This window comes from Pseudomonas sp. PGPR N4 (genome assembly GCF_059693665.1).
Map to the genome: position 1 here is coordinate 109,942 of NZ_JCAUKV010000008.1, position 57,671 is coordinate 167,612.

General features: G+C 60.7%; 47 protein-coding genes, 2 tRNA genes and 1 pseudogene (2 of these 50 only partly in view). 23 read left to right on the plus strand and 27 right to left on the minus strand.

Annotated elements, in window-relative coordinates; genetic code table 11:
* Both can and AC58X1_RS23795 read left to right on the plus strand, forming a co-directional pair.
* Positions 1 to 198, plus strand: partial view of a carbonate dehydratase gene (gene can / locus AC58X1_RS23790; RefSeq protein ID WP_101316418.1) — the final stretch only. Its footprint begins 441 nt before the window's first position; only the last 198 of its 639 coding nucleotides appear in the window; its start codon lies beyond the left edge, outside the window; the stop codon is at positions 196 to 198.
* 46 nt (positions 199 to 244) lie between these two features.
* Positions 245 to 829, plus strand: coding sequence for a D-Ala-D-Ala carboxypeptidase family metallohydrolase (locus AC58X1_RS23795; RefSeq protein ID WP_497429566.1), 585 nt, complete (start codon positions 245 to 247; stop codon positions 827 to 829).
* Here AC58X1_RS23795 and AC58X1_RS23800 read toward each other — a convergent pair.
* On the minus strand, positions 769 to 1,686 hold the full coding sequence (locus tag AC58X1_RS23800) for a LysR substrate-binding domain-containing protein (protein WP_259077732.1): 918 nt from the start codon (positions 1,684 to 1,686) through the stop codon (positions 769 to 771). The genes AC58X1_RS23795 and AC58X1_RS23800 overlap by 61 nt on opposite strands.
* A gap of 141 nt (positions 1,687 to 1,827) precedes the next feature.
* Here AC58X1_RS23800 and AC58X1_RS23805 point away from each other — a divergent pair, with 141 nt between their 5' ends.
* Complete coding sequence (locus AC58X1_RS23805; protein ID WP_497429567.1) at positions 1,828 to 2,445, plus strand: LysE family translocator; 618 nt, start codon at positions 1,828 to 1,830, stop codon at positions 2,443 to 2,445.
* A 2-nt stretch (positions 2,446 to 2,447) separates the two neighbouring features.
* Here the strand turns inward: AC58X1_RS23805 and AC58X1_RS23810 are convergent, their stop codons facing one another.
* Both AC58X1_RS23810 and AC58X1_RS23815 read right to left on the minus strand, forming a co-directional pair.
* On the minus strand, positions 2,448 to 3,809 hold the full coding sequence (locus AC58X1_RS23810) for an ATP-binding protein (protein WP_497429568.1): 1,362 nt from the start codon (positions 3,807 to 3,809) through the stop codon (positions 2,448 to 2,450).
* Positions 3,806 to 4,468 carry a response regulator gene (locus AC58X1_RS23815; RefSeq protein ID WP_497429569.1) on the minus strand — a complete coding sequence of 221 codons (663 nt, stop codon included), beginning with the start codon at positions 4,466 to 4,468 and terminating at the stop codon, positions 3,806 to 3,808. Before AC58X1_RS23815 ends, AC58X1_RS23810 begins: the two co-directional genes overlap by 4 nt.
* 147 nt (positions 4,469 to 4,615) lie before the next feature.
* On the opposite strand from AC58X1_RS23815, the gene AC58X1_RS23820 reads away from it, so the two are divergent.
* From AC58X1_RS23820 to AC58X1_RS23840, 5 genes are read left to right on the plus strand one after another with little or no spacing between them, the layout of a single operon-like run.
* Positions 4,616 to 4,882, plus strand: coding sequence for a PepSY domain-containing protein (locus AC58X1_RS23820; protein ID WP_101316428.1), 267 nt, complete (start codon positions 4,616 to 4,618; stop codon positions 4,880 to 4,882).
* A complete protein-coding gene (locus AC58X1_RS23825; protein WP_497429570.1) occupies positions 4,882 to 5,427 on the plus strand; it encodes a cytochrome b/b6 domain-containing protein in 546 nt (181 codons plus the stop codon). The genes AC58X1_RS23820 and AC58X1_RS23825 overlap by 1 nt, the downstream gene beginning before the upstream one ends.
* A 22-nt stretch (positions 5,428 to 5,449) precedes the next feature.
* A complete protein-coding gene (locus AC58X1_RS23830; RefSeq protein WP_259077739.1) occupies positions 5,450 to 6,718 on the plus strand; it encodes a sialidase family protein in 1,269 nt (422 codons plus the stop codon).
* The gene (locus tag AC58X1_RS23835) at positions 6,718 to 7,317 is read left to right on the plus strand and encodes a hypothetical protein (protein ID WP_188035332.1); all 600 of its coding nucleotides are present in this window, start codon (positions 6,718 to 6,720) and stop codon (positions 7,315 to 7,317) included. The genes AC58X1_RS23830 and AC58X1_RS23835 overlap by 1 nt, the downstream gene beginning before the upstream one ends.
* Positions 7,317 to 9,335: an LTA synthase family protein gene (locus AC58X1_RS23840; protein ID WP_497429608.1), complete on the plus strand. Its 2,019-nt coding sequence runs from the start codon at positions 7,317 to 7,319 to the stop codon at positions 9,333 to 9,335. Before AC58X1_RS23835 ends, AC58X1_RS23840 begins: the two co-directional genes overlap by 1 nt.
* A gap of 98 nt (positions 9,336 to 9,433) precedes the next feature.
* On the opposite strand, the gene AC58X1_RS23845 is transcribed toward AC58X1_RS23840, so the two are convergent.
* The 6 genes from AC58X1_RS23845 to AC58X1_RS23870 all read right to left on the minus strand — a co-directional run bounded on the left by AC58X1_RS23845 (position 9,434) and on the right by AC58X1_RS23870 (position 16,158).
* Entirely contained in the window at positions 9,434 to 11,896 is a 2,463-nt protein-coding gene (locus tag AC58X1_RS23845) for a TonB-dependent siderophore receptor (RefSeq protein ID WP_497429571.1), read from the minus strand.
* Positions 11,897 to 11,998: 102 nt separating this feature from the next.
* The gene (locus AC58X1_RS23850; RefSeq protein WP_447735810.1) at positions 11,999 to 12,946 is read right to left on the minus strand and encodes a FecR domain-containing protein; all 948 of its coding nucleotides are present in this window, start codon (positions 12,944 to 12,946) and stop codon (positions 11,999 to 12,001) included.
* On the minus strand, positions 12,943 to 13,455 hold the full coding sequence (locus AC58X1_RS23855; protein ID WP_497429572.1) for a sigma-70 family RNA polymerase sigma factor: 513 nt from the start codon (positions 13,453 to 13,455) through the stop codon (positions 12,943 to 12,945). The genes AC58X1_RS23850 and AC58X1_RS23855 overlap by 4 nt, the downstream gene beginning before the upstream one ends.
* Positions 13,456 to 13,629: 174 nt before the next feature.
* Positions 13,630 to 14,745 carry an MFS transporter gene (locus AC58X1_RS23860; RefSeq protein WP_497429573.1) on the minus strand — a complete coding sequence of 372 codons (1,116 nt, stop codon included), beginning with the start codon at positions 14,743 to 14,745 and terminating at the stop codon, positions 13,630 to 13,632.
* A 313-nt stretch (positions 14,746 to 15,058) separates the two neighbouring features.
* Positions 15,059 to 15,135: transfer RNA gene (locus AC58X1_RS23865), tRNA-Met, on the minus strand.
* 96 nt (positions 15,136 to 15,231) lie between these two features.
* A complete protein-coding gene (locus AC58X1_RS23870; protein ID WP_497429609.1) occupies positions 15,232 to 16,158 on the minus strand; it encodes a FecR family protein in 927 nt (308 codons plus the stop codon).
* 190 nt (positions 16,159 to 16,348) lie between these two features.
* On the opposite strand from AC58X1_RS23870, the gene AC58X1_RS23875 reads away from it, so the two are divergent.
* The 3 genes from AC58X1_RS23875 (at position 16,349) to AC58X1_RS23885 (ending at position 21,341) form a co-directional block, all read left to right on the plus strand.
* Complete coding sequence (locus AC58X1_RS23875) at positions 16,349 to 17,563, plus strand: MFS transporter (protein WP_101316450.1); 1,215 nt, start codon at positions 16,349 to 16,351, stop codon at positions 17,561 to 17,563.
* Between the two features lie 160 nt (positions 17,564 to 17,723).
* Positions 17,724 to 19,799 (plus strand): TonB-dependent receptor, encoded by a 2,076-nt coding sequence (locus tag AC58X1_RS23880; RefSeq protein WP_497429574.1) that lies wholly within the window; start codon positions 17,724 to 17,726, stop codon positions 19,797 to 19,799.
* A gap of 381 nt (positions 19,800 to 20,180) precedes the next feature.
* Complete coding sequence (locus AC58X1_RS23885) at positions 20,181 to 21,341, plus strand: MFS transporter (protein ID WP_101316455.1); 1,161 nt, start codon at positions 20,181 to 20,183, stop codon at positions 21,339 to 21,341.
* Between the two features lie 15 nt (positions 21,342 to 21,356).
* Here the strand turns inward: AC58X1_RS23885 and AC58X1_RS23890 are convergent, their stop codons facing one another.
* From AC58X1_RS23890 to AC58X1_RS23900, 3 genes are all read right to left on the minus strand, one after another.
* Positions 21,357 to 23,816: a TonB-dependent siderophore receptor gene (locus tag AC58X1_RS23890; protein ID WP_497429575.1), complete on the minus strand. Its 2,460-nt coding sequence runs from the start codon at positions 23,814 to 23,816 to the stop codon at positions 21,357 to 21,359.
* A 95-nt stretch (positions 23,817 to 23,911) separates the two neighbouring features.
* Positions 23,912 to 24,868 (minus strand): FecR domain-containing protein, encoded by a 957-nt coding sequence (locus AC58X1_RS23895; RefSeq protein ID WP_497429576.1) that lies wholly within the window; start codon positions 24,866 to 24,868, stop codon positions 23,912 to 23,914.
* Positions 24,855 to 25,370: a sigma-70 family RNA polymerase sigma factor gene (locus AC58X1_RS23900; protein ID WP_497429577.1), complete on the minus strand. Its 516-nt coding sequence runs from the start codon at positions 25,368 to 25,370 to the stop codon at positions 24,855 to 24,857. Before AC58X1_RS23900 ends, AC58X1_RS23895 begins: the two co-directional genes overlap by 14 nt.
* 126 nt (positions 25,371 to 25,496) lie before the next feature.
* Between AC58X1_RS23900 and AC58X1_RS23905 the strand changes: the two genes are divergently transcribed.
* The 3 genes and pseudogenes from AC58X1_RS23905 to AC58X1_RS23915 all read left to right on the plus strand — a co-directional run bounded on the left by AC58X1_RS23905 (position 25,497) and on the right by AC58X1_RS23915 (position 29,519).
* Entirely contained in the window at positions 25,497 to 26,129 is a 633-nt protein-coding gene (locus AC58X1_RS23905; RefSeq protein WP_497429578.1) for a DNA-3-methyladenine glycosylase family protein, read from the plus strand.
* Positions 26,130 to 26,257: 128 nt separating this feature from the next.
* Positions 26,258 to 27,061 (plus strand): annotated as a pseudogene (ada, locus tag AC58X1_RS23910) (bifunctional DNA-binding transcriptional regulator/O6-methylguanine-DNA methyltransferase Ada); the annotation flags it as partial.
* Positions 27,062 to 27,116: 55 nt separating this feature from the next.
* The gene (locus AC58X1_RS23915; protein ID WP_188035340.1) at positions 27,117 to 29,519 is read left to right on the plus strand and encodes a DUF3772 domain-containing protein; all 2,403 of its coding nucleotides are present in this window, start codon (positions 27,117 to 27,119) and stop codon (positions 29,517 to 29,519) included.
* A 42-nt stretch (positions 29,520 to 29,561) separates the two neighbouring features.
* Here the strand turns inward: AC58X1_RS23915 and AC58X1_RS23920 are convergent, their stop codons facing one another.
* From AC58X1_RS23920 to AC58X1_RS23930, 3 genes are all read right to left on the minus strand, one after another.
* On the minus strand, positions 29,562 to 30,992 hold the full coding sequence (locus AC58X1_RS23920) for an aldehyde dehydrogenase family protein (protein ID WP_188035341.1): 1,431 nt from the start codon (positions 30,990 to 30,992) through the stop codon (positions 29,562 to 29,564).
* A gap of 14 nt (positions 30,993 to 31,006) precedes the next feature.
* On the minus strand, positions 31,007 to 32,509 hold the full coding sequence (locus tag AC58X1_RS23925) for a purine-cytosine permease family protein (protein ID WP_497429579.1): 1,503 nt from the start codon (positions 32,507 to 32,509) through the stop codon (positions 31,007 to 31,009).
* Between the two features lie 99 nt (positions 32,510 to 32,608).
* Positions 32,609 to 32,998 carry a YybH family protein gene (locus AC58X1_RS23930; protein WP_188035343.1) on the minus strand — a complete coding sequence of 130 codons (390 nt, stop codon included), beginning with the start codon at positions 32,996 to 32,998 and terminating at the stop codon, positions 32,609 to 32,611.
* A gap of 235 nt (positions 32,999 to 33,233) precedes the next feature.
* On the opposite strand from AC58X1_RS23930, the gene AC58X1_RS23935 reads away from it, so the two are divergent.
* From AC58X1_RS23935 to AC58X1_RS23965, 7 genes are all read left to right on the plus strand, one after another.
* The gene (locus AC58X1_RS23935; RefSeq protein WP_188035344.1) at positions 33,234 to 33,476 is read left to right on the plus strand and encodes a hypothetical protein; all 243 of its coding nucleotides are present in this window, start codon (positions 33,234 to 33,236) and stop codon (positions 33,474 to 33,476) included.
* Between the two features lie 155 nt (positions 33,477 to 33,631).
* Positions 33,632 to 33,955: a YceK/YidQ family lipoprotein gene (locus AC58X1_RS23940; protein WP_497429610.1), complete on the plus strand. Its 324-nt coding sequence runs from the start codon at positions 33,632 to 33,634 to the stop codon at positions 33,953 to 33,955.
* A 1,364-nt stretch (positions 33,956 to 35,319) separates the two neighbouring features.
* On the plus strand, positions 35,320 to 35,898 hold the full coding sequence (locus AC58X1_RS23945; RefSeq protein WP_188035346.1) for a fimbrial protein: 579 nt from the start codon (positions 35,320 to 35,322) through the stop codon (positions 35,896 to 35,898).
* A gap of 60 nt (positions 35,899 to 35,958) precedes the next feature.
* Positions 35,959 to 36,663, plus strand: a complete 705-nt coding sequence (locus AC58X1_RS23950; RefSeq protein ID WP_497429580.1) for a fimbrial biogenesis chaperone — start codon at positions 35,959 to 35,961, stop codon at positions 36,661 to 36,663.
* Positions 36,664 to 36,687: 24 nt separating this feature from the next.
* The gene (locus AC58X1_RS23955; protein WP_188035348.1) at positions 36,688 to 39,288 is read left to right on the plus strand and encodes a fimbria/pilus outer membrane usher protein; all 2,601 of its coding nucleotides are present in this window, start codon (positions 36,688 to 36,690) and stop codon (positions 39,286 to 39,288) included.
* Positions 39,289 to 39,407: 119 nt separating this feature from the next.
* Positions 39,408 to 39,887, plus strand: a complete 480-nt coding sequence (locus AC58X1_RS23960; protein ID WP_188035349.1) for a fimbrial protein — start codon at positions 39,408 to 39,410, stop codon at positions 39,885 to 39,887.
* Between the two features lie 16 nt (positions 39,888 to 39,903).
* Positions 39,904 to 40,410 (plus strand): fimbrial protein, encoded by a 507-nt coding sequence (locus AC58X1_RS23965; RefSeq protein WP_188035350.1) that lies wholly within the window; start codon positions 39,904 to 39,906, stop codon positions 40,408 to 40,410.
* 157 nt (positions 40,411 to 40,567) lie between these two features.
* On the opposite strand, the gene AC58X1_RS23970 is transcribed toward AC58X1_RS23965, so the two are convergent.
* From AC58X1_RS23970 to AC58X1_RS23990, 5 genes are all read right to left on the minus strand, one after another.
* On the minus strand, positions 40,568 to 41,215 hold the full coding sequence (locus AC58X1_RS23970) for a response regulator (RefSeq protein WP_188035351.1): 648 nt from the start codon (positions 41,213 to 41,215) through the stop codon (positions 40,568 to 40,570).
* Between the two features lie 40 nt (positions 41,216 to 41,255).
* The gene (locus AC58X1_RS23975) at positions 41,256 to 44,150 is read right to left on the minus strand and encodes a hybrid sensor histidine kinase/response regulator (RefSeq protein ID WP_188035352.1); all 2,895 of its coding nucleotides are present in this window, start codon (positions 44,148 to 44,150) and stop codon (positions 41,256 to 41,258) included.
* Positions 44,151 to 44,267: 117 nt separating this feature from the next.
* Positions 44,268 to 45,464 (minus strand): response regulator cyclic di-GMP phosphodiesterase PvrR, encoded by a 1,197-nt coding sequence (pvrR, locus tag AC58X1_RS23980; protein WP_150572742.1) that lies wholly within the window; start codon positions 45,462 to 45,464, stop codon positions 44,268 to 44,270.
* Entirely contained in the window at positions 45,461 to 48,283 is a 2,823-nt protein-coding gene (locus AC58X1_RS23985) for an ATP-binding protein (RefSeq protein WP_188035353.1), read from the minus strand. Before AC58X1_RS23985 ends, pvrR begins: the two co-directional genes overlap by 4 nt.
* A 93-nt stretch (positions 48,284 to 48,376) precedes the next feature.
* Positions 48,377 to 48,712 carry a hypothetical protein gene (locus AC58X1_RS23990; RefSeq protein ID WP_188035354.1) on the minus strand — a complete coding sequence of 112 codons (336 nt, stop codon included), beginning with the start codon at positions 48,710 to 48,712 and terminating at the stop codon, positions 48,377 to 48,379.
* A 368-nt stretch (positions 48,713 to 49,080) separates the two neighbouring features.
* On the opposite strand from AC58X1_RS23990, the gene AC58X1_RS23995 reads away from it, so the two are divergent.
* Both AC58X1_RS23995 and AC58X1_RS24000 read left to right on the plus strand, forming a co-directional pair.
* On the plus strand, positions 49,081 to 50,406 hold the full coding sequence (locus AC58X1_RS23995; protein WP_150572745.1) for an HDOD domain-containing protein: 1,326 nt from the start codon (positions 49,081 to 49,083) through the stop codon (positions 50,404 to 50,406).
* A 106-nt stretch (positions 50,407 to 50,512) separates the two neighbouring features.
* Positions 50,513 to 52,615, plus strand: coding sequence for a putative bifunctional diguanylate cyclase/phosphodiesterase (locus tag AC58X1_RS24000; RefSeq protein WP_150572746.1), 2,103 nt, complete (start codon positions 50,513 to 50,515; stop codon positions 52,613 to 52,615).
* Positions 52,616 to 52,776: 161 nt separating this feature from the next.
* On the opposite strand, the gene AC58X1_RS24005 is transcribed toward AC58X1_RS24000, so the two are convergent.
* From AC58X1_RS24005 to ispE, 7 genes are all read right to left on the minus strand, one after another.
* Complete coding sequence (locus AC58X1_RS24005) at positions 52,777 to 53,334, minus strand: histidine phosphatase family protein (protein ID WP_150572747.1); 558 nt, start codon at positions 53,332 to 53,334, stop codon at positions 52,777 to 52,779.
* A gap of 82 nt (positions 53,335 to 53,416) precedes the next feature.
* The gene (gene ychF / locus AC58X1_RS24010) at positions 53,417 to 54,517 is read right to left on the minus strand and encodes a redox-regulated ATPase YchF (RefSeq protein WP_259077774.1); all 1,101 of its coding nucleotides are present in this window, start codon (positions 54,515 to 54,517) and stop codon (positions 53,417 to 53,419) included.
* Between the two features lie 22 nt (positions 54,518 to 54,539).
* Complete coding sequence (gene pth / locus AC58X1_RS24015; protein WP_101316482.1) at positions 54,540 to 55,124, minus strand: aminoacyl-tRNA hydrolase; 585 nt, start codon at positions 55,122 to 55,124, stop codon at positions 54,540 to 54,542.
* A 77-nt stretch (positions 55,125 to 55,201) separates the two neighbouring features.
* Positions 55,202 to 55,798 (minus strand): 50S ribosomal protein L25/general stress protein Ctc, encoded by a 597-nt coding sequence (locus AC58X1_RS24020; RefSeq protein WP_150570046.1) that lies wholly within the window; start codon positions 55,796 to 55,798, stop codon positions 55,202 to 55,204.
* A 123-nt stretch (positions 55,799 to 55,921) separates the two neighbouring features.
* Positions 55,922 to 56,863, minus strand: coding sequence for a ribose-phosphate pyrophosphokinase (locus tag AC58X1_RS24025; RefSeq protein ID WP_099773531.1), 942 nt, complete (start codon positions 56,861 to 56,863; stop codon positions 55,922 to 55,924).
* Positions 56,864 to 56,910: 47 nt separating this feature from the next.
* Positions 56,911 to 56,985 (minus strand) — tRNA-Gln (locus AC58X1_RS24030).
* A gap of 34 nt (positions 56,986 to 57,019) precedes the next feature.
* Positions 57,020 to 57,671, minus strand: partial view of a 4-(cytidine 5'-diphospho)-2-C-methyl-D-erythritol kinase gene (gene ispE, locus AC58X1_RS24035; RefSeq protein WP_188035356.1) — the 3' portion only. Its footprint extends 194 nt past the window's final position; the window shows 652 of its 846 coding nt (coding positions 195–846); its start codon lies beyond the right edge, outside the window; it ends in the stop codon at positions 57,020 to 57,022.

Here is a 57,671-nt window from a genome sequence, read left to right on the forward strand (position 1 = left end):
TGCGAGCTGAACGTGATCCAGCAGGTGGCCAACGTTGCCCACACCAGCATCATCCAGAACGCCTGGCATCGCGGTCAGGAGCTGTCTATCCATGGTTGCATCTATGGCATCAAGGATGGCCGCTGGAAGAGCCTGGACACCACCATAAGCGGCTTTGCCCAATTGCCGCCGCAATACCGCCTGCGCCCGCAGGAGTAGGCTTAACTCTAAGCCAGTAGCGGCCAACTGGCTGAAGGGGTGAGCAATGAAAACAGCAAGGATGCTGCTCTGTGCAGCTGGCTTGAGCATCGCCAGTGTTGCTCAGGCCGACCCGCGCGACCTGTGGATGTTCGCCCAGTGGGCCGGCGACCATCAGACTCGGCCGTTTCGCGAAATGCTGGTCGAGGCACGGCTGTATGGTGTGGTGCCTATCCATCAACTACTACGCTCGGCATCGGACTGGCGCCAGTGTCGTGCCTCGCCGTTCGCGGTGCCGCCACAGGCGCAATGGCCGGCGGTGCGCTCGACCCTGGCATTGCTGAAAACCTTGGGTGGGCAGGGCGCCCTGGGTCGGTTCGAGGTGGTCTCGGCATACCGCGATCCGCAACTCAACGCCTGCGCTGGCGGCGCGGTGGACAGTGCCCACATGCGCGCCTTTGCCGTTGATCTGTTACTGCCGGCATGGGCTGACCCCAATCCGTTGTGCCGCTTCTGGCAGCAGCATGGCCAGGCCTGGAGCATGGGCCTGGGCCGCTATCCGTCGGGGCGCATCCATATCGACACGGCCGGCTATCGCACCTGGGGCGGTGATGGCAGCTCGGGTTCGTCGTTTTGTGCCAAACCCAGCTGAGCCAGGCAGGCCTGAGATTGGCAGCGCACCCAGTCGGCAAAGCGCTGGCGCTTGCAGCCGGGCAGAAACGCCTGCGGGCTGAGCAGGTGATACGCCGAGCCATCCGCGATAAACCCGGCGGGCGCGTGCAATTGGCCGCTGGCAATCTCGTCGCTGACCATCAAGGCTGACGCCATGGCCAGCCCAAGGCCAGCGCTGGCTGCCTGGATCGACAGATAGAAGTGCTCATACTCGCTGCCTGCGCGCTGCCGTGCCCCTTCGCCGCGCAACCGATGCCAGTCAGACCATGCCTTGGGACGGGTGCGGCTGTGCAGCAAACGAGGGTTTTGCGCCGCTTGCTGGCTGCCCGCTCGACAGACCGGCCCCATCCATTCATCGCAGATCTTCACGCTGTGCAGCGTGCGTTCCCAGTGAAAATCGTCACGCCGCAAGGCCAGGTCAATGCCGCTGCGGGCAAAGTCCACCGCTCCGCCAGCAGCGACCAGTTGCAGCTGGATATCCGGGTGCGCGGCATGAAAGTCCGGCAGCCGTGGGATCAGCCAGCGCATGGCGATGGTCGGCTCGCAGGACAGCACCAGCACGTTGTCCTGAAGCGGTTGTTGCAAGCGCTGCACGGTGTCTTCGATCTGCTCGAAGATGGCCTGGGTGGTGCTCTGCAGGGCGCGCCCGGCGGCTGTCAAAAACAGCGCCCGGTTGCGCCGCTCGAACAGTTCGACCCCCAGACTTTGCTCTAGCAAGCGTACTTGCCGGCTAACCGCGCCATGGGTGACGTGCAGACGCTCGGCCGCGCGCACAAAGCTCTCGGTCTGGGCGGCAACGTCGAAAAAACGCAGGGTGTTGAGCGGCGGCAGTTTCATTGAAATCTCGGCGCAAGTGAACGCTGCATATCTGTGAGAAAAACTAGCGGATTTGCGCGACTATAAATCGATTTTGACCTGTGGATAAGCCCTCGATAATCGACGATCTGTGGATTTTCATCGTCTATCGAGGTTGCCTGAGTGAATGAACTGATTGCCGTCGCCGTGTTTACCGTACTTGCCGTGATCAGCCCCGGCGCTGACTTTGCCATGGTCACCCGCAGCAGTTATGCACAGGGGCGCAAGGCCGGCCTGGCCGCTGCGGTCGGCATTGCCTTGGGTGTGCAGGTGCATGTGCTGTACACGGTGCTGGGCATTGCCGTGATCATCAGCCAAAGCCCGGCGCTGTTCATGGCCATGAAGGTGCTGGGCGCGGGCTACCTGATTTATCTGGGCTACCAGTCGCTGACCAATACCAAGCGGATCCACCTCGATGACGTCGGCCAAGGGCAGGGCAGGGGTAGCCTGAGGGCGTTACGCACCGGCTTTTTCACCAACGCGCTGAACCCCAAGACCATGCTGTTTGTGATCAGCGCCTACACCCAGGTGGTGCAGCCGGGCAGCTCGCTGGCGCAGGACTTTGCCTACGGCGCATTCATGTCCTTCGCCCATTGGCTGTGGTTCAGCCTGGTGGCGGTGTTTTTTTCCAGCGCAGCGCTGCGCCTGGCAATGATCGAGCGCCAGCGAGTGGTTGATCGGCTGATCGGCGTGGCGCTGATCGGCCTGGGGGTGACCGTGCTGGTGGCGGGCGTGCGCTGAGCTCAGCTGGCGCGCGCCTGGCTCAGCGTCAGTTCGGCGCAGAGCCCGCCTTGGCGCAGGTTGTACAGACGCAAGTCGCAGCCGATCTTGTCGACAATCATTTCCACGATCGCCAGGCCCAGCCCGGCGCCATTGGCGTTGCCCCGGCTGTAGAAGCGTTCGAACAGGCGCTCCATGTCTGCCTCGTCAATACCCGGGCCCTGATCCTCGACGCTGAGGCGGTTGTCGCCGATCACTACCTTCACTTCGCTGCCCGGCGGGGAGAAGTTGAGTGCGTTGGTCACCAGGTTCTGCAGGGCGATGGCCAGTGCCACCGGCTCGGTCTCGACCCAGCACTCTTCGTCACCTTCGAGGACCAGGTCGACACCCTTGTTCAGCGCCAGCGGGGTCAACTCGGCCAACTCTTCACGCACCAGCTCGGTCAATTGCACGCGGCTGCGCTGGGGGTCGCTCAGTTGCGGCTCGATACGGGCCATGGTCAGCAACTGGCTGCCGATGCGGGTAGCGCGGTCGACGCCGCTGACCAGAAAATCCAACGCTTCGTGGCGTTGCTCGGCGGTGGCGGCGTTGCGTGCGTTTTGTGCGTGAATGCGCAGAATCGCCAGCGGCGTGCGCAGTTCGTGGGCGGCGTCGGCGATAAAACGGCGCTCGCGGGCGAGCAGCTCTTCGACTTGCAGCAACAGCCGGTTGAGCGCGGTCTGCATCGGTTCCAGATCGCTCGGCAGCGGCTTGAGGCGCAGTGGATGGAGGCTGCCGGTCTGCCGCACGCGGAGCTTACGGGCCATGCTGCGCAAGGGCTTGAGGCCCCAGCCGATCACCAGCCAGATCACCAGCGTCAGCAACGGCACGCCGATCAGGGTTGGCCACAGAGTGTGGCGCATGATGCGCTGGATCAGGTCCTGACGAATGTCGTCGCGCTCGCCCACCCAGATCAGCAAGCCTTGCTGCGGGTCGGCGAGGAGAAACGCGCACCACTCGTTGCCGTTATCGAGCAAGTCATGGGCACCGAGGGTCGCGGGCGGCGCCGCCAGCACCGGCGCCTCGGCCGAGCGCACCAGCAACTCGCCATCGCTGCGCCAGACCTGGAAGGTGAGGCGGGTTTCGTAAGGGTGGGCGACGCCGTCGACACCGACCCGGCTCATGGCCTGGTCGAAGGCCTGATACAAGCGCTCCCAGTCGGCCTCGGCAGCATCGCCCTGGCGCAGTACACCCTGCAGCAGACGGGCGCTCTGGGCGAGCTGGGCGTCGTAGACTTCTTCGATTTCGTGATGGCTGTCGCGCAGCACCAGCCAGCTGATCAACGCGTCGCCGAGCAGGATCATCACCAGTACCGGGACCAGAATGCGCGCGCGGACCGAGATCATGCCTGCACCGCCAGCACATAACCGACACCGCGTACGGTGCGGATCAGCTCGCTGCAGAGCTTTTTGCGCAGGTTATGAATCAGCACTTCGAGGGTATTGCTCTCGACCCGATCCTGCCAGCCATACAGCGCGCGGGACAGGCGCTCGCGGGTGACGACCTTGCCGGGGCGCACCATCAGTTGATGCAGCAACTGGTACTCCATGGCCGTGACGATGACCTCGGCGTGCAGGTAGTGCACTTGTTGTGTGGCTGGGTCGAGGCTGATCCCGGCGTGCTCCAGCAGCGGTTGCGCACGGCCCTGACTGCGGCGCAGCAGGGCGCGCACGCGGGCCTTGAGTTCGTCGACGTCGAACGGTTTGATCAGATAGTCGTCGGCGCCGGCATCCAGCCCGGCGATACGCGCGGCGGTGCCATCGCGGGCGGTCAGGATCAGCACCGGCAGGTCCTGCTGCTCGGCGCGCAATTGCTGCAACAGGTCGAGGCCGTCCAGGCGTGGCAGGCCGAGGTCGAGCAACAACAGATCGAAGCTCTCGGTGCGTAACGCGTGCAAGGCGGCCACCCCATCCTGCAGCCAGTCGAGGGTATAGCCTTCGGCGCCCAAGGCCACGCGAATACCCTGGCCAAGGGCTCGATCATCTTCGACGAGGAGTAGGCGCATGGTGAAGTCTCTGAAGTAATCGGCGGCATCATGCCGGGTTCTACACAGGCGGATTTCAGCAAAGATGTAACTGCTCGTTACCGGCTAAGGTTGGCCTAAGGTTGCTTTTGCATTGTGGGCCCACCCACATCTGCCGAGAGCTTTTCCATGCGCAAAATTCTCCTGCTGTCCCTGATCATCGCCAGCCCCCTGGCCGTCGCCGGCCCGCAGTGCACCACCGCCGAACGCTCGCAGTGGCAGGACCAAACTGCCTTCCAGGACAAACTCAAAGCCGAGGGTTACCAGATCAGCAAGTTCAAGGTCACCGACGGCAACTGCTACGAGATCTACGGCTTCGACAAGGACAAGCGCAAGGTCGAAATCTACCATGACCCGGTCACAGGCAAGGCAATCAAGACCGAGATCAAAGACTGATGCAGGGCGAATCCCTGCGCCTGTGGGATCCTTTGGTGAGGCTGTTTCATCTGTCTATCGCCGGGGTCTTCGTCGCCAACTACTTCTTCAATGAAGCCGGCGACGACTGGCATGTCTGGCTCGGCGACTACGCCATGGCATGGCTGCTGGTACGCAGCGTGTGGGGATTCGTCGGGCCGCGCAGTGCGCGCTGGGCAGACTTCTGGCCGACCCCGCAACGGCTCGCCGCGCACCTGCGCTCACTGCTCAAGGGCAAGCCGCAACACCGTCTTGGCCATTCGCCTATTGGCGCGCTGGTGATGTTGTTAATGCTGCTGGCGCTGCTGGTGATTGGCAGCAGCGGGTTCCTGATGCAAGAAGTCGATGCCCTGTGGGGCGCCGATTGGCCGCTGAAAGTCCACGAGACTGCCGCTGATGTGTTGTTGGCGCTGGTCTGTGTGCATGTGCTGGCCGCAGTGTTTGAAAGTATCCAGGTGCGGGACAACCTGCCGCTCTCCATGCTCACCGGCCGCAGGAAGCGCCTGCCGGACGAGCGTGCGCAGTAATACTCCCATCGACAGGTTCTCTATGCGCTCTGCCTTAATGATCTGCGGCGTGCTGGCGGTGTTTTTTGCTGCCTGGCAAAGCCATCCGCCCCATGTGCTGGCGCCGTTTGCCCAGCTCAGCTCGAACGACACAGGCACGCCGGCCCCGGCGCAATTCAGTAGCCGCTTCGTCTCCAGCCAGCTGACTGACTTTGTCCATTCATCCTCGGTCACGGCCATGCCCGATGGTGGCTTGATGGCCGTGTGGTTTGCCGGCTCGCGCGAAGGTGCGGCCGATGTTCAGGTGCGCGCGGCGCGCTTTGATCCGCGCACTGACGAGTGGGGCGCCGAACAGGTGCTGGCTACCCGTGAAAGCACCCGCGACGGCACCCAGCGCTATATCCGCAAGCTCGGCAATCCGGTGATCGCGCTCGGCCCGGACAACCGCTTGTGGATGTTTTATGTCTCGGTTTCCGTGGGTGGCTGGGCCACCAGTGCGATCAACCTGATGGTCTCCGATGACCTCGGAAGCAGCTGGTCGGCGCCACGGCAACTGGTGACTTCGCCGTTTTTCAATATCAGCACCCTGGTGCGCGCCGCGCCGGTGTTTCACGCCGATGGCTCGATCGGCCTGCCGGTGTACCACGAGTTCATGGGCAAGTTTGCCGAGTACCTGTACTTGAGCGCCGAGGGTGAGGTGGTCGACAAATTCCGCATAAGCCGCGGCAAGCACTCGCTGCAACCGACCATCGTCCCGCTCGATGGCCAGCGCGCCGTGGCGATGTTGCGCTATGCCGGCGAAACCCATCACCGCGTGCTGGCCAGCCGCACCGAAGACGCCGGCCAGACCTGGAGCGAACCGTACCCGCTGGAACCGGCCAACCCCAATTCGTCGCTGGCCGCAGTCGGCACTGACGACGACGGTCTGCTGGTAGCCCTGAACGACCTGCAGGATGGCCGCTTCAAGCTCAGCCTGTACGGCACTGACGCCGACCTCAACGAGTGGCGCAGTGTGGTGGAGCTGGACCAGTCGCCGGATCCGCTTGGCCAGCCGTTCTCGCCCGAGGCCTATAAAGCGATCATTGGTGAGGGCTTTCGCGCCTCCAGCGGTGCGCGCCGGCTGCCGCTCGAACAGCGCTTCCTGAGTAACCTCGACTACCGCGTATGCAAACCGCGTGGCTGCGATTTCGAGTACGAGTACCCGTACTTCAGCCGCAGTGCAGATGGCATGTACCACCTGGTCTACTCGTGGAACAACACCTTCATCAAACATGTCAGCTTCAACCAAGCCTGGCTGGCGGGGCGCCTGTGATGGTTTCGGTATGGCAGGCCCACTTGAGTTTCGTCCTGATCGGCTTTGTCGCGTTCAGCGCGCTGCGTTTTACCGCGCCGTGGCGGCCCTGGCTGCTGCCGCTGTTGGTGGTGGCCAGCTTCATTCCGCTCAGCCAACTGTCGCTGGCAAGCTATGTGCGCAGCTTTACCGATGATCTGGCGTTCAGCACGCTGGTCCTGCTGGCCTGGGTGAGCCTGACCCGCCTGGGTCTGCTGCAACCACTCGAGCGCACGCAGCGGATGCAGTTGCTGCTGGCGTTCACGCTGCTGAGCCTGCTGCTGTACCCGGCCACGCTGGGGCTGACCTATTTTGATCCGTACCGCTGGGGTTTCAATCCGCGGCCAATGATTGTGCTGGTGGCAGGGCTGGCGTTGCTGATGCTGTGGCTGCGCAACACGCTGGCCGTCGCGATGCTGGCACTGGGCACCCTGGCGTTCGCCCTGCGCTTGAAACCTTCGGAAAACTACTGGGATTACCTGCTCGACCCGTTGCTGACGGGGTACTGCCTGATCGCCGCAACCGCGCTGCTGATCGGCAGTGCATGGCGGCCCTTGATGAAATGGCATAGAGGTCAATGATGGGAGTGTTGCAGTCTCGCCGCCTGCGCTACGGCGTGGGCGCAATCGGTTTGGTGTTCGCGTTGCTGGTGGCCTTGCGGCTGGTGTTTCTGCTGGGTTTTTCCGGGCTTGAACTGACCACCCCGGCGCTGCTGGAGACCCTGGGCATCGGCCTGCGCTTCGACCTGCGCCTGGCGCTGCTGATCCTGCTGCCGCTGGCCGTGCTGGCGTGGCTGCCACGCTGGAACCTGACTACCCTGCCGGCCATGCGCTGGCTGGCGCGGGTTTATCTGGCCGTGGTGCTGGCCGCGGTGGGCCTGGTCTATATCATCGACTTCGGCCACTACGCCTACCTCGGCGTGCGGATCAACGCGACGGTGCTGCGCTATCTGCAGGACGCGCAAATCTCACAGCAGATGGTCTGGGAAACCTATCCGGTGCTGTGGATAACTGCCTGTTGGCTGGCAGCAGTCGGCTTGTGGGTATGGGCCTTGGTTTGCCTGGAACGGCTGACCCTGGACGCTGAGCGCAAGCCGATCAACCGCTGGGCGCTGGCCTCGGTTTCGTTGATTGGGGTAGTTGCAGTGCTGCTGGCCCTGCTCGGGCGGGTTGCCAACCTCAACCTGGAAAACCCGGTGCCTTTGCGCTGGAGCGATGCATTCTTCTCCGGCAACAGTCAGGTTGCAGCGGTGGGTCTGAACCCGGTGCTGTTCCTCTATGACACGCTAAAGGCCGGCCAGGCTCAGTACGATGAAGCCAAAGTGCGTGAGTACTATCCGCAGATCGCCCAGTACCTGAGCGTGGATCAACCAGACGCTGGCCGTCTCGACTTCATCCGCAAGCAGCCGGTGCAGCCCTATAAGCTGGCCGGCGAGCGCCCGCCGAATGTCATCTTCGTCATGCTCGAATCACTCGGCACCAGCGCCGTCGGCGCCTACGGCAACCCGCTCAATCCAACGCCGAACCTGGACAAGCTGGCCAGCCAGAGCTGGTTCTTCAAACACTTCTATGTGCCCGTTACCGGCACTGCAAAAACGGTGTGGGCGAGCATCACTGGCGTGCCTGACGTCACCCGGCAAGAGACGGCCACGCGCAATCCGCTGATCACTCGGCAACACACCTTGATCAACGCCTTCGAGGGTTATCAGAAGTTCTACATGATCGGCGGCAATGCCGGCTGGGCCAACATCAACGCGCTGATCCGCCAGAGCATCGACGGCGTGCAGTTGTATGAAGAGAGCGACTGGCAATCGCCGCGGGTCGACGTCTGGGGGATTTCCGATCTGGATCTGTTCAAGGAAAGCGACGCGCTGTTGCGTGCCGTGCCCAAGGACCAGCCGTTCTTCGCCTATCTGCAGACCTCCGGCAACCACCGGCCCTTCACCATCCCCAGGCACAACGACGGTTTCCAGGTGGTCGACGTAACCCTTGAGCAAGTCAATGCTGCCGGCTCGCGCAGTGTCGAGCAGTACAACGCCGTGCGCCTGCTCGACTACAACATTGGCCGCCTGATGGAGATCGCCAAGGCCGGTGGTTACTACGACAACAGCATCTTTGTGTTCTTCGGTGACCACAACACGCGCATCAGCCAGATCCCGCACATGGCGCCGGCGTTTGAACAGCTGGGCCTGGAAAGCAACAATGTGCCGTTGCTGATTCATGCCCCAGGTCTTGAGCCGCGGGTGATCGAACAAGCGGTGGGCCTGGTTGACCTGTTGCCGACCGTAGCCGGCATGGCCGGCGTGCCCTTCGTCAACGGCGCGCTGGGCCGCGACATCCAGCAGCCAGCGCCGGAAGGCGAGCGGGTGGTGCCGCTGGTATTGCGCGAGGGCACCTTCCCGATCATCGGCGGCGTGACCAGGGACTTCCTGCTGCAGATGCAGCACGACGGCAGCGCACCGACCCTGCACGATCTGGCCTCGGCAACGCCGCGTGATGATGTCGCCGCGCAGTATCCCGAGGAATTCCAGCGTTTACGCACGCTCACCCATGGGCTGCATGAAAGCGCGCGGTTGATGCTCCATCGCAATGTCCGCTAGCTGCGCCCAGCGCTGTACCGGCCGCTCCAGGCAGATCGGCGCTGCGCCGGGCAAGCGCTGTCAGAACTTGGCCCGCACATCGCCAGCGCGCTTCTGACTCAAAGGGACCACTTCACGGTCAATGCGGCATTGCGCGGTTCGCCATAAACGTTGAAACCGTTCCAGGTATTGCTGTTGATGCTCTGGTAGTACTTCTTGTCGAAGACGTTATTGACGTTCAAGCGCAGGTCGACGTTGTCCGAGACTTTGTAGCCGGCCATCAGGTCGAGCACCTGGTAGGCCTTCTGCTCGATGCGGTAGCCGCTGCCCTGGTTGTAGATGGTGTTCTGCGCGCTGATGGCGCCGCCGACACGCCAGCGTTCGAGCGTGCCAGGCAGTTGGTAGGTAGTGCTGGCCTTGAACAAATGGCGGGGCAGGTCGCTGGCGAACAGCCGGCCTTCGTTGTCCCGGTTGGCATCCTTGCGGTACTTGGCGGCGTTGTAGGTGTAGCCAGCCGCCATTTGCCAGCGCTCGTTCAGTGCGCCGCTGACTTCGAGTTCCAGGCCTTGGCTGCGCACTTCGCCGGAGGCCTGGTAGCAGGCGACACCGGCGGGTGTCTGGCACACGCCTGGGGCATTGATTACCGAGGCGCGGTTTTGCTGGTCGATCCGGAAGACCGCGGCGCTGGCGTTCAAGGCGCCGTCGAAGTATTCGGCCTTGATGCCGGCTTCATAGTTCTTGCCAACGATGGGTTGGATGGCCTTGTTCTGGCTATCGACCACACCTTGCGGGGTGAAGATATCGGTGTAGCTGACGTACACCGAGTAAGTGTCGTCGAGGTCGTAGATGAGCCCGGCGTACTTGGTCAGGTTACGGCTGACGTCGTATTGGCTGGAGGTCGGCTGGACTCCGGCAATATTGCTCGAGTTGTCGATCTGGTAGTCGTACCAGTCCAGGCGTGCACCCAGAATCAGGTGCAGCGGTTCGGCCAGGCTGAAGCGGCCAGTGAGGTACGCGCCGGTTTGTTCGGTTTCGCTTTGTTGCTGCCAGGCGCCCATGTTGAACGCTGGAATCGCGGTTACGTGGGGGTTCCAGTTGTAAATGTTGATATCGGCAGCCGACAAGACTGTGGTGCCGTTGCCGTGGAAGGTTTCCTTGCGGCGGCTGGCGCCGATCACCAGTTCATGTTCGCGCTCGAACAAGCTGAACGGGCCGCTGGCAAATGCGTCATAGCTGCTCTGCTCATTGCTGTATTTGAACTTGCCGGTCATCTGGTTGAAGCTGCCGTCGACTGCACCGGCACTGACGTAGGACGCCAGCAGATCAAGCTTGGACCACATCCTGGTCGCTGCCAGGCGCAGCTTCCAGCCATTGTCGAAGCGCTGTTCGAGCTCACTGAAGAGGCTGTTGTTGTCCTGATCCCAGCGGCCCCAGTCATTGCCCAGATAGGTCGAGCGCGACAGCTTGAGGTCGCCGCCATCGCTGGCGGTGGGCACGCCGCCCCAGGCGGTGTTGTTGTTCAGGTTCTGATTCGAGGCGCCTACGGTCAGGGTAGTGCTGTCGCTCAGGTCTGCCTCGGCGATGCCGTAGAACAGTGCGTGCTCTTTGTTGACCACGTCCTGGAAGCTGTCCTTGACCTGATAGCTGGTGACCGCCCGGCCGCGCAGGCTGGCGCTGTCGTTGAGGGCGCTGGAGGCATCCAGCTCGCCGCGATAGTTGTCCCAGCTGCCGGCACTGGCAGTCACGCTGACCTGAGCGTCCTTGGTCGGGCGCTTGCGCACCAGGTTGATTGCCGCAGAGGGACTGCCGGAACCACTCATCAAGCCGGTGGCGCCGCGTACCACTTCGACCCGATCGAGCATGGCGGTGTCGGCGGCGGCGATGGTGTCCCGGGCGGTGTAGCTGGACACGGTGGTCGGCAGGCCGTCGTACATGATGTTGTCGACCTGAAAACCACGGGCGTAGTAGGTCGGGCGCTCGGGGCCGTCCTTTTTCACGGTGACCCCGGGGACGTCCTTGATCACGTCGTGCAGGTCCTGCATGCCACGGTCGTCCATGCGCTGGCGGGTAACTACCGAGACCGACTGTGGCGTCTGGCGCATGCTCAAGGCCAGCTTGGTGGCGGTCTGCATAGGGCCGGTCGTATAGGAGCCGGTATGTTCGCTGGTGGCGCCAAGAGTCGCGCCGGTGATGGTGGTGGCACCGAGTTCCAGCGCTGCATCGCTTGGCGTGCTGACCAGGGTGTAGCGTTGCGGCCCTTCCTGGCGTGCCTGTAATCCACTGTTGGCGAGCAGCCGGGCAATACCCTCGGCAAACGTGTGACGACCGTTCAGACCGGGGCTGAACAAGCCTTCGGTTTGAGTCGACGCGAACGATAACGTCACCCCGTTGCTGGCGGCAAAGTGGCTGAGCGCGGTATCCAGAGGCCCGGCTGCAATTGCATATTCACGTTGTTCAGCAGCTTGTTGTGACCAGGCCGGAGTGGCTACCGCGCCAGCACAAAGCGCACCGCCGAGGCTGATGCGCAGCAGTGTGGAGTTGAGGCGAAAGCGCAAAGCTGCGAGAGGGGTGGGGGGGCTCATGCGTGACTTCCTATGCCGTTGCAGTAATGGCGGCTGAATGACCGCTCTACTGATGAGCCGAACGAAACTCGCAATCGGCAAGCTGCAACGGGTGAAATCTGTTTACGCTTCTATCCGTACCCAGTACCGCGAAAGCTGGCGCACCTTCACCGGCAACGAAACCTGCAGGTTGGCCAGTACTCCATCGATATCATCCAGGCGAAACGCGCCGGATATTCTCAAGTCCGCGACCTGCTCGGCGCAGCCCAGATAGCCCGCACGGTAGCGCGACAGCTCGCCAATGAAGTCCGCCAGGCGCCAGTCAATCGCCACCAGCACGCCTTGGGTCCAGGCGCTGTTGCCGGCAGAGCCAAGGCGTAGATTGCCCATGTGGGCCGCGCCAAAGGTTAGCGCCTGGCCGTGCTCGACCCGTTGCACCTGACGGGGCGCGTCGCGGCTGCTGACCTCGACTGCATGCTGCTCCACCTCAACCGTGCTGAAACCTGACAGCACGCGGACATCAAAGCGGGTTCCTAGCGCAAGAACCCTTCCGTGAGGTGTCTGCACTGCAAGCGGTCGCGCGGGCGCCTGCTCGGACGCAGTCGTCACAAAGATTTCGCCCTGACGTAGAACGATCAATCGCTGCTGTGCGCTGTAGGCGATATCAACCTGAGTGTCGGTGTTCAAATCCAGGCGGCTGCCATCAGGCAACTTCACGTGCCGGCGCTGGCCAGTACCAGTGGCGAAGTCGGCGCTGTAGGGCGAGCTGCGATAACCGGCGAAAGTTGCGGCGCCAGTGGCCAGCAGGAGCAGCAGCTTGAGACCTTGGCGGCGCTGCACGCCCATCTGCGACAACACCGGCAAGGCCAGCTCACCAGGCACGCCGCGCAATTGTTGCTGGAGCTTTTCTATCCGCGCCCAGGCATTGACGTGTGCAGGGTCAGCGTCGAGCCAGCGTTGCCAGGCCTGATGCTGGTCTGGCGTGACCTCGTTGTCATTGAGCGCGAGATACCACGCTACTGCCGCCTGCAGATGATTTTTGCCGGGCACAGAGGCGGGTGCGCTGGTCATGCGTCCATCAACACAATGCACTGCATCAATGCCTTGCTCAGGTGGTTCTTGACCGTTGTCACCGAGAGGCCAAGACGCTTGCCCACCTCGACATAGCTCAGGCTTTCGAGTTGCACCATGAGGAAGATCTGCCGGGTGCGCTGGCCCAGGCCATCGAGCAGGGTGTCGATGGCCAGCAGCGATTCGATGATCAGGTGATAGGTTTCCGGCGAAACCTCAAGCGGCTCCGGTCGCGCCGCCAATACCTCCAGGTACGCCCGCTCAAGGGTTTGTCGACGGGCTTTGTCGATCAGCAGGCCTCGAGCGATAGTTACCAGGTAATGACGGGGTTCGCGCAGAGCAGGCATTTGTCGCAAAGTCAGCATACGCATGAAGGTATCCTGAGCCAGGTCGGCTGCATCGGCGCTGTTGCAAGTGCGCGTGCGCAGCCAGCCTTTGAGCCAGCCATGGTGCTCGCCATAAAGGTGGCCGATATTCAGTGAGTTTGAAGCCTTGAGCCCTGCGTCCATGACTGATCGCTACGGATGATAATATATCTCATTATTATCCAGGCGAGGGTGCATGACAATCTGCTATTGGCACTGGAGCGGTGGTGAGTCCACATCAGCATTTGCAGCCCTGTGCTCAGCCAGGCATATACCGAGCGCCAGCAGCAGGGCAGTAGTTGCGAACCCAGCCGCCAGTCAAAGATTCCCTGTAAGGCCTACCTTGTCCAAAACCAGGCCACCGGCCCATGCCCCCAATGCGATGGCGACATTGAACACGCCGACGTACAGCGCCGTTGCGACCTCCACCGCATGCGGTGCGGCCTTCATCATCCACGTCATCAGGCCTACCGACACACCGCCATAGGCCAGCCCCCAGACCAGCAACAGCATGCCGCCGCCGAGGTTGGAATTGCCGATGAGCAGGAACAGCACCGGCGTCAGCAGCAGCCCGGTCGAGATCGCCAGCAACGTGCGTGCTGTGCGCCGCGCGGCGATGACGCCGGCAATGAAGTTGCCGACGATGCCGGCGAAGCCATAGGCGAACAGCAGTGCGCTGACCCATTGGCTATCGAAGCCTGACACCGACATCAGCAATGGCCGCACGTAGGTGAACAGCATGAAGTGCCCGGCGACCAGTGCCAGCGTCAGCAGCAACCCCACTTGCAGTTTGCGGCTACCCAGCTGCTGGGCAAACTGGCGCATGGTCACCGAACTGGTTACCGGTAGCCCGGGGATCACCGCAAGGTGCAGCGCCAGCACCAATGCGCTGAACAGGGCCATGCCGGCAAAGGCCCAGCGCCACCCGGCATAGTCGCCGATCAACGCACCCAGCGGCACGCCCAGCACCGAAGCAGCGGCCACCCCGCCGAAGATGATCGAGGTCGCCAGGCCAACCGAGTGCGCCGCCACCAGCCGCCCCGCCAGCCCCCCGGCGATCGCCCAGATCCCCCCCATGCAAAAGCCGACCAGTACACGCGCGGCCAGCATCCAGGCCATGCTCGGGGCCAACGCCGAGGCGATGTTGACGATCACCAACAGCCCCAGCAAGCCGCAGAGGATCCTGCGCCGATCAATGCCGCCGGATGCGATGACCACCAGCGGGGCAAAAAACGCTGCCAGTAGTGCAGGCAGTGAGATCATCAGCCCTGCCGTGCCGGTGGAAGTATTCAGCGATTCGGCAATCGGTGGCAGCAGCCCGACCGGGAGCATTTCAGTGGTGACCACGGAAAATGTCGCAAGGCCGACTGCGCTGACGGCCAGCCAGGGGTGCTGCGCGGAGGTTGCTGTGAGTTCGGATGAAGACGTGCTCATGGTTCAGGTCCTTTGAATTTTCAAGCAAGCCTTGTCGTCTGGCAGTGTTACCTGGAGCAGAACATACGCGGCGTATGAAAGGGACCCTATATTGATACGTGCTGAATGTAAATAATCATACGCACTGAATGTAAGTGCGTTGACTTCTCGCGGCATCGGCACTGAGAGGGCAGGCGGGGAAATTTGCCCAGAGGAATACGCAGAGGAGTTGCAGGGCGATTCAAGGACAGAACGCCAGAAACAAGAAAGCCCGCACTAGGCGGGCTTCTTGTTAGATCTACAGACCTCGTGAGAAATCTGTAGATCTGAAGGGTGGTGGCTACACAGGGACTTGAACCCCGGACCCCAGCATTATGAATGCTATGCTCTAACCAACTGAGCTATGTAGCCAACTGGCGCGCATTATTCGCTTCAGACGCCCCTCTGTCAACACCCGGATCAAAAAAAATTTACACGGTTTCAACCGCTTAGCCTGCACGTGCGGTTTCAGCGGGCGATCAGCCACTGGCCGAACAGGCTATACAGCTGCAATTGCTGCTCGGCGGCGAGCTGATCGAGGCTGGCCTGGGCGCGGTCGAGGTTGAAATCACCGCTGACCCGGCGATAAGCGGTTTGCTCATCCATCAGCCAGACGCGCTGGCCTTGATAGCCGGCCAGGCGCTCGAGCACGCTGGCCAGGGGCTGATCCTTGACCTGCAAGTGCCCGCTGCGCCAGGCCTCGACGCGCTGCACGTCGATTTTTTGCACAGGGTCGATGCGCTGTTCAGTGAAGGTTACCCGTTCGCCGGCCGAGAGCAGGCGTTGATCGCCGCCTTGAATGATCATGGCTTTGCCGTTGAGCACGACCAGTTCGTCATGTTGGCTGCTGCGGGCGATCATCAGGCGAGTGCCATAGACCTGAATCCGCGCCTGGCCGACTTGCACTTCCAGGGCGCGGCCATCGAGCACCACTTCGAGCGAAACCTGACCTTGCACCAGTTGCAACTGGCGGGTGCGCCCACGCAGGTCGGCGTTCATCGCGCTGGCGCTGTCCAGGTGCATCGTTGAACCGTCGGCCAGACGCACACTGCGGCGCTCGCCGCTGGCGGTGTGCAGTTCACTGGCCAGGCGCTGCATCAATGGCCAATACAGATAGGCAAGGGCGGCGAGGATCAACAGAAACAGCGCGGCGAGGGTTTTGCCGAGATAGCTGCGGCGGGTTTTCAACTGACGCGGGCGCGGCCTTGCCGGGGGAGGCGTGAGTTGCTGCCAGTAGGCTTGCAGTTCAGCGTAGGCGCGGGCGTTGGCAGGGTCCTGCTGCTGCCACGTGGCGAACGCCTGCCGCTGCTGCTCATCGCAGCCTGGCTGACGGAGCATGGAAAACCACTCCAGTGCCTCGCGATCGGCGTCGGGCGTGGGCTGCTGGGCGGGCATTGGGTTCATTGATCGGTCTGCTCGCAGGTGAGGCGGAAGCGGCGAAAGGGAGTGGGGCAATGTGCCATGGATGCTAATTATATTGAGAACCATTTACAAGCACGTGTCGGACCGATGGTAAAAAAGCTAGCTATGTATCGATTTGTTTCCCGATAATCGGATCCCAAACCCGCGGACGGATGTCGAGCCCATGGCCATCAGCAGTTCTCAAACCACCTCCAGCGCAACTACGGCTTCAGGTGCCAACCCTCTGGTGATGCGCATCATCGGCTTCTGTGCGCTGGCGCACCTGATCAACGACCTGATCCAGGCCGTGCTGCCGGCGATCTACCCAATGCTCAAGGCCAATTACAACTTGAGCTTCGCCCAGATCGGCCTGATCACTCTGACGTTCCAGATCACAGCGTCGCTGTTGCAGCCGTGGGTGGGCTTTTTCACCGACAAGCGGCCGACGCCGAATCTGCTACCGCTGGGCACCCTGTGCACCTTGGTCGGGATCGTGATGCTGGCATTTGTTGGCAGCTTCCCGATGATTCTGGTGGCGTCAGCGCTGGTCGGCATCGGTTCGTCAGCATTCCACCCCGAGACATCGCGGATTGCCCGGCTGGCTTCGGGTGGGCGCTTTGGCCTGGCCCAGTCGACCTTCCAGGTCGGCGGTAATGCCGGCTCGGCGCTGGGCCCGCTGCTGGCAGCAGCGATCGTCATTCCGTTCGGCCAGACCCATGTCGCCTGGTTCGGCCTGGCTGGCTTGTTCTTCTTCGGCGTAACCCTGCTGCTGCGCCGCTGGTACAAGGAGCACCTCAACCAGGCCAAGGCGCGCAAGGCGGTAGAAGCAACCCATGGCCTGTCGCGCCAGCGCGTGATTGGCGCATTGGTGGTGTTGGGCTTGCTGGTGTTCTCCAAGTACTTTTACATGGCCAGCTTCACCAGCTATTTCACCTTCTACCTGATCGAAAAGTTTGACGTCTCGGTGGCCAGCTCGCAGTTGCACCTGTTCCTGTTCCTAGGCGCGGTGGCGGCGGGGACGTTCTTTGGTGGGCCGATTGGCGACCGCTTCGGGCGCAAGGCGGTGATCTGGTTCTCGATTCTCGGAGTAGCGCCGTTCACCCTGGCGCTGCCGTACGCCGATCAGTTCTGGACCACCATCCTCAGTGTGGTGATCGGCTTTATCCTCGCTTCGGCATTCTCGGCCATCGTCGTTTACGCCCAGGAGCTGGTGCCGGGCAATGTTGGCATGATCGCCGGGATCTTCTTCGGCCTGATGTTCGGCTTTGGCGGCATCGGTGCGGCGCTGCTGGGCTACGTGGCCGACCTGCGCGGGATCGAATACGTGTATGCGCTTTGTTCGTATCTGCCGCTGTTTGGCCTGCTGGCAATATTGCTGCCGTCTACCGGCAAACGCTGACAAGTGCAGTGGGGTCGCAATACGGCCTCACCGCAAGTTAATAAGAGTCATTATCAATATTATTCCTATAACGCTCACTTTCCCTTAGAATCCGCCCCGCTGGCCGCAACGAGCAGTGGGCCTGCGCAAAACAACAATATCTGGCGTAGTGGAGCGGGTCGTGAATTTCAAGAAGAATACGCTTGCCCTGGCTGTGGGCGCTGCCGCGTGCCTGGCCAATAGCGGCTGGGCCGCTGAAACATCGAGCGCTGCATCACCAAACGTGGTCGAGATGGCGCCAATCACGGTGACCGGCGAGAAGATCGACCGCACCCTCGAGCAGACCCAGTCCAGCGTTGTGGTCGTCACCGAGCAGCAACTGCGCGACAAGGCCGATCACAGCCTGGTTGATGTGTTTGCGCGAACGCCTGGGGTATACAGCCAGGCCGGCAACGAGAACTGGGGCATCCGTGGTGTGCCGGTGTCCGGTTTCGATGACCAGGGGCCGTCGACCATGAACGGTGCCGTGTCGGTCTATATCGATGGCGCTGTGCAGCCCAACCGGGCGCTGACCTTGAGCCCGAACCCGCTGTGGGATACCGAGCAGGTCGAGGTGTTCCTTGGCCCGCAGTCCACCACTCAAGGGCGCAACTCGCTGGCCGGTGCAGTGGTGATCAAGACCAAGGATCCGACCTTCGACCCAAGCTTCTCTGCCCAGACCAACGTTGGCAACTACGGTGAAAAAGGCCTGGCCGTTGCTGGTGGTGGCGCCATTGTCGAGGGCAAGGTCGCCGGGCGTATCGCTGTGGACCGCCAGGACGGCGACGGCTATATCGACAATATCGCACTGGGCAAGGATGCCAACCCGCATCGCACCAGCAATGCCCGCGGCAAGTTGCTGATCCTGCCCAATGACGACCTCGATGTACTGCTGACTTATGCCCACAGCGAGCACCGTCAGGGCGACAACTCGGTCATGCGCGAGAACGATAAAGTCCGCTACTACAAGGTGTCGTCCAATACCCAGGCCTTTGACAACCTCAAGCAGGACACCGTCAGCGCCAAGGTCGACTATCGCCTGAGTGATGCCTGGTCGCTGACCAGCATGACCGTCAACACCCGCTCCGATTACAGCAACCGCCTGGACTTCGACCAGACCGCCGAGAGCAACGACGTCATCCTCCGTGCACACGATGGCAATTTGTTCAGCCAGGAACTGCGGCTGAACTACAGCTCGGATGACGTGAAGAGTTTCATCGGCGCCTATTACGGCCACAGCACCAACAAATTCCATGACCGCCTGTTGTTCGATGACACCTTGTTCGCCACCGTCAAAGGCGACACGACAATCGATAACAAGGCTGTATTCGGTGAGGTCAACTGGACCCTCGCGCCGCGCTGGACGTTGATCACCGGCCTGCGTTACGAGCACGAAACCAATGACACCGACGTCAAGCAGGATGACCTGTCCAGTCCGGGGCAAGTCAGCGAATCGTTCAACGCCCTGTTGCCCAAGCTGGGTCTGAACTATGAACTGGCGGCCAATCAGTTCCTCGGCTTCATGGTGCAGAAAGGCTATCGCGGCGGCGGCGTCAACGTGCGCTCCGGCAGTGGTCACGAGTCGTATGACCCGGAGTACACCACCAACTATGAGCTGTCCTATCGCGGGACATTTATGGAAGGCAGCCTGCGCACTCGCGCCAACCTCTATTACACGGACTGGAAAGACCAGCAGGTCAGCGTACGCCAGGACAACAGCAACGTTATCAATGTGTATAACGCCGGTCGCAGCACCATCAAAGGCCTGGAAGTGTTTGTCGAAAAAGACCTCAGCGAGCAACTGACGCTGACCTTGGGTGGCTCGGTCACCGATGGCAAGTACAAGGACTTCGTTGCCGGCAACGGCCAGGACCGCAGTGGCGAGGCGTTTCTCTATGCGCCAAAGTACAAGATGTCGCTGGGAGCGTTGTATCGGGTCGATGAGCGCCTTACCTTCAACACCGACCTGACTTACCAAAGCACGGCGCCGTCGCAATACGACTTCAATACCGCGGGCCAGGTTATCGGTGAGCGCAGAAGCGACAACTACGTGCTGGCCAACTTCAGCAGCGAGTACAAGCTCACCAAGAACATCGCGGTGTCCGGCTTTGTCAAAAACGCCTTCGACAAGGAGTACGTGACCAACAACCGTGGCGGCGACATCATCGATGCCGGTGCGCCACGTACCTTTGGCCTGGCGCTGCGTTACGACATGTAAGCCTGGAGGCGGTGAAGCGCACATTTCGCTTCACCGCCCTTGCATGCCCCGGATTGACGCGCTCGCCAGCCTTGGCCTAGAGTGCCGCTTCCTCTTTACCTGCGTAGTCGATGCAATGCGCCGTAGTCAGCGTCTCCTCCAAGCCCTTCAGCCTGCAGCCCAGGCCTGTCGGCGTGCCTGGCCGAGCGACACGGTGCTCAAGCGGCGGCGCAGCGTGCTGTTTGCCTTCACCTTCTCGCCACACCTTGCCCTGAACTGATTCGCGCCGCTGCGACCAGCGCCCATTGCGTCTGGCCATGGGCGCCTGTGTGCAGTCATTTTTCAGGGTTATCAGCCGACGCGGCCGCAGGTGCCGCCGTGCCGGCATGCAAGGAGTGGGTAATGAACATGCGTTTGCTGGCGGGCCTTCTGTTCGCCGTATCGGTCGTGGGTTTCAGCCTCGGGGCGAGCCTGCCGCTGGTGTCGTTGCGGCTGCAGGACAGCGGTGCCAATACCCTGCAGATCGGCATCATGGCGGCGATACCGGCGGCGGGGATGATGCTCTCGGCGTTTCTGGTCGATGCCTGCTGCCGCTACCTGACCCGACGCACCATCTATTTGCTGTGCTTCAGCTTGTGCGCGCTGTCCATCGGCCTGTTGGAGTGGGCGTTCTCATCGATCTGGCTGCTGGCCCTGTTGCGACTGGGGCTTGGCCTGGGCATGGGGATCGCCATCATTCTGGGTGAATCGTGGGTCAACGAGCTATGCCCGGAGCACAACCGCGGCAAGATCATGGCGCTGTACGCCACCAGTTTTACCGGCTTTCAGGTCCTTGGCCCGGCGATGCTGGCGCTGGTCGGCGCGCATAGCCCGTGGATCACCGGGGTGGTCACGGCCTGCTATGGCCTGGCCCTGCTGTGCATCGTATTGACCGTACCCAACGACCACGTCGAACACGCTGAAGAAGACGACAAGAGCTTTACCCTGGCTGGTTTCTTCCGGGTCGCACCGGCGCTGTGTGTGGCGGTGCTGTTCTTCTCGTTCTTCGACGCGGTGGTGCTGTCGTTGCTGCCGGTGTATGCCACCAGTCATGGCTTTGCCGTGGCCGTGGCGGCGCTGATGGTGACCGTGGTGTTTGCCGGGGACATGCTGTTTCAGCTGCCGCTGGGCTGGTTAGCGGATCGGGTCGAGCGCACCGGCCTGCATTTGCTGTGCGGGGTGGTAGCAATGCTGATCGGTATTGGCCTGCCGTGGTTGCTGCAGATGAGCTGGCTGTTATGGCCGATGCTGGTGCTGCTGGGCGCAGTGGCTGGCGGCATCTACACCTTGGCGCTGGTGCTGATCGGCCAGCGCTTCAGGGGCCGCGACCTGGTCACGGCAAATGCCAGCGTCGGCCTGCTGTGGGGCGTCGGCAGCCTGATCGGGCCGCTGCTCAGCGGCGCCGCGATGGGCGCCGCACCGCATGGCCTGCCGATGGCGCTGGCACTGATGGCAGGGCTGTTCGTGTGCTTTGCCCGGCAGTCGTACCGCCGCGCCGGCAAGCTCAAGGCAGCCGCCGAGTAAGCGCTCGGCGAAGGCTCAGAAGCTGCCGCGCAGGGTCACCGAGACGTTGCGCGGATCACCCCAGTAATAGCCGGTTGGCGTCGGCGCGACCTGGCGGTAGTACTTCTTGTCGAAGATGTTGTTGGCGTTGAGCTGCAGCGAGTACTGCTGGTTGAAGCGGTAGTTGACCATGCCGTTGTACACCGCATAGCCCGCCTGCGACGCTTCGGCAGTGCCATTGCGGTTGTAGATATCGCTCTGCGCCTGCACCCCGCCGCCAATGGTCCACGCCTCCAGCTCGCCCGGCAGGCGGTAGCTGGTGAACAGGCGCAACATGCGCTTGGGGTCGGTGGTACGGATCGGGTTGCCGGTGCTGTTGCTGGTGTCCTTCAGGTACTCGGTGGTGTTGTAGGTGTAGCCACCGCCAACGTTCCAGCCCGGCAGCACTTCACCGGAAATCTCCAGCTCGAAGCCCTGGCTGCGGTTCTTGCCGGCAGCGACCTTGCAGTAGCCGCTGGTGTAGTTGGGCAGGCACGGGTTAGGGCCGCTGATGTCATCCAGGGCGTTGCCGACCTGATAGATGCGGAAGAACGCCAGCGAGGTATTCAACCGCCCTTCGTAGAACTCACCCTTGATCCCGGTCTCGTAGGCTTCACCAGTAGTCGGCTCGAGCACCGCGCCGCTGATCCCGGTGGCGGTCTGCGGGTTGAATATCTCGGTGTAGCTGGCGTAGGTACTGAAGTTGTCGTTGATGTCATAGATCAGCGCGGCATACGGCACGATCTTGTTGTCGACGGCGAACTTGCCGTTGGATTTGACGTTGTTTTCCTGCTCGTAGTCGTACCAGTTGTTGCGCGCACCGATGATCGCCGTCAGCGGCTCGGCCAGCGAAATGCGCCAGGTGGCATAGGCCGCCTGCTGGGTGGTACGGGTGCGCACCGGGTGCGCGAAGATGGTGATATCCGGCTCCGGCAGGCTGGTCTTCGGGTCCCAGTCGCGCAGATCGAACTGCCCGGAGGCGATGTTGTTGGTGGCCGAAGCGTAGGAGTCGTTGCGGATGCGTTCGACGCCGAGCATCAATTCGTGGGTGCGACCGAGCAGCTCGAACGGGCCGTTGAGGGTGGCGCTGAGGTTGTTCTGGATGCTCTCGCCGCCATCCCCTTCGGTGACCTGGTAATTCATCAGGTAGGGATTGCTGGTGCCAGTGGGCCTGCTGAAGAAGGTCTGCTTGAAGCCGTGGTCGTCAAGCTCAAAGTGCGTACGCTGGGCCATCAGCTTGAGCTTCCAGTCGTTGTCGAAGCGGTGCTCCAGCTCGGCGAAAGTCTGCAGATTGCTGCGGTCCCAGCGGTTCCAGTCCGACCCCAGGTAGGTGCTGCGGCCAAACGGCAGCGGCTTGCCGTCGAAGTCGGCGGGCAGGTTGCCCCAGGCGCCGGTGGCGTCGAGCTTGGTCCATTCCAGGCCGGTGGTCAGCGTGGTGCTGTCGCTGAGGTCGAAGGCGAGTACGCCGTACAGCACCTCTTTGCGCTCCATGCGCGAGTTCTGGAAGTGATCCTTGTCGTCGTGCACGGCAATCATCCGCCCACGTACGTTGCCGGTTTCGGTCAGCGGGCCGGACACATCGGCCACATAGCGCTGGGCATCCCAGCTGCCCAGGGTCACGCTGCCTTCACCCTGAAACTCGGCAGTAGGGCGCTTGCGCACCAGGTTGACCGTACCGGACGGGTTGCCGGCACCGCGCAGCATGCCGGTGGCGCCGCGCAGGATCTCGGCGCGGTCGATGATCGCCGAGTCGCTCTGGATGAACGAACCACCGCCGCTGCCTTGCACCACGGTGGCGCCGTCGTACTGAATGGCGTCGATCGCGTAGCCGCGGGAGTAGTACTGCACGCGCTCGCTGTCGGTCATGTTGATCACCACACCCGGGGTCTGCTCGAGCAGGTTGGTCAGGTTGGTGATGTTCTGGTCGTCGATCCGCTGGCGAGTGACCACGGTGACCGATTGCGGGGTGCGGCGGATACTCTGGGCGGTTTTGCCGATGGTCACCGCGCCGGTGGTGTAGGAGCCGGAATGCTCGGTGGTCTCGCCCAGGCGGTCGCTGGAGATGCTGGTCGCGCCCAGCTCGAGCGCGCCGCCGGCGTCGATTGCCGGGATCAGCAGGAAGCTGCTGGCGCTCTCCTGCTGGACCTGCACGTCACTGCCCTGCAGTACGATCGACAAGGCCTGGGCACTGTCATACCGGCCTTGCACGCCTCGGGTGGTCTTGCCTTGCAGGCTGTTGGCGTCGAACGACAGACTGAGGCCGCCTTGCCGGGCCAACTGGTCCAGTGCGCTGGCCAGCGGGCCGGCGGCGATGTCCCAGTCACGTTGCTGGTTCTGACTGACGGGGGCGGCCTGGACCAGCACGGGCAGAGCGGCGGCGCTCAGGCCGAGGCCGAGCAGGGCGGCCTGGACGGCATGCCGCAGGCGATCGGGGCGGTGGGGACGGCGGTGAATCATGCAGCGCTCCTGAAGATGATCAAGTCCACTTTTCGGGCTTTGTTCCTTCAGGCCGAGCGAGAATGAGATTCCACCTCATTTATTTTCAGTTTTTTTCAGACCGCGCCGATGCTGACCCAGTAGCGTGTGCGGTAGTCGACCCGCACCGGCAGGGTGCGCGCCAGCAGCAACAGAATTTGTTCGGTATCGGCCAATTGGTAGGTACCGGACACCCTCAACCGAGCAACCTCATCTGCACAGCGCAACAGCCCTGGCCGGTAGCGCGACAGCTCGCTGATGAACTCGCCAAGGGGCATCTGCTGCACGCTGAGCACGCCGTCGGTCCAGGCCCAGGGATCGCCATGCAGTTGCACCGCTGACGCGGCGCCAGACATCGACAATTGCACTACCTGGCCCGCCTGCACCTGTCGCAACGGGTTGCTCTGCGAGTCGACAGTGACTGAGCCACGACGCACCGCCAGCAACAAGCCGGCGTCGTTTTCGCGCAACAACAATTGCCCGTTCTGCGTGCTCAGCTGGCCAATACGGGTGCTGATGATGAATGGCCGGTTATCGGCGCCATTGCTGTCCAGCGTCAGCTCGCCACGCAGCAGGCTCAACTGGCGCTGATCGCTGCTGTAGCGCAGGTCGATGGCGCTGGCGGTGTTGAGCTGGATTGTGCTGCCGTCGCTGCCTTGCACCTGGCGTTGCTCGCCGGTGCCGGTACTGCTGTCGGCGAGCAGTGCCTGCAGGCCGAGGGGTTCACGCGCCGCCCAGCCGAGGCTGCCGCCAACCGCCAGCACGGCCATCAGCTTGAGCTGATCGCGGCGGCTGATGCGCTGCCGGCGGCTGCCATCGAGGGTGCGCCGGCTCAAGTCGCTGGGCAGGCCGGCCAGCTCTTCGCTCAGCTCGCTGACCCGTTGCCAGGCCAGGGCATTATGTGGATGGCTGGCAAGCCATTGCTGGAACTGGCGCTGGGTGCGTGCACTTGGCTCGTCGAAACGCAGCTTGACCAGCCAGTCGATGGCCTGATCGACCTGGGCCTGCGCCGGCGTGCGCTCAGAGGTCGGCATAGCGCAACCGGTAGCAGACGCCAAGTGCCTTGGCCAGGTCGCGTTCGATGGTGGCGCGGGAAACCTCCAGGCGCAGGGCGATTTGGGTAATGTTCAGGCCATCCAGCTGTGCCAGCAAAAACGCCTGGCGCACCCGCGGCTTGAGTTGCTGCAGGGCGCGATCCAGGCGTTCGAGGGTATCGAGAATGATCAGCCGGTACTCTTCGCTGGGCGCTTCGCCCTCGGGCAGGCAGGCCAGGCTGTCCTGATAGGCCCGCTCCAGCGCACGGCGGCGGAACTGATCGATCATCAGGCCACGGGCGATGCTGCTCAGATAAGCGCGGGGTTCCTTCAGCGGTGATACCTGGCGTGCCCGCAACAGGCGGACGAAGGTGTCCTGGGCCAGGTCGGCAGCGTTCTCCATGCAGCCGACTCTAGTCCGCAGCCAGCCACGCAGCCAGGCGTGGTGGGTTTGATAGAGCAGATCGACCTCGGACGGCTTGAGCGTGTCGTTCATCTGCATCGGATCAATGGCCCTGAACTAGAGTTATATGCGTTTGTTAATGGTTCTCAATTCTATGGGTGAAGTAGGGTTCAGGTAAAGGCCTGGGCTAAGATGGGCGATCAGGCTCAACACAGGTTTTTGCCAATGATTGTGTCCGACCTCAGCGCGCCGGGGCTGCAGCAGGCCAGCGCTCATCTGGCCAGCATTGATGCTGACTGGGCCCGCCATGTTGCGACGATAGGCCCTTGCCTGCATCGCGCTACGCCCGGGCGTGAGCCCTATGAGGCGTTGGTGCGGGCGATTGCCTACCAGCAGTTGCACGCGCGCGCGGCCGAGGCGATCTTGCAGCGGATGCTCGCGTTATACCCGGAGGCGGCGTTTCCCAGCCCTCAGCAGTTGCTGGCGACCACCCCGTTGGCGCTGCGCGGGTGTGGTTTTTCGGCGAACAAGTTGGCCACTGTGCAGGGCATCGCCCAGGCCCGCCTCGACGGCCTGGTGCCAAGCCGGGCCGAGGCGCTGGGTATGGCCGATGACGAATTGATCGAGCGGCTGGTGACGTTGCGTGGGGTCGGCCGCTGGACGGTAGAGATGCTGCTGATCTACTGCCTGGAGCGCTCGGATATCCTTCCGGTCGATGATTTTGGTGTGCGCGAGGGTTATCGGCGCATCAAGGGTCTGGACAAGGCGCCGACGCCTGCGCAGATGCGCGCGTTGGCACTACCCTTGAGCCCCTATCGGACCGCTGCGGCGTGGTATCTGTGGCGTGCGGTAGGCTGACCAGTGGAACAAGCGCAAGAATCGGAGTGAACGCTGGCTGAGGCTCTGCCACGCTTTGCCCATCCCAGCCAGGAGACTGCGACATGCAGCCTGTCGACACTACCAGCGCCCGGCGTACCGCATTGATTGCGCGCGCCTGCCGCCTGATCGAAACCAGTGAGAGCCTGCCCAGCCTTGACCAACTGGCGGCCGAGCTCGCGGTCAGCCGGTTTCATCTGCACCGCCTGTTCAAGGCCGAGACCGGCCTTACCCCCAAGGCTTATGCCTCGGCATTTCGCGCCCAGCGCCTGCGCGAGCGCTTGCAAGGCGAGGCGGCGACCGTGACCGAAGCGCTGTTCGATGCTGGCTACAACTCCAACAGCCGCTTCTACGAAGGCGCCGGCCAACGCCTGGGCATGTTGCCCAAGCAGTACCGCGCACGTGGTGCAGGCGCGACCATCTACTTTGCCGTTGGGCAGTGCGCGCTGGGCGCGATTCTGGTGGCACAGAGTGCGCGTGGGGTCTGCGCGATATTTCTTGGCGATGACCCTGCGCAGTTGCTCAATGACCTGCAGGATCAGTTCGCCAACGCCGAACTGATCGGTGCAGACAGCCGCTTCGAGCAGTTGATCGCGCAGGTAGTGGGCTTTGTTGAACAACCCGCGCTGGGCCTTAACCTGCCGCTGGATGTGCAGGGCACGGCGTTTCAGGAGCGGGTCTGGCAGGCCTTGCGTGAAGTCCCGGCAGGCCAGCGCGTCAGCTATACCGATATCGCCGAGCGCATCGGTGCGCCAAAAGCCGTGCGGGCAGTAGCACTCGCTTGTGCAGCCAACCGCATCGCCGTGGCCATCCCCTGTCATCGGGTCGTTCGCCGTGACGGTGATCTGAGCGGCTACCGCTGGGGAGTTGAGCGTAAACGGCAGTTGCTGGAGCGAGAAACGGCACTTCCCTAAGCCGGCAAGCGGCGTAGAATTCGCCGCCAGCAGAGTCTGTCTATAGGTGATTTCGATGAGGCGTGTAAGCCTTGACCGTTTGTGTGTGGGGTTACTGGCCCTGCTTATGTGGGTGGCGACTCCGGCCTGGTCGGCGGGCGCTACGCCGGTATCGCAACTGCTGGCCGGGGAAATGCCGGCGCTGGAAGAAAACGCCAGCCTGGAGCAGTTGACCGATCGGCTCGACCAGATCCGCCAGGGCGTTACCAGCAATGCCAATGACGACCAGCTGTCACAGCTGCGTCAGGCGGCCATGCAGGTGCAGCGCCAGGCCGATGCGCTGACCACCGTGCGCACCACCGACATTACTCGCCTGGATGATCAGCTCAAGGTGCTTGGCGATGTGCTGCCCGACGAGGGCGAAAGCATCACCCGCCAGCGTCAGCAGCTCACCAGTGACAAGAAGAAGCTACTGGCCGAGCAGAAGAACGCCACCCAGCTGACCCAGTCAGCGCGTGACTTGTCGACCCAGATCGTCAACCTGCGCCGCAGCCAGTTCAACTCGCAGGTCACCAGCCGCGCCGCCAGCCCGCTGAGCCCGGCGTTCTGGTCGAGCATGATTCGCCCGACCGACGATGACGTCGCCCGCTTGCAGGCCTTGAAGACCGAGGCCAGTGATGCCCTGGCCAGCGCGCTCAGCCCTGAACACCGCTGGCTGTTCATCGCCAGCCTGGTCGCCGCGCTGTTGGTATGGACATTGGCGCGTTTGCTGGTCGAGCGTCTGCTGGCCGATGCGATGGTCCGTTGGCTGCCTGAAGGCCGCCTGCGCCGCAGCGCCCTGGCGCTGGGCGTCAGCCTGGCCACGCTGGCGACCATTGCCGGTTCGGTGTCTCTGGTGCGCTGGGGGCTGGAGACCAGCGCCGAGCTGGGCGCCGATATCGCCAGCCTGATCAACCACGTGCTGACGCTGGTGGTGTTCAGTGCCTTCATCACCGGCCTGGGCCGGGCCATGCTGATGCTGCAGCGGCCGTCCTGGCGGCTGCCGCCGATCCCCGACGAAGTGGCCAGCGCGCTGGGCTGGTTCCCCAAGGTGCTGGCCGTAGCGCTGATGGTGCTGTTGACCCAGGAGCGGATCAACAGTGTGATCGGCACCAGTCTGGCGTTGACCGTTGCCACCAATGGTCTGACCGCTTTGGTGGTGTCGCTGGTGTTCTTCGCCGCCCTGGTGCGCTACCGCCGCACCCGACGCAAGCACCAGATCGAGCGACCAAGCGGCCTCGCCGGGCTGATCCCGTTCGTGATCGTGGTCTGGGTGTTGCTGATCCTGCTGGCATTGCTGGCGGGCTACCTGACCCTGGCGTACTTCCTCGCGGCGAAAATGCTCTGGATCAGCGTGGTCGTCACCTGCGCCTACCTGCTGGTGACGGTATTCGGCGACCTCTGCGAAACCCTGCTCTCGCCACGCCAGCCTGGTGGTCTGGCGTTGGCTTCGACGCTCGGCTTGAAGCCGCGTCATCAGGCCCAGGCCAGCACTGTTCTGGCTGGCATCGGACGCACCCTGTTGCTGTTCCTCGCCGCGCTGCTGGCGCTGATGCCGTCCGGCACCAGCCCTAGCGAGCTGCTGATGAGCTTGGCCGATTGGGACGGCAGCGGCGGCAAGGTGCTCGGCAATCTGAACATCGTGCCGCAGGATATTTTCATCGCTGTGGCGATGTTCCTCGGTGGGCTGTTTGCCATTCGTGTGGTCAAGCGCTGGCTGAGCGAGCGTCTGCTGCCCGAGACCGATATGGACGCCGGCATGCGTGCCTCGCTGGTGACCCTGGTCGGCTATCTGGGCTTCCTGTTCCTGGCGATGCTGGTGATGACGACCCTGCGCATCAACCTGACCAGCCTGACCTGGGTGGTCAGTGCGTTGTCGGTGGGTATCGGTTTCGGCCTGCAGCAGATCGTGCAGAACTTCATCTCTGGCCTGATCCTGCTCACCGAGCGCCCGGTCAAGGTCGGCGACTGGGTCAGCCTGGCTGGCGTCGAAGGCGATATCCGCCGGATCAACGTGCGCGCCACCGAGATCCAGATGTCCGACCGTTCGACGGTGATCGTGCCGAATTCGCAGTTCATCTCGCAGAACGTGCGCAACGTGACCATGGGCAATGCGCTGGGTGTGGTGGGTATCACCCTGACCCTGCCGCTGGAAACCGACCCTGATCAGGTGCGCGACCTGCTGATGGCGGCGTACCACGAGCACGAGGCGATTCTGGATGCGCCGGCGCCCTCGGTGACCTTCAAGGACCTTACCGCCAGTGGCATGACGCTGAGCGTCAGCGGCTATGTGGCCAGCCCGCGGCAGGTCTCCGGCACCCGCAGCGACCTGCTGTTCACCGTGCTCGGCCGCTTGCGCGATGCCGACATTGCGCTGTCTTCGCCGCAGAGCATGGTGCTGGTGCAGGAAGCGCCCAAGCCCGCCGACGAACCCGCCTGATCGCGCTAGCAGCGCGCCCCTTGCTGCCAAGGGGCGCGTCGGCTAGCCCAGGCAGCGGGTCACATGCTTGACTGCCTGATAGGCCGACAACCCCCATGGCCCCAGCTCGCGGCCAATGCCGCTGGCCTTGGTACCGCCCCAGGACGTTTCGACGAACACCGCTTGCACCGAGTTGATCCAGACATGGCCGACTTCAAGGCTGTCGGCGACCCGTTCGGCGCGCTGCAGGTCGCTGGAGCATACCGTGGCTACGAGGCCGAAGCGGCTGTCATTGGCTAGCTCGATTGCCTGCTGTTCGGTGCTGAAACGCCGCGCGCAGAGTACCGGGCCGAAGATCTCTTCCTGCCACAGGCGGCTGCTCGCGGGCACATCGACATACAGCGTCGGGCTGACAAACCAGCCGTCGCGGTCCAGCGCCTTGCCGCCGGCCAGGCAGCGCAGGCCTTCATCGCGCGCGCTGGCAAAGTAACCTGCCACTTTTAGCCACTGCGCCTGGCTGGTCAGCGGGCCCATGTCGACTTCTTCGCGTGACGGATTCCCCACCCGCAGTTGAGTCAAAGCACGCTGCAAGTTGCTGAGCAGCGCGTCGGCGATGCCTTCCTGCACCAGCAAACGCGAGGTCGCCGAGCACATCTGGCCGGCGTTCCAGGTGATGCCGGCGATGATCCAGTCAACTGCCTGCTGCACGTCGCAATCGTCGAACACAATGATTGCCGACTTGCCGCCCAGCTCCAGGGTCAGCGGCCGGCAGTGCGCCGCTGAGGCACGCATGACCTGGCTGCCAACGCCATTGCTGCCGGTGAATGACAGCTTGTCCAGGCCGGGGTGGCCGCTCAGTGCGGCACCAGTCTCGGCCTTGCCATTGACGATGTTCAGCACGCCTGCGGGCAGGCCGATCTGACTGGCGATTTCGCCGTAGGCCAGCTCCACCAGTGGCGTGACTTCGGAGGGCTTGAGCACCACCGTGCAGCCTGCCGCCAGGGCCGGGGCGAGCTTCCAGGCGCTGGTCACCAGCGGGAAGTTCCACGGCACGATCAAGCCAACCACACCGATCGGTTCCAGCCGCGTACGCGAGGTGAAGCCTGGCACTGCCAAGGGTACTTCGCGGTTGCTCGCCGGCGATTGCTCGGCCAGCGCTGCGTAATAGGTGAAAGTCGCAACGGCGTCATCGAGGTCGACTTCAGCCTCGTGGCGGGGCTTGCCGTTGTTGCGCATCTGCAGGGCGACCAACGCTTCACGACGCGCCGTCAGCTGCTCGGCGAAGCCGTGCAATAGCCGGGCGCGTTCACTTGCCGGGGTGGTTTTCCAGGCAGGCAGCGCCTGTCGCGCGGCGGTAACCGCCAGGTCAACCTGGGCCGTGCTGGCGGCCATCAGCTCGGCGAACGGCACGCCCAGCGCGGGGTCGTGGACGGTGAAGCAGTCAGTGCCTTGGCCTTCGACCCAGCAGCCATCGATATAGTGAGAGATGTTCATGGGGGGGATTCCAGTCAGGCTAGTTTGGCGGCAGAGGTTACTGGTTGGGGCGTAGTGCTTTTGCAGCGCACCCAGCGCGGACCATTCGGCCCGTACACGCCAGCAGGTTCAGGGAACAGCCTGAGCAAGCCCAGGTAGAGCAGGGCGGCCACGCCCAGGGTTACCGGCAGGCTGACGTCGATGCCGCCGGCCAGTTCACCCAGCGGGCCGACAAATTGCCCCGGCAGATTGACGAAGCACAGGCCCAGCGCCGCGCTGGGCAGCCAGGCGCCCATGCCGCGCCAGTTCCAGCCATGCAGAAACCAGTAGTGGCCGCCACGCTGGCCACGGGTGAACACTTGCAGGTCGTCGGCATGGTAGAAGCCACGGCGGGTGATCAGGCCAAGAATCATGATCACCATCCATGGGCTGGTGCAGGTGATGATCAGCACGGCGAAGGTTGACACGCTCTGCACCAGGTTGAAGGTAAAACGGCCAAGGAAGATAAAGCCGATTGCTGCCACGCCAATCAGCAGCGTGGCCGCCGCGCGGCTGAGCAGCCGCGGGAACACGCTGGACATGTCCAGCCCGGTGCCATACAGCGCGGTGGTACCGGTCGACATGCCGCCGATTACCGCAATCAGGCACACCGGCAAGAAGAACCAGCTCGGCGAAATCGCCAGCAGGCCGCCGACATAGTTGTTGGCAGCGATGTAGTCAGGCGCCTGGCTGGCGACCAGTGTGGCCGTGCACAGGCCGAACAGAAACGGGATCAAGGTGGCGGCCTGGGCGCCAATCACGGCCAGCATGATCCGCGCTTTTGGCGTTTCGCGCGGGATGTAGCGTGACCAGTCGCCGAGAAACGCACCGAACGACACCGGGTTGCTCATGGCCAGGATCGCCGCACCGACAAATGCCGCCCAGAAGCCCGCCTGGCCGACATTGACGCTACCCGCGTAGCCCGCACCGAAGGACCCGGCGAAGGCAAAGATGCCCAGCAGAAACAGCAGGCTCGAGGCCCACACGGCGATCTTGTTGACCCACAGCATGAAGCGAAAACCGTAGATGCACACCACCAGCACCAGCACCGCGAACAGGCCATAGGCCAGACCCAGAGTCAGGTCGGTTTCCGGCAGCCCGATCAGCCTTTTGGCGCCGCCGACCAAGGCATCGCCGGAGCTCCACACCGACAGGGAAAAGAACGCGACGGCGGTCAGCAATGACAGAAATGAGCCGACAATGCGCCCGTGTACGCCAAAGTGTGCACCGGACGATACAGCGTTGTTGGTGCCATTGAGTGCTCCGAACAGGCCCATGGGCGCAAGGATCACGGCACCGATGCCAACGCCCAGCAGAATCGCCCAGACGCCGGCCTGGAATGACAGGCCGAACAGCACCGGGAAGCTGCCGAGCACGGCAGTGGCAAAGGTATTGGCGCCGCCGAAGATCAGGCGGAACAGGTCCAGCGGGGTGGCATGGCGTTGCTCGTCGGGGATTTGCTCGACGCCATTGCTCTCGATACCGGTCGAGTGGCTCATGTTGATGCTCCAGCGCGGTTGTTGTTGGTCGGCGCAAGGCGCGGACGCTTTTGTGGGTGCGTTGGCAGAAGCGGCAGGGCCGCAAGGTTTGCTGCTGGGTCAGGCTGGCGAAACGACCGAGAGATGCTCATGGCACGCCAGCCAGCGGCAGTCGTGACGGCGGAACAGGATGGTCTCGCGCTCGGCCAGTTGTTGTTCTTCACCGTTCAGGCTGATGCGCGTGTCGACATCGTGGATGAAGATTGCCAGGTCGCCCTGAAGGGTGATGCTGGCGTTGCTCGATTGGCAATCGAGCACTTTGAAGCCATCCGCCTGCCACTGCTGCCAGAGGGTTTGGTATTGCTGACGCGAGAACAGAGGCTGGGGGAGGGTGTGGAAGACGAAACTGGCGTCTTCGCTGAAGCAGGCGAAGTAGCGCTGGGTGTCGTTGCTGGCAAAGGCGGCTACCAGCTCGGCGGCGGCCTGGCTTACCTGGAGGGTCTGGTCCACTGCGGTGGCCTCACGGTTATTGTGATTATGGTGGGCGGATTTTGCGCAGGGTTTGCGGGGCGAAGAATCTGCTGGGAGAAATAATTAGTTCAGGGATTTGTGAAGTGATTCAAGGGGCGGCAGAGCGCCTGCGGTTCCTGTGGGCGCATTTAGCGTACGACAAGCGTCGCGAAGCTGTGGCGCGCCGTCGGTGAACCAAGCACGCTCTGTTCAGATCTGAAACTGGTGTGAACCCTTGACGAAGCTGCTGCGCTGGCTGGCCTTTTGCGGCGATGAAGTCCGTTGTGTCAGTGCAAGTTGGGATCCAGGATTTAGCCCCTCCAACGGGTGGACAGGTGCAGCCTTCAATTCTCACAGTTGGGAGATCATCTCATTTGATGGTTCTTTGACTTTAGGAATCGTCCTATTAAAAGCAGTTGATGGTAACGCTATGGTGGGGCGAGTGTGTGATCTGATGGCGGGTTTTTTCTGCTCGTAAACCAGACCCGGACCAATAAATTTTAGTGGTCCTGCAGTAGGGGTGGTGTGGGGTAATGGGCCGCCAGTAGGTCGCGATAAGTTAAGTTGCGCGGTAGTCGTGGTTGCAAAAAATCTCCGCGTTACAGTGTTTTCTACCAGGCGCAGTTAATGATGATGAGAGCTATATTTGTTGCGACAGTGGGGTTGACACTATATGGATGCGGTACCATTAATACGGTAATCAGTTCGGATGCAAACGCGATCAGCAAGTTGAGAGTTGCTAAAACCCGATGTGAAGCGATTCCGCGAATCTACAGCGGTGTCTCCTACGACTTGTGTATCCTACATGGTCCGCCTCAGGTAGGTGAACATGACCCTGCGGCTCCGGCACTGATACCCTTGCAAGTACTCGATCTCATACCTTCCGGTATAGCCGATACGGTGTTACTTCCTTACACGATTTATCTTCAACACTCAGAGGGCTCCCTCGACTTATAGGGTGGCCGTCGGCAGTACGCTGTCGCAGAAAGTGGTTCAAGAGGCGCTAAGTTTAAGACTATGTATAGATTCGTTGAACGGCTGGGCAGAGGCGCGTGCGCTTACCTAAAACTCACCCTGCTTGGGATGGTGCTGTTTTCATTTCATGGGGCTGCGCAGGCATTTGTCGAAAATAACATCACGTGTTCGAGCAATGTTCCGGGGCTTAATGATCTAGGGACTGTCGCCCCAGGTGAACGAATCCTGATATCGACCAGTACCAGTTGCAGAATGCTCAGGCGTTTTCCACAGGGCGCTGGCATAAGTTACACCGCTCAGTACGCAAATGGCCTAGGGGATCCTGCATTTTATTTCTTTCAATCGGGGACCTACATGGCCGTTCCTTATGGAGGTCAAGGAACCTTTAGTTCGACATGTGCACTTGGAGGATCGTGTGTTGATCTGCCCGTGGGTACACAGTTTGATCTTAATGTCCAGGCTGGAGGGGTGGCAAAAACTGAGCCAGGGATTTATCATCTGCAAGTCAGTCTTTGGTTTACGTCACGGGCAAACACTAACTATTCCCAGTCGTATTTGGGGCTTGTATATATTTACACCGTTGCCGCACCTGCATGCACTTTGACCTCGCCCAGTGCAGCTAATTTGTACTTCGGTACTGTCTCAAGCGATCAGCTGTCTGGGGCGAGCCAGGTGGCAGATATCTCGTTGTCTTGCCAGTCAGCGACTCGCGCGCAGGCGACCTTGGTGCCTACTCAGTCTGCTGTCACCGGTAAAACTGGGGTTTCTGCTACTACTCTGAGTGGTCTGTCGATGGCGAGTACTTGGGACGATACGCGGACGCCAGTGGCTTTCGGGACGCCGCGATCATTAAACCTCAATGCAGGCAGCAACAGCTTGAGGCTCCGCTTTCAGCCGCAGTTGACCAACCCGGGGTCAGCCCCGTCAGGAAATTTTGCTAGCCAATACACGCTTAATATCACCTACCCCTAACCGAGCGCGATGTTGAGAGGCGCTATAAACTGCGCCACCGCGCCGCGCTTGCGATATCTGACACGTAGTAGACAGCACAGATTGACAGCGCAGCCCTACACAGCGATCTGCTGTGGTCTGCTCAATCGTGCTAGGTGTCTGCCCCGCGCTACGTAGCGATCTACATGGGTTGCGCAACCATCAGCGTTGTTTGGGATTGTAATGTGCATATCTGGGCTCCGTCGCATAAGCGATGACGATCCGCTCAGTGCACACGGCACGCTTTGAGACTCGTCTTATGTTCGTAGTCAGGCCGCTACGGCGATAGTAGCGCCTCCCTGCAGTTGAAACGGAATGTGGCAGGGACTACATAACTTAAATAAGCGAGGCCTCTCATGTCTGTTCGTTCAATCAAATATTCCGCTTTGTCCTGCACCTTGTTGGCTTCACTCATTATGTCTACCGCTCAAGCGGCGGATGGGCAAATTGAGTTCACCGGTGTGGTCAATGACAACGCCTGTACCATCAATAGCCAAAGTGTAACCCAGTCGGTGGATATGGGGCAGGTGCGTATCGCGGACTTCCCTAATACTGTCGGCGCCTTGGCTACCACCGATGGCACACCGTTCAGCATCTCGCTGGAAAACTGCAGCGGCCCAACCATGCGCAATGCGACTGTGAAATTCAGCGGTCAGCCAGCAGCGACTGACGCTACCATTTTGGGCATGGTCGGTAGCAACCAAGTAGCAGGTGTAGGTATCCAGATTGCCGATGCAGTGACTGGTACCAAACTGCCTCTGAATACTGAAAGCACCGCTTACACCTTGCGCCCAGCCAGCAATACTTTCGACTTCACCGCCTCTTATGTCCGCTTGGTCGCAGACACCGTTGGCACCGACGGTGACGTCACTGCCCGTGGTATCGGCACCGGTCGGATCAATGCTGTCGCAACTTTCGATATCACTTATCGATAAGCCCATGTTGTACCAGAGACTCACGATGTCGTGAGCTCTGGTACGAGGATGCCTCACCAGATGAAATTTAAATTACTAGTGCTGACGACGGCCGCGTTTTGCTTATCCAGCCTGCTTGCACAGGCGGGAGTAAACGTTGGTGCTACTCGCGTGATTTATCAAGGTAAAGAAAAAGAAGCGAACCTCTCCATCACCAATACGGTGGACGATCACATTCCCTATTTAATCCAGTCCTGGATCAGTGAGTATGGGGAAAATGATCAGGCAACCGAAAAATTTATTGTTACGCCGCCTTTGTTTCGCCTGGATCCTGGTAGTCAGAATGTGCTGAGAATTATCGCTGTGCAGACCAGTCAACTACCGAGCGATAAGGAAAGTTTGTTTTCGGTCAACGTCAAGGCCATCCCTGCTAAGAGTACCGAGCCTGGCAAGGAGAACGTCCTGCAGATCGCAATCAAGACCAGCATCAAGTTATTTTACCGTCCTCAAGGTTTACCGGGCAGCTTGATCGAGGCCGCTAAAGGGGTTGTGTGGTCATCTGACAATGGTCGCCTGAGCTTCGATAATCCTTCGCGCTACAATATTGTGGTGAGCAAGTTGGTAATCAACGGTCGTGAACAAAAGGGCATGCCGGACGTTATCTCACCGGGTCAGCATAGTTCAGTAAATATCCCTGCCAACGCTGGCGAAAGCATAGTGTTGAGTTATATCAACGAATTCGGCAGTGTGGTTGAAACACCGGCCACCACTCTGGTTAATCGATAAGTAGACTACTTAGAGGAGCACCTCATGCGTACAGGGCGCACGTGTAACTGGCTGCGCCGAATCCATGTAGTGCGTATGTCTCTGCTTGGTTTCTCTATTATCGCGTCAACCGCTCACGCCGAATTCAGTTTCGATCCGACTTTCCTGGACATCGGTGGTGGTTCTGGCGGGGATGCCGTAGCTGCGCAAGTCACCGCGCTTAGTGAAGGGCAGCTCCCAGGTATTTACCGCGTGGGAGTGGCGGTAAATGGCAAGACCGTTGATGAACGCGATGTCCGCTTTATCAGAGAACAGCCTGATCAGCCCAAGAGCCTGACGGGGCTTTTTCCTTGCTTCTCTATCGAAGCGCTCAAAGAACTGGGTGTTGATGGCGAACGCTTGGCCAAAGCGACCGTCTACGAAGATCAATGCGTGGCATTCAGTGGCTCCTTGGCCGGCGTGACCTATGACTACGCATTCAGTAAACAGTTTTTGGACGTGCAGGTACCGCAGGCGTTCATAGGGGAAGTGCCCTTGGAGGTGCGCCGCCGCCATTGGTCAGACGGTGAGCGCCTGGGCTTCGCCAATTATTCATTCACAGGCAGTCGCCAGGAAACCGACAGCTCCCGCCGACAATCCAATTTTGGCAGCCTGCACAGCGGGATCAATGCGGGCGCTTGGCGCTTCCGGAACTTCTCGACTTATCAAAAAAGCGGATCCAATAGGGGCGAGTGGAAGTCTGTCGACACCTATGTGCAACGTGCGCTGGGCGATACCATGTCAATCGCCACGGTGGGCGACGGAGCGACCAGCAGCGATCTGTTCGACACCATTTCCTATCGAGGTGTGAGTGTCGCCACTGATCTGGATATGCTGCCTGACAGCGCTAGGAACTTTGCGCCGGTCATCAGGGGCATCGCTAATGGTCGATCACTGGTCACTCTGCGCCAGCGTGGCTACGTCATCAGTGAACAGTGGGTACCCTCTGGCCCGTTTGCTCTGAAAAATCTGTATTCAACGCCCAACAATGGCGATATAGAAATCACCATCGAAGGCCCGAATGGCGATCGCCAGGTTTACACCCAATCATTCTCCTCGGTGCCTTACATGCTTCGAGAAGGCCAGCATAGCTATGAACTGACGCTCGGTCAGTACCGCTCTGCCAGCACGACCTCAGACATCCCCAAGCCGACATTTGCACAGGTGAGCTATCGCAGGGGAGTGGCGAGTGGAACCACGTTATTGGCGGGTGGGATTTATAGCGCTGACTATCACTCGGCCCTGTTCGGTGTCGCGCAGGACATTGCTGGGTTCGGCGCAGTATCGATGGACGTTACTCACGCAGTGACGCAAGGCATTGGGGATAGCGCCGCGACCGGTCAGTCGTACCGCTTCCGATACTCGAAGTCTATTGAAACCACCGATACCAGTTTTAGCTTGCTCGGCTACCGCTACTCAACAGCAGGTTATTACAGCTTCAATGAGGCCGTTAATATAAGGGCCGTGAACGCCGCGAACACTGTATACGCCGATGAGGTATTAAACAGCGGTATGCTGGCTTCGGATTACTTTTCAAGTCACATGAAAAGTGCCTTCACAGCCAATATGTCTCAGCAATTTGGGTCCTACGGAGGCCTGTTCGCCAACATCAGTAAAACGCGTTATTGGAACCAGTCGGCTAGCGCTACTTCCGTGCAAATTGGCTACAACTTTAGTGTGGGGAGCGCCTCTTATACGCTCGGCGTCGCCCAGACTCGAGGTGCAGAACAATCCACTAGAAGTATCTCACTTGGCGTCAGTTTGCCTTTGGGGGGTGTGGGTTCTTCGCGGCGTATCAGTGCAGGTGCAAGCGGCGACTCGAGTGGTAACTCCAGCCGTAACGTTTCCATGTCCGACTCGCTCATGGAAGATAATGCGCTGACCTACAGCGTCGGCCTGAACCAACGCCAGGAGCAGGATGATCGGCTGACCGGACATTCAATTTCAGCGCGCTACAACGCTGCCAACGCCATCTGGCACGGGGCCTATAGCTCGGATCAAAAAACCACCCAGATGGATTACGGCGTTGAGGGTGGCCTTGTCGCTTTGAGCGATGCATTTATGTTTACTCAGCCACTGGGTGAAACCAATATCATCGTGGCTACGCCGGGTGCTGCCGGAGTGGGTGTTCGTTCCAGAAAAGGTGTCCGGACCAATCGCTCTGGCTATACCGTCTTGCCTTCTGCCCAACCGTATCGTGGCAACAAGGTGTCGCTCAATACCGACACCTTATCTGACACGACAGATATCACTAATCTGGTTCAGGAAGTCTCCCCGACCCGTGGAGCGTTTGTGAAGGCCAACTTCGAAACGCGCAATGGCAGACGACTGTTGGTCAAGGTGGCGACACGCGATGGCACCTTTGCCCCATTTGCTGCTCAAGCCAAACTTTATGACCAAGACGGTAAATTGATCAGCAGTGCCATGGTCGCAGATCAGGGGCGCGTTTTTCTAACCGGGGTGCCTGATACGTCACGCCTAACCATTGAAGTGGATGCAAAGGACTGGTGCAGCACAACTATTGATCTCGAGCGCTTTTCTTTGAAAGGTGAGGGGATCGAGCAGATCAGCGTGAGCTGCCAGATCATTGAGTCAGGACAGACATAACCCAATCAATCATGATGTCGCTGATGCAGAAAAGTGCCGGCGTCGCGGCTGTAATGCGTGCAGGTATGCCTATTTAAACATCGTTACCTTATTCGCTAATGCTCTGGAGGCATCGACGCATGAAAAAGGCTCTCTCCCTTGCTGCAACTGCTTTACTGTTGTGTTCATCTGCTCAGGCGGCGACCGACACTGTGACGATAAATGTCAGCGGTGCATTAACCCGTCCTCCTTGTACGCTTACCAGCGCGAGAACGTTGACCGCAGACTTCGGCAGTATCGAGTACGACAAAGTCGCCGCCGCAGATGCCATCGATCTGCCTCTCGCCCTTACCTGTCCGCCCAATTCGTCCTTCACTATTGCGGTCACGGCGGCGAGCGCGCTGACCGATACTATTGCATCGGCAGGCCTAGCCAATCTCGGCTACCAGTTGACCTGGAAGGACAACAAAACTCCGATTAACGTCCGGGGCGCTATCAGGAGAATGAGCAATGTTCAGGGTGCTGTTGACCTTGGCATTTCAGCCAAACTGATTGCGCGTGGCGCCCTCACCGAGGGTGATTTTTCAGCCTCGGCAGTGGTGAACATTGTCTATCTTTAACATTATGAGGTCCGCCTTGAAGCTGATAACCACGGGATGTTTGCTCCTGCTTCTTGCTCACTCCAGCCACTGCTATGCCGGTGACTCAAGTGCACTAAACATCGTGGGAAACCTGATCCGGCCGGCGTGCAGCACCCTGTTTCCTCTCAACCAGACCGTGGCGCTGCCATCTGTCAGCTTGAAAACGCTTGTGGCCGGTCCTTCCGAATGGTCTGAGGTTCCTTTAGGCTTTCGCTGTGCAGAACAAACCCAGGTCAAGCTGCGATTCGTTCCTGCAGATTTAGCGTATGACAGCATGACGTTGCGAACCAGCCTCGACGGCTTGGGCCTGCAACTACGGTTGATGGATGCGAACCAAGCAGCGACGCCGCTTGCTTTGCGGCTCAATGAAACTGTTGCCTTCAGCGTGTCAGCATCAGGCATCAGTCTGAGCCTCGGCGCACGGCCTGTGATGATAGGGAGTCAACCTCCAATGGTAGGCAGCTATCAGTCTCATTTGCTGATGGTCATCAGTTATCTGTAATCATTGCCACTGAACCGCTGTTCTGTTGGGGCCGGTTCTAGACCAGCCCACGTCAATCACCTACGCCAAAGTTCTTTGTCTAGGCCCTTGTACCCTTTTTCCAATCTCCCTGCACCGGGCTGCCCCGCAAGACTCGCCACTGGTCAATAGCTTCATCTCATGAAAACTGCCGAGTTTCGATGCAGTAAGTCATCAATGCTTGATCGCTGTCGACATCCAGCTTGCGCATGGCTGAAATCTTCTGCGCGCTCACTGTCTTGTTGCTGCGACACAACTGCCGGGCGATGTCGCTGACGGTCAAACCGGTGACGAACAGGCGCAGCACCTCCAGCTCACGTGGCGACAGGCTCTGGAAGCGGTCCTCGACCTGGCCAGGGCTGCCCATTACCGAGCGAGCCTCTGGTGCCGGGCTCTTGTAGCGGCGTTGCGAGCTCAGTGCCGTCAACGCCTTCTCGATCTCTTGATGCAGGTGGTTTTTCTGGATCACACCGGCCACGCCCAGCTCCTGCAGGCGTGACAGGATCAGGCTGTTGGAGATCATCGTCAGCACCAGGATCTGCGTCTGCGGGAAGTTGCGCAGCACGTACTCGATCAATTTCAGGCCATCGCCATAGGTGGCATCGCCGGGCATGTTGAAATCGGTGATGAGCAGTTGCGGGCTGTGCTTGCGCAACTGTTCGATCAGTTCACTGGAACTGACCGCCTCACCTACCACCGTGTAACGCCCGTCGCGCTGGACGATTTCGCGCACGCCCAGCAAAACGATGGGATGGTCGTCGGCAATGACGACATTCAATTGAGGCATGTATGAACTCTCTCGGGGTAGATGATGGGCATCGTTGGGTTCACTCGCTCAAACACTTCGACACGGCCATCAGACGGGCACACAGGGCCCGAATCTGTTGGACCAGTAATGGCGTGAGCGGGCCGTTGTGCAGTGCTTCCTCCAACTGCTGGCTGAGTTGATAGAGCGTCTGTGCATGGACACTGGCGAGCGCCCCGCTGAGGCTGTGCAGGCGCTGGCGGACAAGGCTGGCATCCATCGCAACGAGTCCTTGTTCGATGTGCGCAATGTCGGCGATCAGGGTCTTCGCCATCAATTCGCGCATAGCGGCAGACAGCTCGATCCAACCTTCCTGATCCTCTTTTGGCGCTGGAGATGGCGGTGGTGGCATCAGGCCGTTGGCCTTTCGGCAGTGCGACATCAGTGCCTGGCGCAGCATGCCCAGGCTCAACGGCTTGACCACCCAGGCGCTCATGCCCATGGCCATGCAGCGCTGACCTTCTTCACGCATCGCGTTGGCGGTGACGCCGATGATCGGCACGGTTACACCCTGTTCGCGCAGCGCTTGGGCCAGTTCATAGCCGTTGAGCCGCGGCATGTTTATGTCGGTAATGACCAGGTCGAAACGCTGGGTGTGCCAAAGCTTGAGGGCGTGCTGACCGTCGCGGGCTACGGTGGGATGTGCGCCCAACGCCTCGAGCTGTTCGCGCAGCACCGCCTGACTGACCGGGTTGTCCTCGGCGACCAGCACTTGCACGTTCAGGCAGGGCGCATCCAGGCATGACGGCACCATCGAGGTGGGCGCTGCCGGTGGTGGCGTATCCACCACCGGCAGGGTAATGAGCAATGAAAAGCTGCTGCCAAGGCCGGGCTCGCTGACTACGCGCATGGTGCCGCCCATCAGCTCGCTCAACTTTTTGCAGATCGACAGACCCAACCCTGCGCCATTGCCATCCTGGCCAGCCGCCACCTGGAAAAACGGCTTGAACAACTGGTCCATGGCTTTTTCCGGGATGCCGACGCCGGTGTCGGTGACTTGCCATTGCAGCGAGACGCTGTCGGCGCTGCGATCTTGCACTGTCAGGCGCAGACGCACGCGCCCTGAGTCGGTGAACTTGATGGCGTTGCCCAGCAGGTTGTGCAGTATCTGCCGCAGTCTCCCGGCATCGCCGATGATCTGTTTGGGCACTTGCGGATCGACTTCAGCCTCGATGTCCAGGCCTTTGTTGGACGCGGTTGCACTGAAGCCCACCACGGCGTCCTCCACCAACTGGGCGGGATCCAGAGGCGCCTCTTCCAATGGCATCTGCCCCGATTCGATCTTGGACACGTCCAGTACGTTGCTGATCAGTTGGAACAGTACCGTGGAAGAGCCCTGAATGACTTCCAGGTAGTGCCGCTGACGCTCGGTCATGTCGGTAAGCGATAGCAGCTCCAGATTGCCCAGCACGCCATACAGCGGGGTGCGGATTTCGTGGCTCATGGTCGCCAGGAACACAGTCTTGGCTTCGTTGGCGGCGGTGGCGCGGCGGTGCGCCTGATTCAGCATCAGGGTTTCGTCCACGTGTCGGGTGATGTCGTTACAGCCGCACAGGAACACGTCCTGGCCCTCGTAGCGGGCTGCCACGACCACCACCTGCACATAACGACCGCCAACCATCAGGCAGATTTCCCCAGGAGCCTGCTCGCCGTCATGGCTTTCGAGCAGTTGGATCACTGCCGGTGTCGCACCCAGTTGTACGGCGCGTTGATTATCCAGCAGCAGTTTCCGATCACTACGGCGCAGCACGCACAGCCCGACTGGCGCGTTATGCAGCATGAGCCGATTGAACGCCTCATTTTCGAACAGACGCTCCTGAGCACGTTGCGCAGGTATGACAATCCGCGACTTGTACCAGTGGTTTATCCATATCCCGATCAGGATCGCGACGAAGAAGGTCAGCATCAAACCGACAAGTGGCCACTTGGCGTAGCGCAGGAAGTCCTGATAGCTGATCGCATACAGGCCCGTCCAGCGCTCGCCGTTGGGCGAGATCAGCTTGAAGCGCAGTCCTTGCCTACTGAAGCTCAGGCCCAGGGGCGCCGTGTCGTCGGCACTCAGCGCGCCCATCACCACCTCGCCGTCGGGCGAGATCAGCGTGAATTGGTTGTAAACAGAGAGCTGCAGCACGCGCTCGAATTCGTCGACCTGGGCTGTATCCACCGCTGCGGCCAGGACCAGCAGACCCTGCTGCTTGCCTGCCGGAAGCAGGGCACTGGCTGCGTCCAGGCCAATCATCGCGACCATGCTGCGGCGGTCCTGATACAGCTGCGCAGGTGCGCGCACCCAGTGAACCCGCTGATCGTTGACAAGCGAAGCGGCCGGTTTCAGTTGCTGCAAGCGGCTGACCACCGTGGCGTAGTGTTCCAGCGGCAGTGGCAAGTGCTGACGTGGCGCATCTGCGGCAGGTATGGCCAGGCTGGCGTCGCCGCCAGGGGCAAGGATGAACAGTTGCGGCGAAGCATAGAACGAGCTGGCCCAGAAGCTGCCGTAGTAATCGGTCATCCGCACGCCCATGGCCAGCGCTCTGCTCTCGTCTTCTTTGCTGAAGCCGGCGCCATGGGCCAGTGAGAACGGCAGCGAAAGTTCGATGCCTCTCGCCTGGAGCAGCACCTGATCACCGAGCGGCTCGGTCTGGGTCACCAACACCGACTGCTCCGAGCGCAACGGGGGTGAATGGTTGTGCCGGTAGCTCGTCGCGACATTGCGCAAAAAGGATTCATGCTCATGGATGATTTCCACAACGCGGGCGAAGTGGAATTCGACACGCTGTTGCTCGGCTTCAAGCAGCCGTGAAACCGCCCAGTAGCAGGTGCTGGTCAGTACCATCAGCAGGCCAGCCATCAGCAACAGGGCTTTGTTCAGGCGCTGGGAACTCAGCGCTAGCGCATCGAGGCGCAGACTCGCATGTTTCATGGATTGTGCTCGGCCAAATTGAGGTAAGAGGACTGATGCAAGACTTAGGCAACAGCGTCGAACGCCCTTAACAGGGCCGCACTTCCATGAGCTGAAACGTTTGACCAGATCATTCTACTAAAGTGCTGGCCGTGGGCCATCCTTCCTCAGTAAAGTCGCTAAATCATCCCTGGCAACCGCTGGGGAAAGGATAAAACCCTGAACGTGGTCGCATCGAACGCGGCGCAGCACCGCCAGTTCAGCTTGGGTTTCGGCCCCTTCGGCTACGGTGGTCAGGCCAAGCTTGCGGCCTAGCTCCGTGATGCTCAGCAATGCCGATGCCAGGCCGTCGTTTTCGCCACAACCCGACACCAGTGAACGGTCGATCTTGAGCTCCGTGAACGGTGTCGACACCAGATTGAAATAGGAGCTGTAGCCTTTGCCGAAGTCATCCTGGGCCAGGCCGAATCCCATCAACCGCAAGCGGCATGCCCCAGCGTAGTAGTTACTGGAGAGCTGGGTGGTCGAGGTTTCGGTCAGCTCGAAAGTGATCTGCCTCGGGTCGGCCTGGTTGACCCGTACCTGGGCCAGCAAGCGGTCGACCAAGTCAGTGTCATCGAGCAAATGAGTGGGCAGATTGATCGACACAGGTAACTGATGCCCCATCCTTGCCCATTGCGCCTGGGCGCCGAGCGTTTGCCCGAGCATGCTGGTCAGCAGCTCGATTTCCAGCTGGGTGTTTTCGATGTCGTCCAGAAAGGCGCCAGGCATCAGCAATCCTTCGGCAGGGTGAACCCAGCGCGCCAAGGCCTCTGCACCGACGATGCCGCCGTCATGCAACGACATCTTTGGTTGGAACCACGCCTGGATTTCACCGCTCTCCAGGGCCTTGGCAAGGGTGCTTCGCGAGCGACAACCACGCGGCCTGCTGCTGAAAATCCGGGCTTGCTCAGTAAGGTCATCAAGGCGTTCACGCAAACTGACGACCTCAGCCTCACGCACCGGTTTGGAAATCAGGCCGGCAACCCGCAGTCCGAGATTCTTCGCCACCTGGCCGGAGCCAACCAGCATGCGTCGCGAAGCTGCGGTCATCAACGCAAGGGCAGGGGGGCGATGCAGTTGGGCCAACTGTTGAATCAGTTGCACGCCATCCATCTGCGGCATCATCAGGTCGGTCAGCAGCAGGTCATAACGACCGCGGGAGAGGCGCTGCAGGGCAGTGGCGCCATCCCAGACCAACTCGACCTCAAACCCGCCTGCCACCTGAAACACGGTTGTCAGGTACTGGTGTTGGAAGGGATGGTCCTCGACTATTAGCACGCGATAGACGTTCAAGGCACGCTTCTCTGATAGGGCTGCAAGCACTGGTAGAGGGCATGCAGCGTGAAGGGTTTGACCAGCAGGTGCTCCATGCCCGCGCCCAGGCAGCGCTCTGCCTCGTCGAGCATGGCATTGGCGGTGGCACCGATGATCGGCACACTGCAACCTTGCGCGCGAAGCTCTCCGGTTAGCTGATAGCCGTTCATGCGGGGCATATTCACGTCGGTCAAGATGATGTCGAAGTCGGCGTCCTGCCATAACGCCAGAGCTTCGAGGCCGTCGCGCGCGAGGACCACGCTGCAGCCCAGTTCTTCGAGCTGGTCACGCAGGATCAGTTGATTGATCACGTTGTCTTCGGCCACCAGCAGGTGCAGATTCAGACGTGTTTCTTGCGCCGCACGCGGCTGCACCGGTGCGTCCTGCACCTCGATGCCCAGCGCCTGGCTGACAGCGCGATTGAGTGCGTGCAAGTTGTTCAGGCCTACTCGCCAGGTGCGCTCGTCGCTCTGCACAATGCCGTGGACGTCCTGCGCAACCACTAGCCGATTGCCGACCCAGTCATCTTTCAAGGCGGTGCTTGCCTGACCGGGACACAGCTCCACCAGCACGGCATCGGCATCGAGTTGGCTGGCGTCCTGGCCGATCAACTGTGCCCGTGCACCCCAGCGGCGGAGCCAGCCTGCGGTATGCTCGGCGAGTTCCTGAACCTGCGAATGTACATAGATGCGTTCGCTCAGCAACGGCCTGGCCCAGGCATGCTGCAGGTTCGCTGTGACTTGCTCGAGCGGCAGCGTGAAGGCAAAGCTGCTGCCCAGCCCAGGCTCGCTGAATACCCGCAGCGAGCCATTCATCAGGTGCACCAGGCGCTTGCAGATGGATAACCCAAGGCCGGTCCCGGCGACGACATTGGCAGTCGGGTTGCTCTGGAAAAATGGCTCGAACAGTTGCCGTTGATCCTGGGTCGGAATGCCCTTACCGGTGTCGACCACCTGCCACTGCAACATCGCTCGCTCGCCTTCACGCGATACCAGCTGCAGGCGTACCACGATGCGACCGGTCTCGGTGAACTTGACCGCGTTGCTGAGCAGGTTGCCGAGAATCTGACGAATCCGAGTGACGTCCCCCATCACCTGCTCGGGCAAAGAGGGGTCAATGCAGGCGAACAGCTGTAGCGCTTTGCTCTGGGCGGCGCCGGTGTAGCTCTGGATAACGTCCTGGGTCAGCTCCAGGGGAGAGAAGGTGGTGAGTTCCAGGGCCAGTTGGCCGGCTTCGATCTTCGATACATCCAATACATCGCAGATCAATTGCAGCAAAGATGCTGACGAGCCTTCGATCGCAGTCAGGTAGCCGCGTTGCTGGGCGTCCAGTTGCGTACGCGACAGCAGTTCGAGGGTGGCGAGCACGCCGTACAGCGGCGTACGGATTTCGTGGCTCATGGTTGCCAGGAACAGGGTCTTGGCTTCATTGGCAGCGTCGGCCAGAGTGCGCGCCTGCTGCAGGGCGATTTCAGCGGTTTTGCGTTCGGTGATATCGCTGAACGCGCAGATCAGGACATCTTCACGTTGATAGCGGGTGGGTGCGTAGCTCAGATAAAGATGACGGCCATCTGCCATTTGCAACTCATCGCTGCTGCTACGCAGCAGCTCGGCGCCAAATGCCCGCTCGATCCAGCGATGGCACAGTCGCGTGCGCTCGTCGCCTGTTGCCAACCATTGCGCTGACAGCGGGTTTTCCAGTACCACCGCGCCGTCGCTGCGGCGCAGAACGCACAGGGCAACCGGTGCGATGCGAATGACCGCGCTGCAGAACGCTTCACTTTCAATCAACGCGTCGATTCGCGCAGCTGCCGGCCCGATCAACCGCTGGTTGACACGCCTGACCAACCAGAGCATGAACAATGTGGCCAAGAGGCAGATCAGCAGTGCTGCAGTCAGTGGTGCGGCCAAGGCCGGCAGCAGGGACGACAACTGCACGCTGTAGACAATCTGCCAGTTTGAGTAGTCCAGCCGCTTGCGGATGGTCAACCGCTCCGGCAGCCAGTATCCACCTTCCCAGCCGAAGCTGGCTGCGCTTGGCGCGCTCTGCGCGGAGTTCTCTGCCCCAGGCGGTAGCGGGGTGCTGCTCAAGATCAGTTGGCCGTTGCCGTCCAGCAGTTTGAAGTCGCCCGCTTGCTCGTGCTTGAGGGCCTCGGTCAGATTGGGGCCCGCGACCTCTAGTCCCAGCCAGCCCGACGTCACGTTGCGCTCGTCCATGCGGATAAAGATGTACAACGGTGAGTCCAGCCGCCCGAGATCGGTTAGCCAGAGCTCGTCCTGCGGCGCCTGGCTGTCGTTGACCGAGCGCACCCGCTCCAGCACGCGTGCAGGCACCCGGTCATTGTGGTCGGCAGCGGTGAACAAGCGCTGCACTGCTTCTTCGGGGCTCTGCGGAACGTAGATCAGGCTGACCTGGCTGGAACGCAGATAGTCGAGCATGCGGCGGGTCAGCCACAGGCTCCAGATTTCGTGAGCCTGGCCGAGGATGATATGGATTTCTTCTTCCGGCACGTTGTTGGTTTCAGCCGCAGCAAGCGTCGGCTGCCTGACCGTCGACAATCCCAGCCCCTTGAGCAGTGTCTGGCGGCTGACGAAGAAACTTTGAGCATCGAAGACCGCTTCGTTCATGTAACTGCGGCGGGATGATATCTCCTCGTTCAGCGTCACGCGCATGTAGCTGTAAGCGCCGATGTAGACGCCTGCTACCAGGCTGAAGGCCAACAGGCAGAGGAGCCTGCGCGCCGCCTGGGGCGTCGAAAGCGAGGAGTAGGTAGTCTGAATGAGGTGGGCAGGTTTCATCGGCGCCAGCCTAGTTGGCGCCTGTCTTGTTCTGAATAGGACGGATCTCAATCTCCAGTCGGCGGGCGCTGGCCGGATAGCGGGGCGATCTGATCAGAGTATGGTCTGGGTAATCACATAGTGGCCTTGGGTGATTTGCCGGCCTGCGGCGTTCACCAGACTGTACTGCGCAGTGCTTCGGTTCGCTGCCAGGACCTGAATGTGCGCGGTCTGCTCGTTGATTGAAGTTTGCACGCTGAGGCTGTGCGCAACTGCGTCCAGTGGGCAGGAAGCCTTCACGGCCGCCGTAGCATGGGTCGTCAGTGCGCAGCCACTGCCGACAACACTGCCGGAGAAGTGAATGGTGCCGTGCACAGGCGCGTTGACGGCGGCTTGGCATAACGAAGAAAGCGCGGATAGCAAGACCGCTGCAACGTAAAGTCCTTTCATGATTGCGTTCCAATTCGAGGGGGCAATCGGGTTATCGGCAGGTCCCTAATTTTGCTGATGCTGAATCGTTTTTTCCCGACCAGTGGTCACGATCCCGGGGCGGCCTTCTGCGCCGAACGCAGGCAGTATGCCCTCGGCTGTTTCGAGGCCCTTTCCCTGGAGCTCTGAGCAACATGCCTGAGCAGGGCATCTCATCTTTAAGATCCGCCTTATGTCAGGCGTAATCCACCTTGCTCACAATATCCCCCGTCTGGCCCATTCAGGATTGCCGGATCCTCGTCATCATCGAGCTCCCACTACGTCATGTACCAGCCCTGATGCCGCTGCTGTTTAACGGGATGACCTGTTCGGATACTTGAGAGTTACCCATGAACGCTATAGATGACCTTGCTCCACGAATACTTGTCGCAGAAAGCGACCCCTCGGTGCGCGAGACGCTCCGGGAACTGCTGTTGAGCATTCGCGGCGATGCCAATCTGGAAGTTTGTGAGGACGGCGCTCAAGCCCTTGGTGCATTGTCGACCGAGCCGGATGTGATCATTGCAGGGCGAGAGCTGGCGGGTATCAGCGGCCTGGATCTGTTGCGGATCGTGCGAGCCAATAGTGACAGACCACAGCTGCCGTTCATGCTCATGAGCGAGCGTATTGACATCGCCAGCGTGCGCGAAGCGTTGCCGCACAGGCCCACGGCTTACCTGGGTAAACCGCTCAAACTCGGCAGCTTGCGTAAACGCCTGGAGGATCTTCTGCTTGAAGTCGAGCAGCAGATTCGCAGCCCGGCACCGGCATTGCAGCCGGGCGTCAGCCTGTCGGCCTTCCTGACCCAGCGCCGCGCAAGCGCCGATGGCGGCCCGCTGTTTGCCGATGTGAAATTGCCCTTGCTCGATAGGTTGGGTGGCCAGGACGTGGACCTGCACAGGCTTGAGCAGCAGTTGTGCCAGGACCCGCAGCTAACCGCGGTACTGATAGCTGCCGCCAACAGTGCGGCAGCAGACTGTGATGCCTGTGTCCAGACCTTGCCCCAAGCCCTGAACAGACTAGGCAGTGCCCAGAGCCTGAACCTGATCATGGGCCTCGAGCTGAAATCCAGCGCGCGCCTGAGTGATCCACTGCTGGCGCGGCATGCTGAGCACTTTCTGAATCTATCACTGCAGGTTGCCGAGTTTGCACACACTCTGGCGGGCATATTCAAAGTGGACCAGCAGCGTTGTTATTACGCAGGCCTGCTGCATTGCCTGGGCGACCTTGCGGTAATTCGCAGCCTGCAGGAATGGCGCACGCTGGGTGGCGAACTGGACGACGAACGGGTGCACGCATCGCTCAGCGCGTTTGGCGCGCCATTCGGCTCGGCTTTGCGCGCTCGCTTGCGTCTGCCTTTTCAACTGCGCGAGCTGATTGCCGCGATCTATCATCTGAGGGGAGGCGTGTACGTTCGTGACTGCCTGGTGATGAACCTGGCCGCTCAGCTCGCATGCGCGTCACCCACCCAGAGCAACGCGGCGATCGCCAACAGTACTGCTGGGCGCCTGCTCAAGGTGGATCTGCCGACGCTCGATCTGCTACGTGAACCACACGCAGTGGATTTTCAGAAGCATGCAGGCGTAGCGCGCGAAGAAGGCCCTCCCAGTGACCCGGCGGCAGTAGTGGCCGGGGCATGGGCGGACAATCGTGTTCGGCTGGCCAAGAGGGCGTGATCTTGCCATGTACGGTGGCAGGGAGTGCGCGCGACTCCGAAAGCCTTTTTACACACCATCATCAAGCCAGCTTCTGGAGATAATCTCGCTAGGCTAGGGGGACTGTATGTCGTTGGTTGAAAGCTCTGATGTGATGTATCGGTTGTTGGTACAAAGTGTGGTGGATTACGCGATCTATCTGCTCACGCCCGACGGAGTGGTCGCCAACTGGAATCCCGGCGCGCAGCGTGCAAAAGGTTATGAAGCGCGCGAGATAGTCGGGCAGCATTATTCGATTTTCTTCGCCGAGACGGATCGCACCGCCGGCGTACCGGCAGCCAATCTTGAACACGCGCGCATTTTTGGTCGATTCGAGGATAATTGCTGGCGTGTACGCAAAGATGGCAGCCTGCTGCGCGCCCATGTCGTGATCGAAGCGGTGCGGGACGATGATGGGCTATTGGTCGGGTTTGCGAAGATCACCCGCGACATCTCCGAGCGCCATCGCAATGAGTTGGAAGTGCTGCAGGCCAAACAGTTAGCCGAGCAGTACAGCCTGGAAATGACCAACCTCTCGCAGTTTCTCGACTCTGTGATCGCCAACATCCCCGCCTGCGTCATCGTTCAGGACCTCGCCAGCCGCCGCATTCTGCTGGCCAACAAGCATGCCGATCGGCTTTTTGGCGGGCAGGGTGAGCCTTTGGAGGGGCGCTTGCCGCGGGAGTGTGCGTTAGCGGGCGCGGCTGAGTTTCTCGAAGAGCAGTTGGTGCGAGGTGCCTGCACGGTCAAGGGCTACGCTGCCGAGACCCGCATACAGACGGCCATCGGTTCACGCACATTGAGAAGCCGTGCGCTCCTGAGTCAGAACATGGGCAAGCAGGCAGATTACGTCCTGTTCATCGCCGAGGATGCCACCGATGAGCTTGCCGCGCACGCGCAGATACACCACATGGCCCACCATGATGCGCTCACTGGACTGCCCAACCGCACACTGTTCAACGAGCGCCTCAAGAAGGCGCTCGCTCAGGGAGCAGGCCGCGGCAAGTTCACAGCGACACTGTGCCTGGACCTCGATAACTTCAAGAATATCAACGATTCGTTTGGCCATGCCTTCGGGGACAAGCTGCTGCGAGCTCTGGGCAAGCGCCTGCGCGATGAGCTGCGCGAGGCGGACACGCTAGCCCGGCTGGGTGGTGACGAGTTTGCGGTGGTCCTTGCAGAACTGGATTCTCCGGAGCCTGCCCGTGCTACGGCCCAACGTCTGATCGAAGTGATCGAGCCGCCTTTCCATATTGAAGGCCACCAGTTCTCCGTCGGCGTGAGCATTGGTATTGCGTGTGCGCCGCAGGACCATGATAGCGCTGAGCAGTTGCTCGGTTTCGCCGACATGGCCCTTTACGAAGCCAAACGCAATGGTCGTAACCGCCATGAAAGCTTCAACGTCGGACTGTATGACGCCGCGCACAAACGCCGCCTGGTCGAAACCGACCTGCGTACGGCATTGCACCTAGGACAGTTGCAGTTGTACTACCAGCCGATCATGGACCTGCGCAGCAACGTCATCTCTGGCTATGAGGCGCTGATGCGCTGGGAGCACCCGAGCCGCGGCATCATCATGCCAATGGATTTCATTCCTATAGCCGAGGAGACGGGGCTCATCCACGAGCTTGGTGCCCGGGCCTTGAACCTTGCCTGCCAGGAGGCTGTTACCTGGGAGGGACAGCAGAGCGTGTCGGTCAACTTGTCGCCTGTGCAATTCAAGAATGCCGGGCTTGTGCGCACCGTGGCCCTGGCACTGTCAGACTCCGGGCTGGCGCCGCAACGGCTGGAACTGGAAATCACCGAATCGGTACTGCTGGGTAACAACGACGAAAATGCGCGTGTTCTACGCGAGCTGAAAGACCTTGGGGTAGCGATTGCCCTCGACGATTTTGGCACCGGCTATTCATCGCTGGGTTACCTGCGTGCTTTCCCGTTCGATCGGATCAAGATCGACAAGTCGTTTGTTCACGACATGTGTGAAAGTGCCGAGGCGATGTCGATCATCCGGGCCATTACCGAGCTTTCCAGAAGCTTGATGATCAAGATTACTGCCGAGGGGGTAGAATCTGCCGAGCAGATGGAGCGGCTGGTGGCTGAAGGGTGCTCACACGTACAAGGGTACTTCTGTGGGCGGCCGGCACCGGCCAGCGACCGTATGAAGCAGCTGATCAGAGTGGAGAAGGATTGACCAGGGCAATCCTGGCCACGCCGAGCATGGCGAGGTAAAGCGTTGCCACAGCCTCTTCAGTGCACACAGCCCCCTGAGTGAAGTTCTACTGGGGGTTGCGTGTCAGAGCTGTCCACACAAATGTCGGATAAGCCCCCACTACAACCGTAGGCAAAACCCACTCAGCAGCGGCGATACACCACAGCACTCCAATACCCGCTATTACCGGACGCCTGTGGCACCCAGCCTGCTGCCCGCAACCGCTTGCCAATCAACCGATTCATGATCCCGTGCCCAACCAACAACACCGGCCCACCCTCAGCCATCGACTGCAACCGTCGAGCCCCGTCATCCGCCCGCGCCCCGGCTGCCTTGGCCGACTCAACTCCCGCCGAATAGCCGCACAACCACAGCACCCGCAGCACAGCCGCCCAGGTAAACGGCGAAAGCTTCGCCAACCGCCCACGGCCACCCGGCAACTGCGCCTCGCAGAACACCGCATCAACCACAGCAGGCTCGACCCCAAGCGCCTGCGCCGAGCTCAGCGCACGCGGCGCGCTGCTGCAGGCAATTACCTGCGCACCAGCCGCCAACTGCACGCTGGCAGCAGGTGCAGGGTCTTGGGTGATGACTGAGCGATCATAGTCTTCGATCCAACCCCGCATGTCACCGAGGGCAACTCGACTGGTCACAGCCAGTTGCGGCTGGCCATGACGCATAAGAATAATCTGCTGTTCCATGCTGCTCTGCTTCCTTGTTGAATTCGCCACAAAAAAAATCCGACGCCAAGGCATCGGATTTTTCACATCAACCTGAAACCAATCAGACGTTGAAGCGGAAGTGCATCACATCGCCGTCTTTGACGATGTAATCCTTACCTTCCAGGCGCCACTTGCCTGCTTCCTTGGCGCCGCTCTCACCTTTGAACTGAATGAAGTCGTCATAGGCGACTACTTCAGCACGGATGAAGCCTTTCTCGAAGTCGGTGTGGATCACGCCAGCCGCCTGCGGTGCGGTAGCACCGATGCGCACAGTCCAGGCGCGTACTTCCTGCACACCGGCGGTGAAGTAGGTCTGCAGGTTGAGCAGCTCGTAACCGGCGCGAATCACCCGGTTCAGGCCAGGCTCTTCCAGGCCCAGGGCTTCGAGGAACATGTCCTTCTCTTCGCCGTCCTCGAGCTCGGCAATCTCGGCCTCGATCTTGTTGCACACCGGCACCACCACTGCGCCTTCTTCTTCAGCAATCGCGCGCACTACATCCAGGTGCGGGTTGTTGTCGAAGCCGTCTTCAGCAACGTTGGCGATGTACATCACCGGCTTGCTGGTCAGCAGGTGGAAGCCACGGATCACGGCCTTCTCGTCGTCAGCCATGGTCTTCATCAGGCTGCGCGCTGGTTTGCCTTCAGTGAAGTGCGGGATCAGCTTCTCGAGGATGGCCTTCTGCGCGAGGGCCTCCTTGTCACCGCCCTTGGCATTGCGGGTGACTTTCTGCAGTTGCTTCTCGCAGCTGTCGAGGTCGGCGAAGATCAGCTCGAGGTCGATGATCTCGATGTCACGCTTGGGGTCGACGCTGTTGGAGACGTGAATCACGTTCTCGTCTTCGAAACAGCGCACCACGTGGGCGATGGCGTCGGTCTCGCGAATGTTGGCGAGGAACTTGTTGCCCAGGCCTTCACCTTTGGAGGCACCAGCAACCAGGCCGGCGATGTCGACGAACTCCATGGTGGTCGGCAGGATGCGGTTCGGCTTGACGATTTCAGCCAGAGCCGCGAGGCGCGCATCCGGCATCGGCACGATACCGCTGTTCGGCTCGATGGTGCAGAAGGGGAAGTTCTCAGCCGCGATGCCGGACTTGGTCAGCGCGTTGAACAGGGTGGACTTGCCGACGTTGGGCAGGCCGACGATGCCGCAATTGAAACCCATGGAAATTCCCCTCTTGGTGAGATCAGGCCTTCTGGCAGTGCAGCTCGCGCATGGCCTTGGCGAAGTCGCCGGCGAGCACGTCCGGCAGCACGCCGAGGGCAAAGTCGATGCTGGCGTCGAGCTTGTCCTGTTCGGCGCGCGGTGCGCGGCCAAGGACGAAGTTGGAGACCAGCTTGGCGTCACCTGGGTGGCCGATGCCAAGCCGCAGGCGATGGAAATCGTTCTGGTTGCCGAGTTGCGCGATGATGTCGCGCAGCCCGTTGTGCCCACCGTGGCCGCCACCTCGTTTGAGTTTGGCGACGCCCGGAGGCAAGTCGAGTTCGTCGTGAGCCACCAGAATGGCCTCCGGTTTGATCCGGAAGAAATTGGCCAAGGCCGCCACGGACTGGCCGCTGCGGTTCATGTAGGTGGTGGGGATCAACAGACGAACGTCGTTGCCCTGATGGCTGAATTTTGCCGTCAGGCCGAAATATTTGCGGTCAGCAGTGAGTGAAACCCGCTGGGCGCTGGCAATGCGTTCAACGAAAAGAGCCCCTGCGTTATGCCGGGTCTGTTCGTATTCGGGGCCGGGGTTACCCAGGCCGACGATCAACTGGATGGCGGTCACGTAGGGGCTCTTCCTTGGAGTTGGTGGGGCACAGTGCTGGGCACTGTAACCCGGTCAACACCGGCGCGCCGAGTAGATTACTCAGCAGCGCCTTCTTCAGCGTCAGCAACAACGCGCGGAGCGTGAACGTTGGCAACAGCTTTGTCATCACCGTGGGCCAGAGCTACGAACTCTACGCCTTTAGGAGCTTTCAGGTCCGACAGGTGGATGATGGTGCCGATTTCAGCGTTAGCCAGGTCAACTTCGATGAACTCTGGCAGGTCTTTGGCTTCGCAGGAAACTTCGATCTGAGCTTCAACGTGCGAGATCTCGCCGCCTTTCTTGATCGGTGCTTCTTCGTTGATGAAGTGCACTGGAACCTGAGCGGTCAGTTTCTGGCCAGCGACAACACGGATGAAGTCGGCGTGCATGATGAACTGCTTGACCGGGTGACGCTGCAGAGCCTTGACGATGACGTTCTGCTTGGCGCCGTCAACGTTCAGCTCGATCACGTGGCTGAAGGCAGCTTCGTTTTCGAACAGCTTGGCGATTTCCTTCAGAACGAAGGTCACGGACTCAGCTTCTTTGTTGCCACCGTAGATGACGGCAGGGATGCTCTGCGTGTGACGCAGGCGGCGGCTCGCACCTTTCCCCAGGTCAGTACGCTTGATTGCGTTCAGGGTAAAATCAGTCATTTTGTTTCTCCAAAATAGCCAGCACCCGCAGGCGTTTGCGACCAGCGCCAAACGGGGTGGGCAAAAAAGCCCCGCCCCGACATAAGGGTCGGGGCGGGGCGCTTTTCGTCAACGGGGTTCCGCTTAGCGGAACATCGCGCTGATCGATTCTTCGTTGCTGATGCGGCGAACCGCTTCAGCGACAACCGGTGCAATATCCAACTGGCGGATACGGTCACAGGCTTGAGCAGCGGCCGACAGCGGGATGGTGTTGGTCACCACCAGCTCGTCGAGTACCGACTTCTCGATGTTCTCGATCGCTCGGCCCGACAGAACCGGGTGCGTGCAATAGGCGTAAACCTTGGCAGCGCCGTGTTCTTTCAGAGCCTTGGCCGCGTGGCACAGTGTGCCGGCGGTGTCGACCATGTCGTCTACCAGGATGCAAGTGCGCCCTTCGACGTCGCCGATGATGTGCATCACTTCGGAGTGATTAGCCTTTTCACGGCGTTTGTCGATGATACCCAGATCGACACCCAGCGACTTGGCAACAGCCCGTGCACGCACGACGCCACCGATGTCTGGGGAGACGATCATCAGGTTCTCGAAACGCTGGTCTTCGATATCGTCGACCAATACGGGCGAGCCGTAGATGTTGTCGACCGGGATATCGAAGAAACCCTGGATCTGGTCAGCGTGCAGGTCGACAGTGAGAACACGGTCGATACCCACGACAGTGAGCATGTCAGCGACAACTTTGGCGCTGATGGCTACACGTGCCGAACGCGGACGGCGGTCCTGGCGGGCGTATCCGAAGTAAGGAATCACGGCGGTGATTCGGGAGGCTGAGGAGCGGCGGAAGGCGTCGGCCATCACTACCAGTTCCATCAGATTATCGTTGGTCGGAGCGCAAGTCGGCTGAATGATGAAGACGTCTTTACCGCGGACGTTTTCATTGATCTCAGTGCTGATCTCACCGTCGGAGAACTTACCGACAGAAACATCACCAAGTGGGATATGCAGCTGACGTACGACACGTCGAGCCAGATCGGGGTTAGCGTTCCCCGTAAAGACCATCATCTTGGACACGCGCAGTACCTGAAGGCTGAGGGTATACCTGGATGAGTATAGGAAAATGGCAGGGGCGGCTGGATTCGAACCAACGCATGGCAGGATCAAAACCTGCTGCCTTACCGCTTGGCGACGCCCCTGTATCTGTTGCTGCGAGTACTGTGTACTCGACTTCTAGAGCAGACTCTGTAGCTTGCGATGCAACATCGAAACGTTGCTTCCTTTTGCCACAAACCCTGTTTGAGTCTCTGAAAGAAGGGCCAGAACTTTATCAGCTTCGGCTTTGCTTGGGAAGGCCCCAAACACGCAACTTCCAGTACCGGTTAATCGAGCTTCAGTATATTTACCAAGAAGATTCAACGCATTGCGAACTTCCGGGTAACTTTGCTCTACCACCGGTTGGCAGTCATTTCGACTGTTTCCCTCGGGAACGGGGCGCATCTTAAGGGGGAGGGAATCACGTGTCAACTGCGGATGTGAAAAAATTTCCGCTGTGCTGACAGACACTTGCGGCACCAGCACGACATACCACGGCTCGGCCGGATCGACCGGGGTGAGCTGCTCGCCAACACCTTGGGCGAAGGCCGCATGGCCGCGCACGAACACCGGTACATCGGCGCCCAGGCTCAGTCCCAGCGCAGCCAGGCGATCAAGGTCCCAGCCCAGTTGCCACAGATGGTTGAGGCCGAGCAAGGTGGTCGCGGCGTCGGAGCTGCCGCCGCCAATGCCGCCGCCCATGGGCAGAAGCTTCTCCAGCCAGATATCCACACCTTGAGTGCAGCCTGACTGCTGCTGCAATTGGCGCGCAGCGCGCACGATCAGGTTG

Coding starts and splice junctions, on each gene's coding strand:
- AC58X1_RS23835 (WP_188035332.1), top strand. CDS start 6,718: ATGGTTTCGGTATGGCAGGCCCACTTGAGTTTCGTCCTGATCGGCTTT.
- AC58X1_RS24020 (WP_150570046.1), bottom strand. CDS start 55,798: ATGACTGATTTTACCCTGAACGCAATCAAGCGTACTGACCTGGGGAAA.
- AC58X1_RS23855 (WP_497429572.1), bottom strand. CDS start 13,455: ATGGACGCAGGGCTCAAGGCTTCAAACTCACTGAATATCGGCCACCTT.
- AC58X1_RS23870 (WP_497429609.1), bottom strand. CDS start 16,158: ATGCCCGCCCAGCAGCCCACGCCCGACGCCGATCGCGAGGCACTGGAG.
- AC58X1_RS23945 (WP_188035346.1), top strand. CDS start 35,320: ATGTCTGTTCGTTCAATCAAATATTCCGCTTTGTCCTGCACCTTGTTG.
- AC58X1_RS23925 (WP_497429579.1), bottom strand. CDS start 32,509: ATGAGCCACTCGACCGGTATCGAGAGCAATGGCGTCGAGCAAATCCCC.
- AC58X1_RS23970 (WP_188035351.1), bottom strand. CDS start 41,215: ATGCCTCAATTGAATGTCGTCATTGCCGACGACCATCCCATCGTTTTG.
- AC58X1_RS23975 (WP_188035352.1), bottom strand. CDS start 44,150: ATGAAACATGCGAGTCTGCGCCTCGATGCGCTAGCGCTGAGTTCCCAG.
- AC58X1_RS23850 (WP_447735810.1), bottom strand. CDS start 12,946: ATGACCAGCGCACCCGCCTCTGTGCCCGGCAAAAATCATCTGCAGGCG.
- ychF (WP_259077774.1), bottom strand. CDS start 54,517: ATGGGTTTCAATTGCGGCATCGTCGGCCTGCCCAACGTCGGCAAGTCC.
- AC58X1_RS23800 (WP_259077732.1), bottom strand. CDS start 1,686: ATGAAACTGCCGCCGCTCAACACCCTGCGTTTTTTCGACGTTGCCGCC.
- AC58X1_RS23885 (WP_101316455.1), top strand. CDS start 20,181: ATGAACATGCGTTTGCTGGCGGGCCTTCTGTTCGCCGTATCGGTCGTG.
- AC58X1_RS23985 (WP_188035353.1), bottom strand. CDS start 48,283: ATGAAACCTGCCCACCTCATTCAGACTACCTACTCCTCGCTTTCGACG.
- AC58X1_RS23860 (WP_497429573.1), bottom strand. CDS start 14,745: ATGAGCACGTCTTCATCCGAACTCACAGCAACCTCCGCGCAGCACCCC.
- AC58X1_RS23905 (WP_497429578.1), top strand. CDS start 25,497: ATGATTGTGTCCGACCTCAGCGCGCCGGGGCTGCAGCAGGCCAGCGCT.
- AC58X1_RS23995 (WP_150572745.1), top strand. CDS start 49,081: ATGAACGCTATAGATGACCTTGCTCCACGAATACTTGTCGCAGAAAGC.
- AC58X1_RS23840 (WP_497429608.1), top strand. CDS start 7,317: ATGGGAGTGTTGCAGTCTCGCCGCCTGCGCTACGGCGTGGGCGCAATC.
- AC58X1_RS23915 (WP_188035340.1), top strand. CDS start 27,117: ATGAGGCGTGTAAGCCTTGACCGTTTGTGTGTGGGGTTACTGGCCCTG.
- AC58X1_RS23830 (WP_259077739.1), top strand. CDS start 5,450: ATGCGCTCTGCCTTAATGATCTGCGGCGTGCTGGCGGTGTTTTTTGCT.
- AC58X1_RS23990 (WP_188035354.1), bottom strand. CDS start 48,712: ATGAAAGGACTTTACGTTGCAGCGGTCTTGCTATCCGCGCTTTCTTCG.
- AC58X1_RS24000 (WP_150572746.1), top strand. CDS start 50,513: ATGTCGTTGGTTGAAAGCTCTGATGTGATGTATCGGTTGTTGGTACAA.
- AC58X1_RS23825 (WP_497429570.1), top strand. CDS start 4,882: ATGCAGGGCGAATCCCTGCGCCTGTGGGATCCTTTGGTGAGGCTGTTT.
- AC58X1_RS23815 (WP_497429569.1), bottom strand. CDS start 4,468: ATGCGCCTACTCCTCGTCGAAGATGATCGAGCCCTTGGCCAGGGTATT.
- AC58X1_RS23920 (WP_188035341.1), bottom strand. CDS start 30,992: ATGAACATCTCTCACTATATCGATGGCTGCTGGGTCGAAGGCCAAGGC.
- AC58X1_RS23820 (WP_101316428.1), top strand. CDS start 4,616: ATGCGCAAAATTCTCCTGCTGTCCCTGATCATCGCCAGCCCCCTGGCC.
- AC58X1_RS23960 (WP_188035349.1), top strand. CDS start 39,408: ATGAAAAAGGCTCTCTCCCTTGCTGCAACTGCTTTACTGTTGTGTTCA.
- AC58X1_RS23810 (WP_497429568.1), bottom strand. CDS start 3,809: ATGATCTCGGTCCGCGCGCGCATTCTGGTCCCGGTACTGGTGATGATC.
- AC58X1_RS23890 (WP_497429575.1), bottom strand. CDS start 23,816: ATGATTCACCGCCGTCCCCACCGCCCCGATCGCCTGCGGCATGCCGTC.
- AC58X1_RS23955 (WP_188035348.1), top strand. CDS start 36,688: ATGCGTACAGGGCGCACGTGTAACTGGCTGCGCCGAATCCATGTAGTG.
- AC58X1_RS23845 (WP_497429571.1), bottom strand. CDS start 11,896: ATGAGCCCCCCCACCCCTCTCGCAGCTTTGCGCTTTCGCCTCAACTCC.
- AC58X1_RS23950 (WP_497429580.1), top strand. CDS start 35,959: ATGAAATTTAAATTACTAGTGCTGACGACGGCCGCGTTTTGCTTATCC.
- AC58X1_RS23940 (WP_497429610.1), top strand. CDS start 33,632: ATGAGAGCTATATTTGTTGCGACAGTGGGGTTGACACTATATGGATGC.
- AC58X1_RS23900 (WP_497429577.1), bottom strand. CDS start 25,370: ATGCAGATGAACGACACGCTCAAGCCGTCCGAGGTCGATCTGCTCTAT.
- AC58X1_RS23795 (WP_497429566.1), top strand. CDS start 245: ATGAAAACAGCAAGGATGCTGCTCTGTGCAGCTGGCTTGAGCATCGCC.
- AC58X1_RS23895 (WP_497429576.1), bottom strand. CDS start 24,868: ATGCCGACCTCTGAGCGCACGCCGGCGCAGGCCCAGGTCGATCAGGCC.
- AC58X1_RS24005 (WP_150572747.1), bottom strand. CDS start 53,334: ATGGAACAGCAGATTATTCTTATGCGTCATGGCCAGCCGCAACTGGCT.
- AC58X1_RS23875 (WP_101316450.1), top strand. CDS start 16,349: ATGGCCATCAGCAGTTCTCAAACCACCTCCAGCGCAACTACGGCTTCA.